Source organism: Pseudomonas sp. FW306-02-D09B (genome assembly GCF_058782685.1).
Genome location: NZ_JBYSXY010000007.1, coordinates 221,809 through 268,967, shown reverse-complemented (window position 1 = coordinate 268,967; position 47,159 = coordinate 221,809). Strand labels below are relative to the sequence as shown.

Genomic DNA, 47,159 nt, shown 5'->3' with positions numbered 1-47,159 from the left:
ACGCAGGTTTCTTTTTGGTTGGCATACATGCACCTCTTACTCATGTTATGCCCGAACACAAAATTTCTGACACCCCCGCCGTCATCGCGAGCAAGCTCGGCTCCCACAGGAGATGGGGCAGCCAGACCAGACTCAATCGTTGACCAGTTTCCCAACCCGAATCGCTTCCCGCCCCGCCACCTTCGCCTGCCAGATCCCCGGCTGCGTATACCGCCCGCGATCCAGCGCAAACAACACCCCGCTGGTCCCGGCACACACCACCGTCACCCGATCACTCAACGGATCGACCACCTCAAACAACGCATCGCCCTTCTCGACCCACTCCCCCGCCTCACGCAGAAAACTCACCACCCCGTGATGCGGTGCAAACAGATACTCCGTGCCCTCGAACGGCATCCCCTCACAGCACTCATCCGGCGCTTGCGGCCACTGCCCGGCAATAAAACCCTGCTCCGCCAGGAACCCGAGGATCGCCTCGCAATTGGCCTGAGCCTGATCAACCCGCGTGTCACCCATGCTCCCCAATTCCAGCGTCGTCGCCAGGTTGGCCGGTGGAATCGACGCCTCTGGAAACGCCTTGGCCAGCCGCAACCACGGCGACGAACAGGACTCATCGAACGAACTGCCACCGGAGTCTTCGCACAACAACGCCACACCGGCCTTCAACCGCGCCGCCAGAGACTGCCACCGCGGCCAGTGTTGCGGCAGCGCATAAAGATGAATGACCGCCTCGAAATCGCAATGCAGATCCAGGGTGATCTCAGCCTCACAGGCATGCCGCAACAGCAAACGATGCAGGGCTTCCAGCTGTGAAGCCGGAGCCGGTAACCGGTCGAGAACCTGACCCATGGTCTGACGGATCAACGCGATGTTGGCCTCGGCGTCGTTGCCCAACTGCGAACCGATCAACTCCCCCACCGGCCCGCTGAGTTCGTAGAACGCCCGGTTGAAATTCTTCCCGCTGCCGAGCTCGAAACGGCCCATGTGGGCGCTTTGCAGATGCTGGTCCAGGCCAATCGGGTTGGCCACCGGCACCAGTTCGATAACGCCGTTGAGCTGGCCCTGGGCTTCAAGTTCGGTGAGACGCTTCTTCAGCTCCCAGGCCGTGCGCATGCCCGGCAGCTCATCGGCATGCAGGCTGGCCTGAATGTAGACCTTGCGCGGACCCGCGCCAAAACGAAACACACTGAGGCTGCGCTCGGTGCCGAGGTGGCTCCAGGGCAGTTGATGGTCGATACGTAGCATGGCGGGCTCCTGTGTTGAACTCTACCTGGTGGCCTTTGCGTTTGCCTGCAGACGTCTGTAACCGGCCTTCAGAAACGCCTCGTTTTCAGTCAAGATGCCACAGGTTCCGACGGAAAAGCCGACCGTACAACCCTTCGCCACCAGAGAGCCGCGCCATGCCCGAGCAATCGACCTCGTTGAACCTGATCCAGCACCACCCCGCTGAAGGCCCGGGCGCGATTGACGATTGGGCCGAGTCCCGGGGGCTGACACTGAAGGTGTTTCGCGCGGACCTTGGTCAGCTTCCACCCGCAGGCGCTGCGCCGGTGATCATTCTGGGCGGGCCTTATGAGGCCAACGCAGGTCCGCAGTGGCTGGCAGAAGAACGCAAGTGGCTGGCGGCAAGCATCGCACAGGGCGCGCCGGTATTCGCCATTTGCCTGGGTGCGCAATTGCTGGCCCTGAACCTGGGTGGAAATGTGCGGCGAATGACCCGGACCGAAACCGGCTGGACCACGGTTACCTTCGCCGATGGGCGCGCATTGAACGTGCTTGAATGGCATGAGGACGCGATCGATCTGCCACCCCACGCCCGATTGCTGGCCAGCAGCACCCAGTGTGAGCAGCAGATGTACACCGTCGGCTCGACGCGCGTGGGATTGCAGTTTCATCCGGAATGGAACGCCGAGTCGGTAGCGCTACTCAATGCCCACTTCGGCAATGAGTCCCCCCTGCCCCGCGATCAGGACGACAGCGCCGCTTACCGCCTAGTGTTCGACTGGTTGCAGGCGACGCTGGATGAGTGGCGTGCAACCGCGTCCAGGACCTAGCAATGCCCCCTTGTGGCGAGGGAGCTTGCTCCCGCTCGAGCGCGAAGCGGTCGCAATAAAGCTGATGCGTTTATCCTGAGAGAACGCACTGGCAAGTTTACGAACGCTTCGCAGCCGAGCGGGAGCAAGCTCCCTCGCCACAAGAGCTGACTCGACCATGTGTCGTGATCAGCACTCGCATCCGATTGCAGCGCTGGCTGGCCGTTCAACCGTGTGGCTCAACTCAAAGCCTTCATCCAGCCACCCCGTCACTCCGCCGATCATTTCCTTGACCGGGTATTCCAGCGCCGCGAGCTTCACCGCAGCCTTGTTTGCGCCGTTGCAGTGCGGACCGGCGCAATACACCACGAACAGCGTGGTTTTCGGGTAAGCCGCCAGTACTTCAGCACTGATCAAGCGTCCAGGAATATTGATCGCACCCGGCACATGACCGCGCTCGAACGCCAGTGGACCCCGTACGTCCACCAGAACGAAGTCCACATCACCGGCCTGCTGGCTGCCAAAGACGTCGGAACAGTCGGTTTCAAAGGTCAGGCGATTGCTGAAATGCATCAGGGCAACGGCGGATGAGGCGGCAGGAATTTCGCGAACCAGACTGGTCATGGGTGCTCTCCAAAGCGTATGTGGGCGTGAGAGGACTGTATCCAACTCGCCGATACCGCTACAGTGGCGCACAAGACACTCACTGGGAATTTTCCGCCAAATGCACAACGAACCCGGATTAGTCGCGATTCTGGCCTACGACGGTCTCTGCACCTTCGAGTTCGGGATCGCCGTGGAGATCTTCGGGCTGGCGCGGCCAGAGTTCGACTTCCCCTGGTACGAACACCGGATCGTCGCTGTCGATCAGGGGCCGATGCGCGCCATGGGCGGCATTCAGGTATTGGCGGACGGCGGCATGGAGCTGCTGGACACCGCGCGGACCATCATCATTCCCGGTTGGCGCAGCCGCACTGAACCAGTGCCTGAAGCCCTGCTTTCGGCCCTGCGTCAGGCGCATGCCCGAGGCGCGCGGCTGCTGTCGATCTGCTCCGGGGTGTTTGTACTCGCAGCCACGGGGTTGCTCGACGGGCTGAGCGCAACAACTCACTGGCGTTATACCGAGGAACTGTCCGAACGCTTCCCGAACATTCTGGTCGACCCCGACGTGCTGTATGTCGATGCGGGGCAGTTGATCACCTCCGCCGGCAGCGCCGCCGGCATTGACGCGTGCCTGCACCTGGTGGCACGGGACTTTGGCACCCAGGTCGCCAACTCGGTGGCACGCCGGTTGGTGATGTCGCCGCAACGCACTGGCGGCCAGGCACAGTTCATTCCCGCCCCCGTCAGCCGCACTCCCCGCAGCGATCTGTCGCGCGTCATGCAATGGGCCCGCGAACGCCTGCATGAACCGCTGGGCGTACGCGAACTGGCGAGCCAGGCGGCCATGAGCGAGCGAACTTTTTTACGACGATTCAGCGAAGCCACCGGTGCCTCGCCCAAATCCTGGCTGCAACAACAACGGCTGGCACGCGCCCGGGAACTGCTGGAAAGCAGCGCACACAACACCGAGTCCATCGCGCTGCAATGTGGTTACCGTTCGGTGGAGAGTTTTCGGGTGGCGTTTCGCAGCGTGGTCGGGCTGCCGCCGTCGGTGTATCGGGAGCGGTTTGGCCGCGAAGTGAAAGCGCTGTCGATGTGAGGGGTGATTGCCAATGCACTCACCCGCAAACACAGCAATACTGCGTTTGCGGGTGATGTACAGCGCCGCGGCTTAGTGCCCGCTGCGCAGCATTTCATTCGGCACATATTTGCCGATTTCAAACTTGCCGATCGCTGCGCGGTGCACTTCGTCCGGGCCATCGGCCAGACGCAGCGTACGTTGCATGGCGTACATGTAGGCCAGCGGGAAATCGTTGGAGACACCCGCACCACCGTGGATCTGAATCGCCCGGTCGATCACCTTCAAGGCTACATTCGGCGCCACCACCTTGATCTGGGCGATTTCGCTTTTCGCCACTTTGTTGCCCACGGTGTCCATCATGTAGGCGGCTTTGAGGGTCAACAGCCGCGCCATGTCGATTTCCATCCGCGAGTCGGCGATCTTATCGATATTGCCGCCCAAGCGCGCCAACGGCTTGCCGAAGGCGGTGCGGTTGATCGAGCGCTTGCACATCAATTCCAGTGCGCGCTCCGCCATGCCGATCGAGCGCATGCAGTGGTGAATCCGGCCTGGGCCAAGGCGCCCCTGGGCGATCTCGAAGCCACGCCCCTCACCCAGCAGCACGTTTTCATAAGGTACGCGGACGTTCTCGAACAGCACTTCGGCGTGACCGTGAGGCGCGTCGTCGTAACCGAACACCGGCAGCGGACGAACGATCTTCACGCCAGGCGTATCCACCGGCACCAGGATCATCGAGTGCTGCTGGTGACGCGGTGCGTCGGGGTTGCTCAGGCCCATGAAAATCAGGATTTTGCAGCGTGGATCGCATGCACCGGAGGTCCACCACTTCTTGCCATTGATCACCCACTCGTCGCCATCACGCACTGCACGGGCGGCCATGTTGGTGGCGTCGGAGGACGCCACGTCCGGTTCAGTCATGGCGAACGCCGAGCGGATCTCGCCGCGCAGCAGCGGCTCCAGCCAGCGCTGCTTCTGTTCTTCATTGGCGTAGCGCACCAATACTTCCATGTTGCCGGTATCCGGCGCCGAGCAGTTGAACGGCTCAGGTCCGAGCAAGGAGCGGCCCATGATTTCCGCCAATGGTGCGTATTCCAGGTTGGTCAGACCGGCGCCCAGTTCGGATTCCGGCAAAAACAGGTTCCACAAGCCTTCAGCCTTGGCCTTGTTTTTCAGCTCTTCCATGATCGCCGTCGGCTGCCAGCGATCGCCTTCAGCGACCTGACGTTCGAACACCGCTTCGGCTGGATAAACGTAAGCATCCATGAACGCAGTCACGCGTTCACGCAGTTCCTGGACCTTGGGGGAATAGGCGAAATCCATGGGCAGCTACCTTTTTTGACGAGGTGTTGAAGACGTTGTTGAGGTCATGAATCGATGCTAGATCAGCGTTGATAATTTACCTAGCCTATTCTCGGCGTGTATTAACATTCATCACCGATATATGATCGACTGATCGAGCCCCCTGTTCCAATAACAAAAGCCAAGAGCGAAACGCCATGAACCTAAGCAAGGTTGACCTCAATCTTTTCATCGTCTTTGACGCGATCTACACCGAAGCCAACCTGACCCGCGCCGGGCAAATTGTCGGCATTACCCAGCCTGCGGTGTCGAACGCTCTGGCCCGCCTGCGCGAGACCTTCAACGACCCATTGTTCGTGCGTACCGCCCAGGGCATGGTGCCCACGCCCATGGCGCAAAACATCATCGGTCCGGTGCGCAACGCGCTGTCGCTGCTGCGGGTATCGGTGCAGGAAAGCCGGATTTTCAACCCGTTGCAGGCGGTCAAGACCTATCGCATCAGCATGACCGACCTCACCGAGGCGGTGATCCTGCCGCCGCTGTTCCAGCGCCTGCGACGCCTGGCGCCGACGGTGATCATCGAGAGTTTTCTGTCGAAACGCCGCGAGACCACCAAGGAACTCGCCGCTGGCCGCCTGGACTTTGCCGTCGATGCACCGCTCAACACCGATCCGCAAGTGCGTCACGTCAAGTTGATGGAAGATCGCTACGTGTGTGCCATGCGCAAGGGCCATCCGATGGCGAGCAAGGAAAAGTTCAGCCTCGACGACTACCTGTCACTGACCCATGTGCACATTTCCAGCCGCCGCAGCGGTCTCGGTTATGTCGACCTGGCCTTGGGCAAAATGGGCATCCAGCGCAAGATCGCCCTGCGCTCGCAGCATTACCTGATGGCCTCCCAGGTGTTGCAGCAAACCGACATGGTAATGACCGTGCCCGAGCGTTTTGCCCGGCGTCATGACCTGCACGCCTTTTATCTGCCGGTCAATGATGTGCCGCCGGTGGAGACCCACCTCTACTGGCACGAAAGCACCGATCAGGACCCGGCCAACCGCTGGATGCGTGAGCAGATGATCGAGTTGTGCCAGCAAGTGACGGCGCATGAGAAGAAGCTGGATAACGCGTAAGACATTAGACCGCGTCGGATCGCCGCCCGAAGCAAGCCCGCTCCCCCACTAAACTCCGTTCGAACAGCAAATCCCATGTTCAACACCGATCCAGTGTGGGAGCGGGCTTGCTCGCGAAGAGGCCGGTTATGACAATGAAGATCAACAGCCTTGACGTTCACGTCAACCTGACATTAGCTTAGCGCCATGACCTTCTTGCGAGCGCGCCCATGAGCAGCCAGACCTATAGCATTTCCGACCTCGCCCGCGAGCTCGACATCACCACTCGCGCCATTCGCTTTTACGAAGAGCAAGGCCTGCTCAGCCCCGAGCGTCGCGGCCAGGAACGTATCTATTCGCCACGCGACAAGGTCAGCCTGAAGCTGATCCTGCGTGGCAAGCGCATCGGTTTTTCCCTGGCCGAATGCCGCGAGCTGATCGAACTCTACGATCCCACCAGCGGCAATCAGAAACAGCTGCACAGCATGCTGGCGAAAATCACCGAACGCCGTGAACAGCTTGAACAGCAATTGCTGGACATCGAGCAGATGAAACTGGAACTCGACACCGCCGAAGAACGCTGTGTCCAGGCGCTGGAACAGACGATCAAGAGCCAGCAGGCTATCTGATCGTTCCCACGCTCTCATAACAACAGGTGAATTCCTTATGCCCCTCCCCACCCATGTACGCCTGATCGAAGTCGGTCCACGCGATGGTCTGCAGAACGAAGCCCAGCCCATCAGCGTTGCAGACAAGGTGCAGTTGGTCGATGCACTCAGCGCCGCTGGCCTTGGCTATATAGAAGTCGGTAGTTTCGTTTCGCCGAAATGGGTACCGCAAATGGCCGGCTCGGCCGAGGTTTTCGCGCAGATCCAGCGCAAGCCCGGGGTGACCTACGGTGCACTGGCGCCGAACCTGCGCGGGTTCGAAGACGCGGTGGCTGCCGGGGTCAAGGAAGTCGCGGTATTCGCCGCCGCGTCCGAATCCTTCTCGCAACGCAACATCAATTGCTCGATCAGCGAAAGCCTGGCGCGCTTCGTGCCGATCATGGAGGCCGCCCGGCAACGCGGGGTCAGTGTGCGCGGTTACGTGTCCTGTGTGCTCGGCTGCCCTTACGAGGGTGACGTGGCGCCCGAGCAAGTTGCCCTGGTTGCACGCGAGCTGTATGCGATGGGCTGCTACGAGGTCTCTCTTGGCGACACCATCGGTACCGGCACCGCCGGCGCAACGCGCAAGATGTTCGAGGTGGTTTCAGCCGACGTGCCACGGGACAAACTGGCCGGGCATTTCCACGACACCTACGGTCAGGCCATGGCCAACATCTATGCCAGCCTGCTGGAAGGGATTGCGGTATTCGACAGTTCTATCGCCGGCCTCGGCGGCTGCCCGTATGCCAAAGGCGCCAGCGGTAACGTTGCCACCGAAGACGTGCTGTACCTGCTCAACGGCCTGGGTATAGAGACCGGCGTCGACATGGACAAACTGATTCTGGCCGGCCAGCAGATCTGCAACGTCCTGGGCCGTCCTACCGGTTCACGCGTGGCCAAGGCCCGTAGCGCCCAGTGATGTGTCAGGGGTGTTACCGCACCCGCAACAAAACGAGTAACACGGAAACAACCTGACCGAATTTTTATGAACGATTTGTCCTACAAAATGTTAATTGCTTGATTTTAAAGGACTTTAAAAAGTTGGCATGGCTTCTGCTATCTCTATGGCATAACAAGAATAAAAAGCAGCAAACCTAATAAAAATAAGACGTAACGACTCTGACATAACAAAAACAACACGGCAGAGACGCAGCTAACAGATTTTTTTGGAGAAGGTGTGCTTTTCAGGGTGCTGCTTGCAGTAACCCGCAACCGGGCAGAGAACAATAAAACTACCTTCAGGTAGCTCCCGAACTGGTTGGATCGCTTGGCGAAAAAGCAGATCAGCGCTCAAAAAAATACGTTTGCTCTTGACCCCGGATGGGGGTCGCCCGAAACAGCGGTAAAGGGTCACGGTTGCCAAAAACAACAACAGACCGCCCCTTAATAATAAAAAAAGAGCAGGCAACGACAAATTAAAGGGGAGCTTCGGCTCCCCTTTGTGCTGTCTGGCATTTGAGTTTTGGCCGCGCATCCTGTGGGAGCGGGCTTGCTCCCACAGGACTGTCGTTAGCCTTTATTGGCTTTCAGCTCTTCGATACTGATCTCGCGCATCCGGAACTTCTGGATCTTGCCGGTCACAGTCATCGGAAAATCCTCGACGAACTTGAAGTAGCGCGGCGTCTTGAAGTGCGCGATGCGCTCCTTGCACCAGGTTTGCAGCTCTTGCTCAGTGGCGCTGTGGCCCGGGTGAAACTTGATCCAGGCAACGATCTCCTCGCCGTACTTCTCGCATGGAATACCGACGATCTGCACATCCGCCACCGCTGGATGGGTGAAGAAGAACTCTTCCAGCTCCCGCGGGTAAATATTCTCGCCACCACGAATGATCATGTCCTTGTTACGTCCGGCGATGCAGACGTAACCCTCTTCGTTCATGGTCGCCAGATCGCCAGTGTGCATCCAGCCAGCCTGATCAATTGCCTCGGCCGTGCCTTGCGGGTTGTTCCAGTAACCGAGCATCACGCTGTAACCGCGGGTGCATAGCTCGCCGATGGTCCCACGGGGCACCAGATTGCCCTCCTCATCGATGATTTTGCTTTCCAGCTGCGGCTGGGTGCGGCCAACCGTGGTGACACGCAATTCCAGGTCGTCTGACGGACCGGTCTGTAACGACACCGGACTGGTTTCCGTCATGCCGTAGGCAATCTGCACTTCGCTCATGTGCATCTCGCTGATGACCCGGCGCATGACTTCAATCGGGCACGTTGCCCCGGCCATGATCCCGGTACGCAACGTCGACAGGTCAAACTCTGCACGGCGCGGTTGATCGAGCATGGCGATGAACATGGTCGGCACACCGTACAACGCGGTGGCTTTCTCTTGCGCAACAGTGGTCAACGTCAGCAACGGGTCGAAGGCGTCGTTGGGGTAAATCATGGTGCTGCCATGGGTGATGCAACCCAAGTTGCCCATGACCATGCCGAAGCAGTGATACAGCGGCACCGGGATCACCAGGCGATCATCGGCGGTCAGCCCGAGGCTTTCGCCAACCATGTAACCGTTGTTGAGGATGTTGTAGTGACTGAGGGTCGCGCCCTTGGGAAATCCGGTGGTGCCGGAGGTGTATTGAATGTTCACCGCCTGGTCGAAATGCAGGCTGTTTTGCCGTGCCTTGAGCTGTTCAACCGGCACCCCGGCACCGAGATCCGCCAATTGCGACCACGGCAAAAAGCCTGATGGCGGTTGCGCGTCGAGGCTGATCACACCGCGCAAATCCGGCAAGCGCTCAGAGTGCAGGTGGCCAATGGATTGCTCGGCCAGTTCCGGTGCCAGGCCTTGCAGCATGGCGTGGTAATCGGAGGTCTTGAATGAACCGGCACACACCAGCCATTGGCAGCCGGACTGCTTCAGCACGTACTCGAGTTCGGAACTGCGATAAGCCGGATTGATGTTGACCAGAATCACCCCGATCTTCGCGCTGGCAAACTGGCTGATGCACCACTGCGCGCAGTTTGGCGCCCAGATGCCGAGACGGTCCCCCGTTTGCAAACCCAGCGCCAATAACGCTCTGGCGTGCAAATCGACCGCTTCGGCCAATTGCGCCCAGCTGTAGCGAAGTTGCTGATGACGCACCACCAATGCGTCACCCTGGGGATACTTCGCGACGGTGTTATCAAACGCCTGACCAATGGTCATCGCCAGCAAGGCTTTGTCCTGTGAACCACGGCTGTAGCTGTGCTGTGGGGGAGCACTGTGTTGATCCATGACGACCCCTATTGTCTTTATTTTAGGAGCGAGGCTTACCTGCGACAGGTCTGCCCCGGCGTTACTGAAAGTCCGCGCTATCGTTCATCGCGAGCAAGCTCGGCGCCTACAGAGTCGCTCAAGTTGACGTTAACGTAAAGGGTGATTGACAGCCATTCGTCACAGGCTTACGTTAACGTAAAGGTGACAGTCGATTCGGCGCGCAGTGCAGGCCGATTCTCCATTTATAAAAACAAGTTTGAAGGTGCCCCATGAGCTATCCGACCCTGAACTTTGCCCTCGGCGAAACCATCGACATGCTGCGTGACCAGGTCCGCGCCTTCGTCAGCAAAGAGATCGCCCCGCGCGCAGCACAGATCGATATCGATAACCTGTTCCCGGCTGACTTGTGGCGTAAATTCGGTGACATGGGGTTGCTGGGGATTACCGTTCCAGAAGAATACGGCGGTGCCGGTCTGGGCTATCTGGCGCACGTGGTGGCCATGGAAGAAATCAGCCGCGGCTCGGCCTCGGTCGCCCTGTCCTACGGCGCGCATTCCAACCTCTGCGTCAATCAGATCAACCGCAACGGCACCCACGAACAGAAAGCCAAATACCTGCCGAAGCTGATCAGCGGCGAGCACATCGGCGCCCTCGCCATGAGCGAGCCGAACGCCGGCTCCGACGTGGTTTCGATGAAACTGCGCGCCGACAAACGTGGCGACCACTATGTGCTCAACGGCAGCAAGACCTGGATCACCAACGGCCCGGACGCCAACACTTACGTGATCTACGCCAAGACCGACCTGGAAAAGGGCCCGCACGGGATCACCGCATTTATCGTCGAACGCGACTGGAAAGGTTTCAGCCGCAGCAACAAATTCGACAAGCTCGGCATGCGCGGCTCGAACACCTGCGAGCTGTTCTTCGATGATGTTGAAGTCCCGGAAGAAAACATCCTGGGCGTGCTCAACGGTGGCGTGAAAGTGCTGATGAGCGGCCTCGATTATGAGCGCGTGGTGCTCTCCGGCGGGCCAACCGGGATCATGCAGGCCTGCATGGACCTCATCGTTCCGTACATCCACGACCGCAAACAGTTCGGCCAAAGCATCGGCGAATTCCAGCTGATCCAGGGCAAGGTCGCCGACATGTACACCCAGCTCAACGCCAGCCGCGCCTACCTGTACGCAGTGGCTCAAGCCTGCGAGCGCGGCGAAACAACCCGCAAGGACGCTGCCGGCGTAATCCTCTACAGCGCCGAACGCGCCACGCAAATGGCCCTCGATGCGATCCAGATTCTGGGTGGCAACGGCTACATCAACGAATTCCCGGCAGGCCGTCTGCTGCGTGACGCCAAGCTGTATGAAATCGGTGCGGGCACCAGTGAGATCCGTCGCATGCTGATCGGTCGTGAACTCTTCAACGAAACCCGCTAACGGAGCTGTCCATGGCAATCCTGCACACCCAGCTCAACCCCCGTTCGGCGGAGTTCGCGGCCAACAGCGCGGCGATGCTTGCCCAGGTCGACGCCTTGCACACCCTGCTCGCTCAGGTCCGGCAAGGCGGCGGTGCCAAGGCCCAGGAACGGCATACCTCACGCGGCAAACTGCTGCCTCGTGAGCGGATCAATCGCCTGCTCGACCCCGGTTCGCCCTTTCTGGAAATCAGCCAACTGGCCGCTTACGAGGTCTACGGCGAAGATGTCCCCGCCGCCGGAGTGATCGCCGGCATCGGCCGGGTCGAAGGCGTCGAATGCATGATCGTCGCCAACGACGCGACCGTGAAAGGCGGTTCGTACTACCCGCTGACGGTAAAAAAACACCTGCGCGCCCAGACCATCGCCCAACAGAATCGCCTGCCGTGCATCTACCTGGTCGACTCCGGCGGCGCCAACCTGCCACGTCAGGATGAAGTGTTCCCGGACCGTGAGCACTTCGGGCGGATCTTCTTCAACCAGGCCAACATGAGCGCCATGGGCATCCCGCAGATCGCTGTGGTCATGGGCTCCTGCACCGCCGGTGGCGCCTATGTGCCGGCCATGGCCGATGAAGCGATCATGGTCCGTCAGCAGGCAACGATTTTCCTCGCCGGCCCGCCACTGGTGAAAGCCGCGACCGGTGAAGTGGTCAGCGCCGAAGACCTGGGCGGTGCCGATGTGCACTGCAAGATTTCCGGTGTAGCCGACCACTATGCCGACAGCGACGAACACGCGTTGGCCCTGGCTCGGCGCAGTGTTGCCAACCTCAATTGGCGCAAGCTCGGTGAACTGCAACAACTTACGCCAATCGCACCGCTCTACAGCAGCGACGAGTTGTACGGCGTGGTGTCGGCCGATGCCAAGCAACCGTTCGACGTGCGTGAAGTGATTGCGCGACTGGTGGACGGCTCAGTGTTCGACGAATTCAAGGCGCTGTTCGGTACGACGCTGGTCTGTGGTTTCGCACACCTGCACGGCTACCCGATCGCGATTCTCGCCAACAACGGCATCCTCTTCGCCGAAGCTGCGCAGAAAGGTGCGCACTTCATCGAACTGGCCTGCCAGCGCGGGATTCCATTGCTGTTCCTGCAGAACATCACCGGCTTCATGGTCGGCCAAAAGTATGAAGCTGGCGGCATTGCCAAGCACGGCGCAAAACTGGTCACCGCCGTGGCCTGCGCCAAGGTGCCGAAATTCACTGTGATCATCGGCGGCAGCTTCGGCGCCGGTAACTACGGCATGTGTGGACGGGCCTACGATCCGCGGTTCCTGTGGATGTGGCCGAACGCGCGAATCGGCGTGATGGGCGCCGAGCAAGCCGCGGGCGTGCTGGTTCAGGTCAAGCGCGAACAGGCTGAGCGCAGCGGTCATCCGTTCTCCGACGCCCAGGAAGCCGAGATCAAGCAACCGATCCTCGATCAGTACGAAGAACAGGGCCACCCCTACTATTCCAGCGCCCGGTTGTGGGACGACGGCGTCATTGACCCGGCGCAAACCCGCGACGTGCTGGCCCTGGCCTTGTCTGCATCGCTGAATGCACCTATCGAACCGAGCCGCTTCGGCGTGTTCCGGATGTGATCTGGAGAAAACCATGAGCGACTTCAATACCCTCGAACTGCTGACCGACCCGCGTGGTTTCGCCACGCTGTGGTTGAGTCGCGAGGCGAAAAACAACGCCTTCAACGCCGAAATGATCCGCGAACTGATCCTTGCGCTGGACAAGGTCCAGAGCAACCCGAGCCTGCGTTTTCTGCTGGTGCGCGGACGTGGCAAGCATTTCAGCGCTGGCGCTGACCTGGCCTGGATGCAGCAATCGGCCGAACTCGATTACCACACCAACCTTGACGACGCTCGCGAGCTGGCTGAGTTGATGTACAACCTGGCCAAGCTGAAAATCCCGACGCTGGCGGTTGTCCAGGGCGCGGCCTATGCCGGCGCTTTGGGCTTGATCAGTTGCTGCGACATGGCGATTGGTGCCGATGACGCGCAATTCTGCCTGTCGGAAGTGCGCATCGGCCTGGCGCCGGCGGTGATCAGCCCTTTCGTTGTTCAAGCCATCGGCGAACGGGCCGCGCGCCGTTATGCACTGACCGCTGAACGTTTCAGTGGCCAACGTGCCCAAGAAATCGGCCTGCTCAGCGAAAGCTATCCGGCCAGCGAACTGGAGTCGCAGGTCGAACAATGGATCAACAATCTGTTGCTCAATAGCCCACACGCCATGCGCTCAAGCAAGGAGCTGCTGCGTGAAGTCGGCAACGGTTCCTTGAACCCGGCGTTGCGCCGCTACTGTGAAAACGCGATCGCCCGAATTCGCGTCAGCCCTGAAGGCCAGGAAGGCTTGCGGGCGTTCCTGCAGAAACGTCCGCCAAGCTGGCAGCCCGAATCCACCACCAAGGAGCTGCGTTGATGAGCGCCCCTGTTCTCACCACCTTGCTGGTGGCCAACCGTGGCGAAATTGCCTGCCGAGTGATGCGTACCGCCAAGGCGCTGGGCCTGACCACCGTGGCCGTGCACAGCGCTACCGATCGCGATGCGCGGCACAGTCGCGAGGCAGACATCCGCGTCGACCTGGGTGGCAGCAAAGCCGCTGACAGCTACCTGCAAATCGACAAACTGCTCGCTGCCGCCAAGGCCAGCGGCGCTCAGGCGATTCACCCGGGTTATGGTTTTCTCTCGGAGAACGCCGGATTCGCGCGCGCCATTGAAGCCGCCGGTTTGATTTTCCTCGGCCCCCCCGCTTCGGCCATTGACGCCATGGGCAGCAAATCCGCCGCCAAAGCCTTGATGGAAACTGCGGGTGTGCCGCTGGTACCGGGTTATCACGGTGAGGCCCAGGACCTGGAAACCTTCCGCGATGCCGCCGAGCGCATCGGCTATCCGGTGCTGCTCAAGGCGACTGCCGGTGGCGGTGGTAAAGGCATGAAAGTGGTCGAGGACGTCAGCCAGCTGGCCGAAGCCCTGGCCTCAGCGCAGCGTGAAGCGCAATCTTCGTTCGGCGATTCGCGGATGCTGGTGGAAAAGTACCTGCTCAAACCACGGCATGTGGAAATCCAGGTCTTCGCTGATCAGCACGGTAACTGCCTGTACCTCAACGAACGTGATTGCTCGATTCAACGTCGTCACCAGAAAGTCGTCGAAGAGGCGCCGGCCCCCGGCCTGAGCGCGAAACTGCGCAAAGCCATGGGTGAAGCGGCAGTCCGCGCGGCGCAAGCGATCGGTTATGTCGGCGCAGGCACCGTGGAATTTCTGCTGGATTCGCGCGGTGAGTTCTTCTTCATGGAGATGAACACGCGCCTGCAGGTCGAACACCCGGTCACCGAAGCCATCACCGGTCTCGACCTGGTGGCGTGGCAGATTCGCGTCGCCCAAGGCGAGCCGCTGCCCATGACTCAGGCGCAGGTGCCATTGCTCGGCCATGCGATTGAAGTGCGTTTGTACGCCGAAGACCCGAGCAATGACTTCTTGCCGGCCACCGGACACCTGGCGCTGTACCGCGAGTCGGCCGCGGGCCCGGGTCGGCGCGTCGATAGCGGTGTCGAGGAAGGCGACAGCATTTCGCCGTTCTACGATCCGATGCTTGGCAAGCTGATCGCCTGGGGCGAGGACCGCGAACAGGCACGTTTGCGGCTGCTGAGCATGCTGGATGAGTTCGCCATTGGCGGGCTGAAGACCAACATCAACTTCCTGCGCCGAATCATCGGACACCCGGCCTTCGCTGCGGCTGAGCTGGATACAGGATTCATCCCACGTTATCAGGACCAATTGCTGCCAGCGCCAAACGAACTCAGCGATGCGTTCTGGCAAGCCGCTGCCCAAGCCTTTGCGCAAAGCCAGGCACACCACGTACGCGCCGATGACCCGGGTTCACCATGGGCCGTTGGCAGCGGTTTCCGTGCCGGGTTGCCGGCAGAAACCACGCTGCACTTAAGCTGCGAAGACCAGGATCGAGCAATCACCCTGGCCCCCGCCGACACCCGCAACGCCGAGCTCAACGGTGAGCAATTGCTGGTCGAGCATCACGGCTTGCGCCGTCAGCATCGCGCCATCCGTCAGGCTGAAACCCTGTACCTGCAATGGGAGGGTGAGCTGCGCTGCATCAAGCTTTACGACCCTATCGCCGCGGTCGAAGCCAGCCATAGTCATCAGGGCGGTCTGACCGCGCCAATGAATGGCAGCATCGTCCGTGTATTGGTAACGCCAGGGCAAACGGTCGAAACCGGTGCGCAACTGGTGGTACTGGAAGCCATGAAAATGGAGCACAGCATTCGTGCGCCCCATGCAGGCGTGGTCAAAGCCTTGTATTGCCAAGAGGGCGAGATGGTCAACGAAGGCAGTGCGCTGGTGGAGCTGGAATAATCGCGGCCTGATGACAGGTCCTACGGCGTAGGACCTGTCTGACTAGAACTTGGCAGTTGCCTGCACCACGACTCCGATAATTCGGCACTCATTGGTAAACAGGGCTTTCGGGTAAGTCGGATTCAGCGGCACGAGATACCGTTGACCGCCCTCTTCGATCAATTTGCGGAACGTCGCTTCGGCACTGTCTGGCCACTGAGCGATCACCAGTTTACCGGGCACGGCTTCAGCCGCCGGGTCGACCAGAATCAGCATGTCTTGCGCAATACTGATACCGCTCGGTGCGGTCATCGCATCGCCGACCACGACCAGCCAGAACGCCGGACCTTGGGCGTGATAATCCGATAACTCGTGACGTCCCTTGGCATAAGCAGCCGGCGCAGCCTCGCGCACCTCACTGATACCCTGCCAGTCACTGACCGGGTAACGGAAGTACGGGTTGTACTTTTGCGCCAGCGACACCTCGTAATCGCCCTCTTGCGGCTCGTCACTCGCAAGCTCGGGTTCCCTGATCACCAGGGCGACTTCGAGAAACCCCAGCCCCAACTCCCGAAGCACCCGGTTCATATCCTCGAGGCTGGGCTGGCGACGCTTGTTCAGCCAATGGCCGATGCCGCCCTGAGACATTGCGAGACGCTCTGCGAGCTTTTCCTGAGTGATTTTGAGCTCACTCATCTTGGCCTTGACCAACTCAATCCATTTATCCATGGGCGGAACAATACTTCGCGTAGTCGGACCCTCAACACACACATTGTAGTATTTAATTTTTCGTCATGAATACAGTTTGTACTAGGATTCGAATTACCCAATCGCCCCACCCACGGAGCATTACCCACCATGGACATCACCCGCAAAGACACGGCCGAACAAGAGATCGACGCGAACTTCACCTCGCTCAAGGGCTGTGCAGCAGCCCAACGCGCCCTGGACTATTACTTGAAACCAACTGTTTCAGAATTCGAAGTCGCGGAGCGATTCTTCGATGTAAACCGTAACATCAGCAGCGAAGAAGCTCTGGTCCATGCATCGGACTTGCTGCGCTGTGCGGCCGCGACCGCTTATGAGTCGGCAGACAACCTGCATGGCGCAAGCCGCGATCTGGCATTTTCAGTCGTACACATGATCGACATGGCCAAGGCCATGGTGGACAGGTCCCTGGACGGTGACCAGAAAGGATGAACAGGAAAACACGATTAGAAAACGCTGCGATCTGACTCACGCCACAGACGTTTTGGGCAGCCACAGGAAAAATTCTTCCTATAAGGCAGGTGAAAACATTTGACTTGCAAATGATAATGATTATTATTGCATGCAGCTGGTCGCGAGATCAGTCGATAGACCAAGAGACCTTAGGTCGGACTCCTGGAATATCTCCTCATCAGGCTAATCACGGTTTTTGACCCGGCTTTTTGCCGGGTCTTTTTTTTGCCAGTTATTCTGGCTATGGCTTCAGGCTAATGAAGTCGGGTGCTGCTGAATTCGATGGCGCGGATGATATCAAAAGAGCATCTTTTTGCAACAGACCGCTCAAGCACGGGCTTTAGGGCGCCAAAAATAGCACTTGAGAATCAATCGCATAAACACTAAGCTGCGGCTGCGTCAAGGACGACGCCCCCATTTTATCCCCGCGCAAATTGCCCTCGGCTTTCCCACCCTTGCGTGTAAAGTAACAGCCATAAAAATCATACTCAGGAATAGATTATGACCGTGGCCCACCGCTCCTTTGAGATCACCGCCAACTTCGACAGCGGCAACATCGAGGTGCTGGACATCAGCAATCCGCTACAGGCCTTGCTGGCCATCAAACCCGATACCCGCAGTCAGCATTTCCAGTGGTTTCACTTCAAGGCCAGTGGTCTGCACGTCGGCCAGGAACATTGGTTTCGACTGAACAACGCCAGTAAATCCTCCTATCACAAGGCATGGGACGGTTACCAGGCGGTGGCCTCGTATGACCACGTCAACTGGTTCCGTGTGCCGACGATCTTTGAAGGCGACTGCCTGCGCTTCAGCCTCGAAGCCACCGAGACTCACGCCTGGTTCGCCTACTTTGAACCCTATAGCCGCGGACGCCACGATTGGCTGATCGACCAGGCGTTGAGCAAGGCTGGCACCGAACTGCTGGCCACCGGCAAAAGCGTCGAAGGTCGGGATATTCAATTGTTGCGCAAAGGCAGCGGCGCCGAGGGCCAGCGCAAGATCTGGATCATTGCCCAGCAGCATCCTGGCGAACACATGGCCGAGTGGTTCATGGAAGGTGTCATCGAACGTCTGCAACAGCACAATGATCCTGAGTTGAACAAACTGCTGGCCAGTGCCGATTTGTATCTGGTACCAAACATGAACCCGGACGGCGCTTTCCATGGTCACTTGCGGACCAACGCCATGGGCAAGGACCTCAACCGCGCCTGGCAGAGCGCGAGCCAGGACGCCAGCCCGGAAGTACTCTTCGTTCAACAGCAAATGGAGAAGTACGGTGTCGACCTGTTCCTCGATATCCACGGTGATGAAGAAATCCCCTACGTGTTCACTGCTGGCTGCGAAGGCAACCCAAGCTACACGCCGCGCATTGCAAAACTCGAAGAGCACTTTCGCAGTCATTTGAAACACCTGACCCGCGACTTCCAGACCACCCACGGCTACACCCGTGACCTCCCGGGCAAGGCCAACATGACCCTGGCCTGCAACAGCGTCGGTGAGAAGTTCGATTGCCTGTCGTTGACGCTGGAGATGCCATTCAAGGACAACAACGACGCACCGAATGCCCGCACCGGCTGGTCGGGCAAGCGTTCGATGCAGTTAGGCAAGGATGTGCTGTCGACGATTGCGGAGATGGTCGGCACCCTGCGTTGATGCCTCTCAATGGCTGCGTGCCGGTACGGCGTGCAGCCATTTTTCACTCGACGGCGCTGTTCCATGGCTGGGCGCGGGGATCAACGCTGTGGCGCTGATCTATTGGCTGCTGACGCTGAAAAGCGGCGCACCTGAGCGATGCGCCGTGCCAGCCAATCAGTGATCCTTGCTGTGCAACATGCTTTGCAACACCCCGTCACGACGCACCCAGCCATGGAACAACGCCGCTGCCAGGTGCGACAGAACGGTCAGAAACAGCAGGTACGCCAGATAACCGTGGGCCCTGCGTAGAAAGGCAAACAGCAACGCATTCGCCGGCACAATCGCGGGCAATTGCCACGAACTGCCGAGCATCACCGGGTCCCCTGCTGCCGATATCATCGCCCAGCCCAGCAACGGCAAGATCAGCATCAATGCGTAAAGCAGCCCATGCGATGCCTTGGCCGCCAATGCCTGCCAGCCCGGCAAGTCTGTCGGCAACGGCGGCTGGCGAGTCGAGAAACGTACAAACAGACGCACGATCACCAACAGCAGAATCGCCACGCCTAACGGTTTGTGCAGGTGGATCAGCCATTCATGGCGTTCGGAGACTGACGCGACCATGCCGGCACCGATAAACAGCATGGCGACGACCATCACCGCCATCAGCCAATGCAGCAGCCGCGCCAGCGGAGTGAAATGATGAGGGTGCGCGCTCATTGTGGCGACTCCTGTTTGGCGGTGGGTAACTGGTCGACTTGAGCGGTTCGACGCAGGTAAGAACGGGCATAAGCTGCCGAACGTGCGGCCAGCAACGGGTCATCGGAACCCTCGATACCGCTCGGCAAGACCAGCGGGTCGTAATTGATGTCGCGGCATTCGCCATCGTTCTGTGCCTGGGCGCTTTCCAGCACCAGCGTCCCGGCGTTCAGGACCTTGCGCTCACCCAGCCAGGCCTTGCTGGCGTCGTTGGTCGGGTCAGTAGCATTGGCCAGCGTCATATTCAGTTGCCAACGCAACGACCCGCTCTTCAAGCGCTGGAGCAAATCCTTTTCAAGAAAGTCCGCACCTTCAGGGGCACTGGCGCCGACCGCATCACGCGCCACGGGGACCACGCTCCAGCGCACTGCCTGACGCCGACCCGCGGCGTTGACCAGATAAAAAGCGTTGATGCCGTTGTAGGTCTCGGTCACGTAACTGGCCGATGGCTTGGCGCTCTTGATCCATTGCAGGAACGGCGCGGTTTCCGGGTGTGTGGCAAAAAATGCCGGGACGCTGGCAGGATTGGGTTTGCCGGTGGCCGGATCGGGTGTCTGGGCCTGTTGTAGCTGATAGAACGCCTCAGGCGTGCCCACCGGGAACACCGGCATGCTGTTCATTCCCGTGCGCCATTGCTGGCCATTGGCCTGCTTGAAGCGCAACGCCAGGCTGCGGATCGGTACGCTGCTGTCCGGCGCGTAGGGATTGCCGCTGGGCAACGCAAAACGCCCGACAACCGGCGTTCGCGCCGCGCTGAAGACCTGGGCGGTTGAATACGGGCGCGCCTCGCTGGTGCTTTCAAAATACCCGGCCACGCACACGCCCTTGGCGTGATTGCGCCGAAAGCCCGGGTGTACCCCATTGTTTTTCTCCAGCACGTCGACCAGCGCTTTTGGTGTCAGACGCTGTGGGTCAAACGTGCCATTGACGTAGGCAAAAGCCCCGGCCAGGGCAGCGACTACTGCGCCGATACCGGCCAGGCGCAAAGCCAGGCTCATGCGGCTCAAGGGGATTTTGTCTGGCCGTGGCGGCGGTGAACGATCAACCATGTGAACATCTCCAGGGCCGTGGGCCACCGGTGGAAAGGATCAATCAGACGAAGCCCGCAGAGGTTTATTCCCTGACCCGGTGTTTATTTTTCCACTGCTGGAATAACCTCCACTGCCGGACGTCTTCCTGATCCAAAGCGTAATGACTAGCCAGCATTCCATGAACGATCTCGACGAACCGTTACGTGAACTCATCCCCAGGCTGCGGCGTTTTGCCGTGTCGCTGACGCGCAACCCCAGCAACGCTGACGATCTGGTGCAGTCGTGCCTGGAGCGGGCGCTGTCGGGATGGGGCGACAAACGCCCGGACGGCGATTTGCGCGCCTGGCTGTTTTCGATTCTGTATCGACAGTTTCTCGACGCCCATCGACGCTCAAGGCGTTATGCGCGAATGCTTGAGTTCTTCACCGGTCGCGATGAAGCCCAGCCCTCGGTCGAGCGCACGGTGCTGGCGCAATCGACGCTGCAAGCCTTCGACAAACTGACCACCGAGCAACGCGCGCTGTTGCTCTGGGTCTCGGTGGAAGGCTTGAGTTACAAGGAGGTTGCCGAGATTCTCGACGTTCCTACCGGCACCGTGATGTCTCGTCTGTCCCGCGCTCGCCAGGCCTTGCGCCAACTCAGCGATGGCGAAATCACCAGCCCCTCTTTGCGGATACTCAAATGATCAGCATGCCCCCAAGCGTCAATGACCTGCACGCCTACGTCGACCATCAACTCGACGACGCGGACCGGCGACTGGTGGAAACGTACCTGGCGGCCAATCCGCACGTTGCCGAGCAGGTTCAGGCCTGGCAACAGGACGCCCAGCAACTGCGCGCTGCCTTGAGCGGCGCCTTGCAGCAACCGCCCAACCCGAACCTCGACCCCAGCGTGATTCGCCAGCGTCTGAAACGACAGTCCCGCCGCCACTTGGCCAGCGCCGCCGTGTTGCTGATCGCGGTCAGCGTCGGTGGCCTGGGCGGCTGGCAAGCGCGGGAAATGACCATGGTTGGCGCAGCACTGCCGATGACCGATGCGATGCAGGCGTACCGGATGTTCGCCCAGCAAGGCATCCTGCCGGCTGATTACAAGGTCACTGATGACGGCGATATGCAGGGCTGGCTCGACCATTACTTCTCCCAGGCGAATCGCCTGCCGGACCTCGCCAACTCGGGGTTCAAACCGGTCAGCGGACGGTTGCTGAGCACCGAGCAAGGCCCGGCAGCAATGGTGATGTACGAGGACCAGAGCGGCCGCAAGATCAGTTTCTACGTCCGCCCGCCAGGCCCGAAAAACTACCTGCTGCCACGCGGCAGCCGCAGCGACGGCGAGTTGCAGGCCGAGTACTGGTCGGGGCCCGGGTACAACTACGCGATGGTCAGCGAAGCCCGGGATCCGGCGACGCAGATGCTCAAGCAAGAGCTGAAGTTCTAATGCTCACATCGAATCAAGCCGACTGCACAGTGATTTCCAAAGGCAAAAAGCGGTACCAGCCGCCTGTTTTTGTCGAACCACTCTGACTTTCATCGACACAGCTGGAAGGAAAACTTACCGCCTGGTTAAAATCGCATCGCCGTCGCTCAAGGGAAGCAGGCATAAAGACCACGGGGGACAACACTTGGCTATCCCGCCAAACCGCTCACGACTCAAACCACATTGGCCGGCCCTGCGCAGGTTTCTTGGCAAGTCCCCCATCGCTCCTGAAAACAATGGCGAAAGCGCTCAAATCATCCACGACTACTTTCGCCACAAGGCTCATGCTCAGGGCTACACCCTCAGCCACAGCCAGCAACGGGTTATCGACTGCATGGCGCAACTGGCGAGCGCACTGCCCGGCAGTCGCGCGCCTGTGCAGGCACCTCGAAGCCTTTATCTGCATGGCGCGGTCGGCCGTGGCAAGAGCTGGCTGCTCGATGGTTTTTTCCAGGCCTTGCCGGTGGCCGAAAAACAACGCCTGCACTTCCATGACTTTTTTGTGCAATTGCATCAGGGCATGTTTCGCCATCGAGCACACACCGATGCGCTGGCAAGCACCCTGGATGAACTGCTCAAGGACTGTCGGGTGCTGTGTTTCGACGAGTTTCATGTACATGACATCGGCGACGCGATGCTCATCGCACGCTTGTTCAAAGCGCTATTCCAGAGCGGTGTCCTGCTATTGGTCACGTCCAACTACCCGCCTCAGGGCTTGTTACCAAATCCGCTCTACCATGCACGCTTCAAACCGGTCATCGACTTGATCCATGCGCATATGCAGGTCATGGAAGTCGGCGGCCCTCATGATTATCGCAGTCAGGTACAACCTCATTCGCAGCAGGTATTCACCCAAGGTGAATACCTGTGGCCAACCACGACCTTGCAACGTCAGGCCTTGAAGCTGCCGCAATCGGACACTTCGGCCATCATCCTGCCGGTCGGTACTCGCCAGCTACAGGCTCTGCATTGCGAGGGTCGAACCATTGCCTTCACCTTCAACGACCTGTGCGAACAACCCACGGCCGTGATGGATTACCTGGAACTGTGCCGACGCTTCGACACCTGGATCATCGAGGCACTGCCCGATCTGGCGGACTGCTCGATTGCGACCCAACAGCGCTTCATCAACCTGATCGACGTGCTCTACGACCAGGACAAGCGCCTGATCCTGCTCGGCGAACGGCCGCTGCGTGAGCACTTGGGCGGTGACGCCATCGACCTGGCGCGCACCCGCAGTCGCCTGGGGCAGTTGGTGGACGTCGGGCCAGCGCTATAAAGCGTCCAGTGCAGCGGATTTTGTCGTTATCATGGCGGCGTTTTTTGTGGGCGACTTGCCGTTCTCTTCTCATTGGTTGGATGTGTTCATGCATACCCTTGCACAACTGCGGGCCGGCGCGCTTGCAGGGCTCAAACGTCTGGATCTGTCGTGCGGCCTGACCGAGTTTCCCCGGGAAATCTTCGACCTGGCAGACACCCTGGAGGTGCTCAACCTCAGCGGTAATGCCTTGAGCAGCTTGCCGGATGACCTGCATCGCCTGACGCATCTGCGCGTGCTGTTCTGCTCGGACAATCAGTTCCGCGAGTTGCCGACCTGCCTCGGTCAATGCGCGCAACTGACGATGATCGGTTTCAAGACCAATCGCCTTGAGCGAGTCCCGGCCGCCGCGCTGCCACCGCTGCTGCGCTGGTTGATCCTGACCGACAACTGCATCAGCGAATTGCCAAGCGAATTGGGCGAACGGCCGCACCTGCAAAAATTGATGCTGGCCGGCAACCATCTGCAAAGCCTGCCTGCAAGCTTGAGCCAGTGCCATCAGCTGGAGCTGATCCGCATCGCCGCCAACCGCATGACCGAACTGCCGCAGTGGTTGCTGACATTGCCCGGGCTGGCTTGGTTGGCGTACGCCGGCAACCCGCTGGAAACCGAGGCCGATGCCGCCGCGCTCGAAGCCACGCCGAACATTCCCTGGTCGCAACTGCACCTGCAGCAACAATTGGGCGAAGGCGCTTCCGGGGTGATTCACCAGGCCGTGTGGGAGCAACCGTCGCAGCCAGCGCGCAAGGTCGCAGTGAAACTCTACAAGGGGCACATGACCAGCGACGGCTCACCGCTGCATGAAATGAATGCCTGCATCACCGCAGGTATTCATCCCAACCTGATCAAGGTCGAGGGGCGGATCGTTGGGCATCCGCAGGCTCAGGCCGGGTTGGTCATGCACTTGATCGAGCCGAGCTATCGTAACCTGGCGGCGTTGCCGAGCCTGGCGTCTTGCAGCCGTGATGTGTACGCAGAGGACACCCGTTTCAGTGCAGCGGTGGCGCTGCGGATCGCCAGTGGCATTGCCTCGGCGGCCGCGCACCTTCATCAACAGGGCATCACCCACGGCGACCTGTACGGCCACAATACGTTGTGGAATGAGCACGGCGATTGTCTGTTGGGCGACTTCGGCGCGGCGTCCTTCCATGCCACGTCCGACACCCTTGAAACGCGCGCGCTGCAACGCATCGAAGTGCGGGCCTTCGGGATTCTGTTGGGTGAGTTGCTGGAGCGGATCGACTCAGGCTTGAGCATTGAACGCCGTGAGCGCTTGATGGATTTGCAGAGCCGCTGCTGTCAGCCAGACGTGCTGGCGCGCCCGGGATTCAGCGAGATCGTGCAAGAGTTGGCCGCCTGTAACTCAAATCACTAACGGCACATACAAAACCCGTGGCGAGGGAGCTTGCTCCCGCTCGGCGGCGTAGCAGCCGTCGTTGTTGGGACGGCTTTGCCGTCCAGCGGGAGCAAGCTCCCTCGCCACAGGTCAGGTCAAAATCGACAGTGCGGTTTAACCCGCCAACCCGACAAACATGTCCTGCACGTCGTCATGGTTATCGAGGCCTTCGAGGAAAGCTTCGACTTCTTCCATTTGTGCCTCGGTCAGACCGCTGACCGGGTTCTTCGGCTTGTAGCCGAGCTTCGCCGACAGCACCGTGAAACCCTGCTCAGGCAAGGCTTTCTGAACGGAGTCCAGATCGGTGGCTTCGGTGATAAACAGGGTCGCGCCGTCTTCGCCCGGCTCGAAATCCTGTGCACCGGCTTCGATAGCGGCCATTTCCGGATCGGCATCCGGGGTGTCCGGGGACGCCTCGATCATGCCCACGTGGTCGAAATCCCAGGCCACGGAACCGGAAGCCCCCAGCTGGCCTTTACGGAACGCCACGCGGATTTCTGCCACGGTACGGTTGATGTTGTCAGTCACGCATTCAACGATCAGCGGCACCTGATGCGGGGCGAAGCCTTCGTAGGTCACGCGGTGGTACTGCACGGTTTCGCCGAGCTGGCCCGAGCCTTTCTTGATTGCACGCTCCAGGGTTTCACGCGGCATCGAGGCTTTTTTCGCCTGTTCGACCACCAGGCGCAGGTGCGCGTTGGTGCTGACATCAGCGCCGTTACGTGCAGCAATGGTGATTTCCTTCACCAGTTTGCCGAAGATCTTGCCCTTGGCGTTGGCTGCCGCTTCTTTGTGTTTAACCTTCCACTGTGCGCCCATTACTCACTCTCTTGATCTGTGGCGCCGAGACATCTATTGGCCGACGCTTTGTGCAAGTTTATACGGCAAAAAGTTGGCAATCGACCAAAAAGTGTTGTGAGTGATCGACATCTTCACAACCTGTTGTAGGGCTTTTCTGAAAAGCAGGTTTACGGTGACTATTGAGCGCCAGTGTTTCGTAACCTCTGTGCCCCGTACTTCATGGCAGAAGAGTGTTTGATGCACAACGACATGGAAAGTCCCTTCATCCTCACGCTCACCGAGCTCGCCTTGAGTTTTCAGGTCCGACAGTTCAGCGGCCGCGAAGCCCTCAACCAGGTCTATCGATTCGACATCGAAATGCGCGGCCCGCAGCCCGCAATGAATCTGGACCTACTGCTGCATCAACCGGCATTCCTCAGCCTGAGCCCCACCACCGGCATCCACGGCGTCATCCACAGCGCCGGTTTGCAGTACTGCGGCGCGCAGCAGATCGGCTACAGCCTGAACCTCGCACCCCGTCTGCTTACACTTGAGCAAAAGCACCGTCGAAGGGTATTCCAGCACCTGAGCGTGCCAGAAATCTTGCGCCAATTGCTGGCCGAGCATCGACTGCCACCCGACAGCTACCGTTTCGAGTTACCAAACGGTGAATACCCGCCGCGCCCGTTTTGCATCCAGTACGACGAAACCGACCTGAACCTGCTGCAACGATTGTGTGAAGAGGAAGGCATCCACTATCACTTCGAACATCAACACGACCGGCACGTGCTGGTGTTCGCCGATGACAGCGACAGCTTTGCGCAGCGACCGGTCGAGAGTGCTTTTCACCCCACAGCACGGGATGCCGGACACCCGCGGATCAGCCGGCTCTTCCAATGCCATAGCCGGCCGACCACAGGGCCGCAAACCACCTTTGCGCAGCACGCCAACGCTGACCCCGTATCCACCGCACCTGACGCCTGCGCCAACCAGACCTACCTCGCCAGCCCGCACCCAACGGGTCGAATCGACCCGGTGCAAGCCCGTCGCAACCAGCTCGGTCGTCGCAAACTCGAACGTCTGCGCAGCCTGCATCGTCTGGTTCAGGGCCACAGTACACTGCCCGAACTGCTCAGCGGGCGGCTGCTGCAAGTCACCGGGCATCCGGTCCCAGCGTTCAACGATCAATGGTTATTAAGCGAAGTGCTGCACCAGGGCGAAACGCCTGGTGTGGACAAGGTGTTGTCCGAGGCAACGGGTTATCGCAATCAATTCAAGGCAATTCCCTGGTCAACCGCGTTCCGCCCGGCCCTCAAACATTCCCGCCCGAGTATCTGCGGTTACCAGACCGCTGAGGTCATCGGCCCGGCAGGAAAGCCGCCGCACCTCGACGAACACGGGCTTATCAACATCTGCCTGTGGCCTGACGCGCAATCCGACAGCCAAGGTTCCTCAGGCATCTGGTTGCCAATTGCCCATACGGGGACGGGACGTCCAACCTTGCCACTGGCCGGCAGCGAGGTACTCGTGAGTTTCCTCGACGGTGATCCTGATCGACCAGTGCTTTGCACCGGTTTCGCTGATGCACAAGCACGCGAACCGCAGCCGGTGGTGGCGGCTGAACCGAAGGCGCCGCCGACAGGCTGGAGCGGCGAGATCTACTTGTTCGAGCGCCCCCCCGCCACCACCGAACGCCTGGCCGACACCACGTGGTACATCGTGCGCATGCCGCGTCCCGGGCTCAAGGATCTGGGGAGCCTCAACCGTGACGATGTGCTGATGACCGGTAAAAGCCAGGCACTGGGCAACCTGTCGCTGACGGTAGAACAGAAACAGCGCCTGGCCAGCGAGTTCGCCCGTACTCCCGAACAACTCTGCCTGCTGTATCCGGGGCAATGCGTGGCGCTGGCCGATTATTTCCAGCAATACTGGAACAGCGAACAACGCCTGGGCTTCATCGAAAGCGCCAACCCCGCCAGCGCTCAGCGCCAACCGCGAGAAGCGCGTCTGCTGTTCGACTGGCTGGTGAACGGCCCGGACGCTACTTCCTAGGTTCAATTGACGTTCAATGTCAGGTCGGTGCGAGGTCGAAAAACGCCTGAATCAGCCGTAGATCCCGCCGCCGCTCCATGCAACCGATCATGTGCCGATTGACCAGTCCTTCGCCAATTATCGGCACTGCCCGCACGCGCGGGTCGGGGCTGACTTCCACCGAAGACACCACGCCCACCCCCAGCTCGGCCGCCACCGCCTCGGTGACGGCTTCACGGCTGTCCAGCTCCAGCAGCACCCGAGGATTGACCCTGACCTGAGCACAAGCCTCATCGAACGTACGACGGGTGATCGAACTCGGCTCGCGCAACACCATGATCACCTGGTCCAGTTGCTTGAGCGCGACCCCTTCGCGTAGCGCCGACCATGGGTGCCCCGCCGGCACCAGCGCGCAGATCCGCGACTCGCTCAAGGCTTGCAAGTGCAAACCTTTGCGCGGCTCGACCTCGGTCAGCACCGCCACGTCGGCGTGCTCGGACAACAATGCCGCGAGAGTTTCCTGAGCATTGCCCAGCCGCAAATTCACGGTGATTCCCGGATACCTAGCACGCAGGCTGGCGAGCATCGGCATGACCAGGTGCGGGCCGTCCGCTGCCACTTCCAACCGACCGGTCAACAACTGCCGATTGGCCTCTAGCATCACTTGCGCCTCTTCGGCCAGGCCGAACATCGCCCGGGTGATGGCCGCAAGCCTGGTGCCCTGCTCCGTCAATTCGACCCGCCGCGCGGTGCGCCGCAACAGGGTGACCTGATAGTGCTCCTCCAGCGCCTTGATATGCCCGGTGACCGCCGGTTGGCTGATAAACAAACGGGCAGCGGCGCGGGTAAAGCTGCCTTCGCGGGCCACGGCATCAAATGCACGGAGTTGGAACAAGTTCATAGCTATCGGCCTTACTGATGGCTGGCATAACAATAAACAATTTGATTGATGGAACGGCAAATTGCAATTTATCTCCCGCAGCTTGATCCCATTGATTGCGAGAACACCCGAATGAGTTCTGCCGACCCCATCCTGCTCACCCCCGGCCCATTGACCACCTCGCAGCGCACCCGTGAGGCGATGATGGTGGACTGGGGTTCATGGGATGAGCGCTTCAACCAATTGACCGCCAGCCTCTGCGAACAGCTGCTGGCGATCATCAACGCTGCCGACAGTCACTACTGCGTGCCGTTGCAGGGCAGCGGCACCTTCGCAGTCGAAGCGGCCATCGGCACTCTGGTACCCCGCGACGGCAACGTGCTGGTGCTGATCAACGGGGCTTATGGCAAACGCCTGGCGAAAATCTGCGAGGTGCTTGGTCGTTCATTCAGTACATTCGAAACGGCTGAAGACGAACCGACCACCGCCGTCGATGTCGACCGCCTGCTGCTAGCCGACAGCAGCATTACCCACGTGGCGCTGATCCACTGCGAAACCAGCACCGGGGTTCTTAACCCGCTACCGGAAATCGCCCACGTCATCGCCCAACACGGCAAACGTCTGATCATCGACGCCATGAGTTCTTTCGGTGCACTGCCGATTGACGCCCGGAAAGTACCGTTCGAAGCGCTGATCGCCGCCTCGGGTAAATGCCTGGAAGGCGTACCGGGGATGGGTTTCGTCTTCGCCAACAAGTCCGCCCTGGAGAATGCCGCCGGCAATTCCCACTCGCTGGCGATGGACCTGTTCGACCAATACACCTACATGGCCAAGACCGGCCAATGGCGCTTCACCCCGCCGACCCACGTGGTCGCGGCGCTGCACGAAGCGTTGCTGCAATACAACGAAGAAGGCGGCCTACCGGCGCGGCATCAGCGTTATGCGAACAACTGTCAGGTGCTGCTCGATGAAATGGCCAAACTCGGCTTGCGCAGCTTCCTGCCCGCCGCGATCCAGGCGCCGATCATCGTCACCTTCCATGCGCCGAAAGATCCGCGTTACCACTTTAAAGCGTTCTACGAATGCGTGAAGGCCAAGGGTTTCATCCTCTACCCAGGCAAATTGACTCAGGTCGAAACCTTCCGCGTCGGCTGTATCGGTCACGTCAATCAGGCCGAGATGCGTGCGGCAGTGGCGGCCATCGGCGAGGTGCTGCGCGAAATGGAAGTCCTCGATACCTGACTTTTCACCGCCCGTAGCAGCTGCCGAACGCAGCCTCGCAGGCTCGGCAGCTGCTACGGGCGAGTCATGGCTTTGCTTACCACTCCCCCAATTACAGGATTTGAGACATGAACTACAACAACCCGACTCAGTTGCAAGCCGCCATCCTCGACTGGGCGGGCACCGTGGTCGACTTCGGCTCTTTCGCGCCGACCCGGATCTTTGTCGAAGCCTTTGCCGAATTTGATGTCCAGGTGTCCATCGAAGAAGCCCGCGGGCCGATGGGCATGGGCAAGTGGGACCACATCCGCACGCTCTGCGATCAACCCGAAGTTGCCGAGCGTTATCGCCGGGTCTTCGGTCGTACGCCGAGCGACGATGACGTGACCGCCATCTACAAACGCTTCATGCCGCTGCAAATCGAAAAAATCGCCGAGCACTCGGCGCTGATCCCGGGCGCCCTGGAGACCATCGCCAACCTGCGCCAACAAGGGATCAAAATCGGCTCGTGCTCCGGTTATCCGAAGCAAGTCATGGACAAAGTTGTCGAACTGGCCGCCTCCAACGGCTATGTCGCCGACCACGTGGTCGCCACCGACGAAGTGCCGAATGGCCGCCCATGGCCGGCTCAGGCCCTAGCCAACGTGATCGCCCTGGGTATTGACGACGTCGCCGCCTGCGTAAAGATCGACGACACCGTGCCGGGTATTCTCGAAGGTCGCCGTGCCGGCATGTGGACTGTCGCGCTGATTTGCTCGGGTAACGCGCTAGGCCTGACCTACGACGGCTATCGCGCGCTGAGCAGCGACAAACTGGCCAGCGAACGCAAGCGTATTCATGCCCTGTTCGAAAGTTCGCGTCCGCACTACATGATCGACACCATCACCGACCTGCCGGAAGTGATCGCCGACATCAATCAGCGCCTGGCCAACGGTGAGATGCCGCAAAGCAGCTGATTACCGCCTCAAGTGCCAAAAAAAGCGCCAGTCCCTGAACCGGGACTGGCGCTTTTTTCTAGCCAATAGGCTGTCGCAGAGCGCTCGATAAGGTACGAAGCCTGATCTGACTCAGGCAAATCCTCGCAAACAGGATTACAGTTAACCCACTCCGTCATACAAGAACGGGGGCTTCAGACCTGATAAGCGAGGAAAAACCGTATGCCCTGGAAGAATTCCGAATCACGCTACAGCACCGTATCAATCATGTTGCACTGGTTGATGCTGGTACTGTTGGCGCTGGTTTACGCCAGTATCGAACTGCGGGGGATGTTTCCCAGGGGCAGTGGCGGCCGAGCCCTGATCACGGAAACGCACTACATGCTCGGCCTGACCGTGTTCACACTGGTCTGGTTACGGCTGTTCGCCCGTAGCCTGGGACGCGCTCCGCAAATCTTCCCGGCATCGCCCCAGTGGCAAACCGTGCTTGCCCGGCTGATGCACTGGGCGTTGTATATATTCATGATCGCCACACCGATTCTCGGTTGGCTGGTCACCAGTGCCAACGGTCATCAGGTGATGTTCTACGGCATCGACCTGCCGTTGCTGATCAGCGAGGACAAACCGCTGGCCAAGCAGATCAAGGGCTGGCACGAACTGGCCGGCACCATCGGCTATTGGCTGATCGGCCTGCACGCCGTGGCCGGGCTGTATCACCATTACGTGGTTCGCGATAACACCCTGCTGCGGATGATGCCCAAGCGCGTCAGCCCTGACTGAGTGACGCAAAACCCCGACGCCCCTGCAAGCCGCCGGTGTGCACGAAGATCAAGCGTGTGCCGGCGGCAAAAAATCCGGCATCAACCTGTTGCTTGAGTGCCCATAGCGCTTTACCGGTGTACAGCGGCTCCAACGGGATACCGCTGGCCCGCTCGCAGTGTTCGATAAACGCCAGCAACGGCGGGGCGACTTTGGCAAAACCGCCGCAACTGCCGTCGAACAGCTCATATCCCCCGTCCGGCAAGCTGCATTCGCCGAGAATCGCCTCGACCTGCTGCGCCACGCCATGATCATCGGGCACCGCCAGCACGCCATACACCGGATGCCTCCCCGCCTCGGCCTGCACCAACCCGGCCAGCGTGGTGCCGGTTCCGCAGGCCAGCCACCAGCCGTCATGGTCATTCCAGCCCAACTGGTTCAACTGATTGCCGACCTGAGTCAGTAACTGCCCGCAACCACGCGCACCGAGCAGACCGCCCCCGCCTTCGGGGACCGGATGCAGGTGCGGGTATTGCGCTTGCCATGGCTGCCAGAAACCCGGCTCGTGGCGCGCACGATAACCACCGTAACCCAACCAGTGCAGTTGCATGCCAAAGGCCTGTAAATCCTCCACGGTCGGGGTGTCTTGCGGATGCCCGCGCAACAGGCCGACGGTAGGAAAGCCAAAACGTTTACCGGCTGCCGCCAACGCATGCAGATGATTGGACCAGGCACCACCCAGGCTGATCACACCCTCGGCACCGGCCTCGCGGGCCACCCTTAGATGCTCAATGAGCTTGAACCACTTGTTGCCGGAGATCAGCGGGTCGATCCGGTCCAGGCGCAGGATCGCCACCTCGATCCCGGCGCTGGTGAGCCAGTCGAGATGAAGACGTTCAAGCGGGGCATGGGGCAGCCAGTCGCTGGGAGGAGAAAGCATTGATGCCGGCTCTTTGGGAAAGAGCCGGCATCTTAGCAGCAGACAGAACGCCATCGCAGGCAAGCCTTGCTCCTACGGGTCATGTGTCGACACATAATCCGTAGGAGCAAGGCTTGCCCGCGATAGCCATTGGCACGCTTGACCTGCGTAGCTGATTACAACTCAGCTGCCAGGCGCGAACCCTGATTGATCGCACGCTTGGCATCCAGCTCCGCCGCTACATCCGCGCCACCGATCAAATGCACGTTCTGCCCGGCAGCTACCAGGCCGTCGTGCAATTCGCGCAACGGATCCTGCCCGGCGCAGATCACGATGTTGTCCACTGGCAGCACTTGCGGCTCACCGGTTTCACCGATGCGGACGTGCAGGCCTTCGTCATCGATCTTCAGGTATTCGACGCTGTTGAGCATCTGTACGTGCTTGTTCTTCAGCCCGGTGCGATGAATCCAGCCGGTGGTCTTGCCCAAACCGTCGCCGACCTTGGATTTCTTGCGCTGCAACAGGAACACCTGGCGTGCTGGCGCGTGAGGCTCGGCCTTGATCCCTGCGACACCGCCACGGGCCTCAAGGTGAGTATCGATGCCCCACTCTTTCCAGAACGCTTCACGGTCCTGGCTGGTGGCGACGCCTTGATGCACGAGGAATTCCGAGACGTCAAAACCGATACCGCCGGCGCCAATCACCGCAACGCTCTTGCCGACCGGCTTGCGTTCGAGGATCACGTCCAGGTAGCTCAACACCTTGGCATTCTCGACACCCGGAATCGCCGGTACACGCGGCGCAATGCCGGTGGCCAGAATCACCTCGTCATAACCCCCGTCCACCAACTGCGCGACATCGACCCGCGTATTCAGGCACACCTCGACGTTCGTGGTCTGCAACTTGCGCTTGAAGTAGCGCAGGGTTTCAAAGAACTCTTCCTTGCCCGGCACACGCTTGGCGACGTTGAACTGGCCGCCGATTTCGCTGGCGGAATCGAACAGCGTCACTTGATGACCACGCTCGGCGGCCACGGTGGCCGCGGACAATCCCGCAGGGCCAGCGCCGACCACGGCAATTTTCTTGATCTGCTGCACCGGCAGGTAATTGAGCTCGGTTTCATGGCACGCCCGCGGGTTGACCAGGCACGAGGTCAATTTGCCGCCGAAGGTGTGGTCCAGGCAGGCCTGGTTGCAACCGATGCAGGTATTGATTTCATCACTGCGACCGGCGGCGGCCTTGTTGACGAACTCCGGGTCGGCGAGGAACGGCCGCGCCATCGACACCATGTCGGCATCGCCTTCGGCAAGGATCTGCTCGGCGACTTCCGGGGTGTTGATGCGGTTGGTGGTAATCAGCGGAATGCCTACCTCCCCACGCAACTTGGCCGTGACTTTGCTGAAGGCTGCACGTGGAACCTTGGTGGCGATGGTCGGAATCCGCGCTTCGTGCCAGCCGATCCCGGTGTTGATAATGGTCGCACCTGCTTGCTCGATGGCCTTGGCCAACTGAACGATTTCTTCCCAAGTGCTGCCGCCTTCCACCAGGTCGAGCATCGATAGTCGGAAGATGATGATGAAATTCGGGCCTACCGCCTCGCGAACGCGACGAACGATTTCCACCGGCAGGCGCATACGGTTTTCATAGCTGCCGCCCCAGCGATCGGTGCGGTGGTTGGTGTGGGCTGCGAGGAACTGGTTAATGAAATAACCTTCCGAGCCCATGATCTCGACACCGTCGTACTCGGCTTTTTGCGCCAGGGTCGAACAGGTGACGAAGTCGCTGATCTGCTTCTCGATGCCTTCCTCGTCCAGCTCTTTGGGCTTGAACGGGTTGATCGGTGCCTGGATCGCACTCGGCGCGACCTGTTTCGGGCTGTAGGCATAACGCCCGGCGTGCAGAATCTGCATGCAAATCTTGCCACCCGCCTCGTGCACGGCACGGGTGACGACCTGGTGCTTGAGCGCCTCATCGAGAGTGGTCAACTTGGCAGCGCCGGAGTACACCCCTCCCTCATCGTTCGGACCAATACCGCCGGTGACCATCAGGCCAACACCACCGCGAGCACGTTCGGCGAAGTACGCCGCCATGCGCTCGAACCCGCCAGGCTTCTCCTCAAGGCCGGTGTGCATCGAGCCCATCAGGGTGCGGTTGCGCAGCGTGGTAAAACCCAGGTCCAGCGGGGCCAGCAGGTGCGGGTAATGAGCGGCGGTCATCGGTAGCTCCACAACGAACAATCACGAAAATAGTGCGGGTGCTCTTTGGCACCCATCGGTTATGTGCCACAGACTAAGAGCAGGCCTGTCATCGCTCAATGACCGTAACTGACAACTTATTGATCCAAACGCGCAGCACCTCTTGGCATTCCTCGGCATGGGGCCTACCCTAGTCGGCGAATCCTGCACAAGGCCGCTGACTGTTTCCCCATGCGCAAACTTCTTTATCTGACCGTCACCATGGCATTTGTCGCCCTCATCGCCGCGTACGCGATGTGGACCGCTGATCGTCCGGTTGGCCATTACCTCTCGGACCTGCGCATCAACCTCGCCGTTAACCAGGGCGTTCCTGCCGATCGCGGCAACTTGCTGGGCATCCAGCCCGAATTGTTCCCCACCGATTATCAAAGCCCCGAACACCTGCACCGCAAGCTCGCGGCCTATCTGCAGCGGGCTCGCGAACAAGGCCTGCTGAACGAAAAGACCATCGTTGTGCTGCCGGAACACATCGGTACCTGGCTGATGGTCAGCGGCGAGAAAGACGAGCTGTATCAAGCCAGCACGCTGGACGAAGCCATGAATTGGCTGGCGGTAAGCAATCCCCTGAGCTTTTTGCGCGCGTTGATCAGCGCCAAGGGCGACAACCGCCTGGATGACGCGCACCTGCGCATGAAAGCCAAAAGCATGGCCAGGCAGTACCAGGCGCTGTTCGGTGGGCTGGCCAACGAGTTTGGCATCACCCTGGTGGCCGGCAGCATCGTGTTGCCCGAGCCCAGTGTCAGCGACGGCACACTGAAAATCGGCCGTGGTGCGTTGTACAACAGCAGCCTGGTGTTCGGTCGCGATGGCTTGCCGATCGGCCAACCGCAGCGCCAGCTGAACCCGACCTTCGATCAACGGGGCTATATCCAGCCGAGCACCGATCAAGTGATCAATGTCATCGACACCCCGGCCGGACGTCTTGGCGTATTGATCGGCAACGACAGCTGGTACCCGGACAACTATCGCAAACTCAATGATCAGGGCGCTCAGTTGATCGCCGTGCCGGCCTTTGTCATCGGCCGAAATGCCTGGGACAAACCCTGGCGCGGAGACAAAGGGCCATCGACCTCGAGCAAAATCGGCCTCGAACCCGGCGCGCTCAGCGAGGGCGAGGCCTGGCATCGCCTGACGTTGACCAGTCAGCGCCCGGTCAGTCAGGCCAGTGCTGGTGTCAGCGTGTTCCTGCGTGGACAATTCTGGGATCAGGGCAGCGCCGGCCAGAGCTTTCTCAGCAGCAACGGCCAACACTTCGCCGACCGCGAAGCCCGCGGCGCACGTTTGCTCAATATCTGGTTGTAAGTGATGAAACCACAGCCGATGCGCCTCGGGGATCTGTCGGTCGGCTTCGTCCATAGCCTGGCTGATGCAGTGTCCAGCCACGGTCTGGACCCGCAGCCGCTGCTGGAACAATACGGACTCGACTCGGCGCGGTTAGCCGAAGCCGGCGCGCGGCTGTCGATCCCGCGCTACATGCGCCTGGGCCACGCGGCCATTCAACTGACCGGCGACCCGGCGCTGGGTCTGCGTATGGGCCAACTGAGCCGCCTCAGCCAGGTCGGGCTGGCCGGCGTCACTGCCGCTCAGGCGCCAACCGTGCGCGAAGCGGCGCGTTGCCTGATTCGCTTCGAGGCCTTGTACGGCTCCAATTACCGCGGCCAGTCGAGTTTTCATGAAGATACCCAGGGCGCATGGCTACGGTTCTATTCCATCAGCCCGTACAACGCCTATAACCGCTTTGTGGTGGATTCGATCATCGCTAGCTGGTTGCAGCAGTTATCCAGCGTGAGCCACCAGCCGCTGCACGCCGAACGCATCGATATCGAGTTCGCCGAGCCGGATTACCGCGAGCGCTACGCACTGCTGGGTGATTGTCCGATCCAGTTTGGTGCCGAGCACAACCAACTAAGGCTGAGTCAGGCCAGCCTGGCACTGCGCAACCCCGAGCACTGTCCGAGTACCTGGCGCCTACTGCTCAAGCTGTGTGAACGGGAACTGGAGCAATTGACCCGCACCCGCAGCCTGCGTGAACGCATCACTCAGTTGCTGGGGCCGTTGCTCAATGGAGGTCGCGAACCCGACCTGGAAGAAGTGGCGGCACGCCTGAAGCTGCCGACCTGGACCTTGCGTCGCAAGCTCGCCGAAGAGGGTACGCAGTTTCGCGCGATTCTCAACGACACTCGCCGCGATCTGGCCATGACCTACATCCGCGACACGGAACTGGCCTTTGGCGAAATCGCCTACCTGCTGGGGTTTGCCTCGGCCGAAGCCTTTCAGCGCGCCTTCAAACGCTGGAACAACCAGACACCTGGCGAGTTCCGTCGCAGTCACAGGCAATCAGCCTGACGGCCAGCCTGCCGCTGCTTTGTTACAACTCGGTGGCGTCTTCGGCGGGCTCCAGAGGGTCCAGTTCAAACGCCTGGTATTCAAGCAGCTCTTCTTGATAATCGTCCATAGGGATGTCCTTTTGAGTCGAGTTAAACCGTTATACCAATGACCTTCGCCCTCAGCATAAAGTGCCCGTATGAAAGAAAAATGACGCGGGCACAGCGGTACGTTCCTGCTAGTAAAACGTAGCAGGCACTCAAGAATTTATCACGGGGGACTTTGAATAAAAGCTGAAGAAAATCAGCCTCTGGTGGTGCAGATGCGTCTGAAGAAACACTGCAGGATCAGCCATTGACCCCACAGTGCTCGACTTCAGATTACTTGCCGGACGATGGCAGTGGCGGAATTGGCTCGGCCGGCGCCGGCAACGAACTCGGATTCGCCGGTGGCGTGATGACTTCAGGTGCCGGTGTCGGCTCAGCATGGCTCGCAGGTGCAACCGACGCCGCCGCAGGTGCCGATACGGCGGATATAGGCTCTATCGGCGCACTCACCGCTGGCGCTGGCGCAGTCGTCGCCGGCTCGGCAGGCGCTGGAGTTGGCGCTGGCGTCACTGCGGGCGTGGATGTTGGCGCTGCAGGGGCCGCCGTGGGTTCAGGCACACCCAGATCGGCCTTTGGCTTCTCGACGATATGCGCCTCTTTCTTCACCTCAGGCGGCAGGAACAGCTCGACCAGGGTGAAAAACCGCTCGTAGAACTTCCCGGAGGACACGGTTTCACTGGCGACCTTGACCATCGAATCATCGGAAGAACCAATCGGCATCGACACCGAGCCCAACACACCGACGCCGAGGCTGGCGGAGTTGTTGGTTTTCTTCAGCGCGTAACGGTCCTGCAAGGCATTGGCGAACATCGTCGCGTGATGCTTGCTGTCTTCGGCGCAGACCACGTTAAAGCTGATCTCCATATGCGTGTCGCCGGTCTGCTGAAAGCTCTTGTGACCGCTGACCAGTTTCGGATCAGTGCTGGTGATGATGTAGCCCTGGCTCAACAACGCCCGACGAGCGGCCTCGCAGGAAGCAACATCGGTAACCGGGTATTTGCGCGAAAACGTCCCGGAATCATCGAAATTTTCATGCTCATAGATGGCCTGGTCCTTGGTACAACCGGCTGCTGCAGCCAGTACCAACGCCAGCCCGGCGGCACGCACATGGAATGATTTGAACATTGAACATCCTGAAGAAAACGATCCGGGGCCTATTGTGCAACAGATCACCCCGTAACGGCGCATGGATTAGTGTCTTGTAAACGATACAAGTTTACTGACCTTCGTTTACCGGAAAAAGTCGCTGGCACAAATGATCGATGAACACCCGTAATTTGGCCGCTGCGCGCTGACCGGGTGGCCAAAGAATTCAGTCGACCGTCGAACCGCACAAAACAAAAGACCCCGGCCTTTCGGCCAGGGTCTTTGTTTACCACTAACGGGTCAGTCAGGCATCAGTAACGCTTGATGTCCGCCTGGCTCTCCAGTTGCTTGCGATAGGCCGCGAAGTCTTGCTGGCCAACGCGCGACGCGAGGAAGCGACGATACTGAGCCTTCTCTTCTTCAGAAGGCGCTGCGGCTTCGCTCACACCGTTCAGACGCACGATCACCAGACTACCGTCAGTCAGGGTCACGCTGCTGAAAGTCGGCTTGTCCTTGGCTGCAGGCTTCGGCATGCGGAACAACGCTTGCAGCACGGTTGGATCAACACCTTCCTGAGCACGAGTTGCCGCATTGGTGACTTTCCAGCCCTGGCTGGCGAGCGGCGTCTTGCCATCACGCAGACTGGCGATCAGCTCATCAGCCTTGGTCTTGGCAGCAGCACTGGCGTGCTCCTTGGTCAATTGCACGCGGATGCTCGCAGCGACGCTTTCCAGTGGCAGCTGTTCAGGCTTGCGATGCTCTTTGGCACGTAGCACCACAACCGTTTCCGGATCCAGCTCGATGCCGGTGCTGTTGGCACCTTCATCCAGTACTTCCGGGCTGAACGCAGCAGTGACCACGGCACGGTTGGCCGCGATACCTTCGCCACCTTCACGGCCAAACGGTGCGGACGTGTGGACGGTCAGTTTCAGGTCCGCAGCTGGTTGAGCCAGGTCGGAAGCTTCGAACGCGGCATCTTCCAACTGTTTGGTCGCATCCACAAAACGCTGCTCGACCTGTTGGGTTTTCAGTTCCTTGGTCAGCTTATCTTTCAGGCTGGCGAAGCTTGGCACTTGCGGTGCTTCAACGCCCAACAGCTTGATCAAGTGGAAACCGAATTCAGTGCGCACCGGCGCCGACACCTGGTCTTTGCCCAGCGCATACAGCGCTTTCTCAAAGGTTGGGTCGTAAACGCCCGGGCCAGCGTAACCGAGGTCACCGCCGTTGGCAGCCGAACCTGGATCCTGCGAGAACTCCTTGGCCAGGGCCTCGAAGCTTTCACCTTTGGCCAGACGCGCCTGGATCTCTTCGATCTTCGCCTTGGCTTGCGCCTCGTTCACCTTGTCATTCACTTCGATCAGAATGTGCGCAGCCCGGCGCTGTTCGGCCAGGTTCGCGGTTTCTTTCTGATACAGCGCTTGCAGGTCTTCGTCCTTGACGGCGACCTGATCAAAGAAAGAAGCCTTCTTCAACTCGAGGTAATCGATGACCACCTGATCAGGCGTCATGAACTCTTTGGCGTGTTCGTCGTAGTAAGCCTTGACCTCTTCATCAGTCAGCTTCACCGCGGCTGGATCTGCCTTGACGTTCAGGGTCGCGAAATCGCGGGTCTGTTTTTCCAGACGAGCGAAAGCCTGCACCTGTGCATCGGTGACGAAACCGCTACCTGCCAGACCGGCGCGCAACTGGCCGATCAGCATTTCCTGAGCCAGCATCTGGCGGAACTGCATACGGCTGTAGCCCAGTTGACGGATCACCTGGTCGAAACGCTCAGGACTGAACTTGCCGTCGACCTGGAATTCAGGCGTTTGCAGGATCACTTGGTCCAGTGCAGCTTCGGAGAAAGCGAATTTCGATTTTTCTGCGCCTTGCAGCAACAGTTTGCGGTCGATCAGCCCTTTCAAAGCAGCATCGCGCAGCATTTTTTCATCAAGCAAGGATGCATCGAAATCCTTGCCCAGCTGTTGCATGAGTTGACGGCGTTGCATATCAACCGCCTGACTCAGCTCGTTCTGGCTGATTTCTTCACCATTCACCTTGGCCGCATCATTACGGTGGGTAGTGGCCTTGAAGATGGCGTCGAAACCGGTCAAAGCCATCAGTGCAACGATGACCCCGATAATGGTCTTGGCAATCCAGCCTTGTGAATTGTCCCTGATATTCTGCAGCATGCGTCCCCCAGAAACGGTTGAACTTCAAATTAGGCAACCGTGGAGCGTGGGTAGAATCCGGATAGAAGAAAGGCGCATCCGAGGATGCGCCTTCTCGTAACTGGCGGAGCGGACGGGACTCGAACCCGCGACCCCCGGCGTGACAGGCCGGTATTCTAACCGACTGAACTACCGCTCCGCTGCCAAGTCAGGGATGACCCCGACCCGGATAGGCAAAAAACCGAGTGAGGCTTAGTTAACAGCTTCTTTCAGTGCTTTACCGGCTTTGAAACCTGGTTTTTTGGCTGCTGCGATTTCCAGCGTCTTACCGGTCTGTGGGTTACGACCAATGCGAGCTGGACGATCAGTCACGGAGAAAGTACCGAAACCAACCAGAACAACAGAGTCGCCAGCCTTGAGAGCGCCAGTGACGGATTCGATTACAGCGTCCAGCGCGCGGCCAGCAGCAGCTTTCGGGATATCAGCGGATGCAGCGATAGCATCAATCAGTTCCGACTTGTTCACTCTAAGTCCCCTTATATCTATTTGAGATGATTCTAAGTTTTTTGGTGAAAGCAAAAACGAGTGCTGAATGGCCTACAGACACTTAAGAGCCGCTTTATAACAAGGGCTCTAAAAAGCTGTCAAGAAAGCCCCCCAGGCTAATACGTACTAGTGCGTGCTAATTCTTTCCTTAGAGTCAGACTCGCGTTTCTCATCCTTTGCAACTATCTCGGGAGCCACATCCGGCAAGGGCTCCGGCGCGTATTGCAGCGCAATTTGCAGGACCTCGTCAATCCATTTAACCGGTTTGATCTGAAGATCTTGCTTGATATTGTCAGGAATTTCCTTCAAATCGCGAACATTCTCTTCAGGAATGATCACTGTCTTGATCCCGCCACGGTGTGCCGCCAGCAGTTTTTCCTTAAGTCCACCGATCGCCAGAACCTGGCCGCGCAAGGTAATTTCGCCGGTCATGGCAACATCAGCGCGTACAGGAATCCCGGTCAATGCCGACACCAGTGCCGTACACATGCCTACACCCGCACTAGGACCGTCTTTGGGCGTCGCCCCTTCCGGCATGTGGATGTGGGTGTCGCGCTTCTCATGGAAGTCCAGCGGGATCCCCAGGCTTTTCGCGCGGCTGCGAACGACCGTCAACGCAGCAGTGATCGATTCGACCATCACATCGCCCAGCGAACCGGTCTTGATCAGTTGCCCTTTACCCGGCACCACTGCAGCTTCGATGGTCAGCAACTCGCCGCCCACCTGAGTCCAGGCCAGGCCAGTCACCTGCCCCACCTGATCCTGCTGCTCGGCCAGCCCGTAGCGGAACTTGCGCACGCCAAGGAAGTGCTCCAGCATCTCGGCCGTGACTTTCACCGAGAAGCGTTTTTCCATTGCATGCTCTTTGACCGTCTTGCGGCAAACCTTGGCAATCTGGCGCTCAAGCCCACGCACACCGGCTTCACGGGTGTAGTAACGAATGATGTCGCGAATCGCCTCGGTGTCGAATTCCAGCTCGCCTTTTTTCAGGCCATTCGCCTGAATTTGCTTGGGCGAAAGGTATTTGACAGCGATGTTGATCTTCTCGTCTTCGGTGTAGCCGGGCAGACGAATCACTTCCATCCGGTCGAGCAGCGCCGGCGGAATGTTCATCGAGTTCGAGGTGCAAAGGAACATCACATCGGACAGGTCGTAGTCGACTTCCAGATAGTGATCGTTGAAATTGTGGTTTTGCTCGGGATCGAGCACTTCCAGCAAAGCCGATGCCGGATCGCCACGCATGTCGCTGCCCATCTTGTCGATTTCATCGAGCAGGAATAGCGGGTTGCGCACGCCCACCTTTGTCATCTTTTGTATCAATCTTCCTGGCATCGAACCGATATAAGTCCGGCGATGACCACGAATTTCCGCCTCATCGCGCACGCCGCCGAGGGCCATGCGTACAAATTTGCGGTTTGTCGCGTGAGCAATCGACTCCGCCAGAGAGGTTTTACCCACCCCAGGAGGACCGACCAGGCACAACACCGGACCGCGGATTTTCTTCACGCGTTTTTGTACGGCGAGGTATTCGAGAATCCGCTCTTTGACTTCTTCCAGACCATAATGGTCGGCATCAAGAATGTCTTCTGCGCGCGCAAGATCCAGACGAACCTTGCTTTGTGCCTTCCACGGCACCTGAACCAGCCAGTCGAGGTAGGAACGCACCACGGTCGCTTCAGCAGACATCGGTGACATTTGCTTGAGCTTGTTCAGCTCAGCCTGGGCCTTGATCAGCGCGTCTTTTGGCAAGCCTGCGGCATCGATGCGCTTTTTCAGCTCTTCGACTTCGTTATGGCCTTCTTCGCTATCGCCGAGTTCTTTCTGAATGGCCTTCATCTGCTCATTCAGGTAGTACTCGCGCTGGCTGCGCTCCATTTGCTTTTTGACGCGGCCACGAATGCGTTTTTCGACTTGCAGCAAATCGATCTCGGCGTCCAGCAATGCCAGAACGTGCTCGACCCGGGCCGACAAATCGATAATCTCGAGGATTTCCTGCTTCTGCTCGATCTTCAGCGCCATGTGCGCGGCCATGGTATCGACCAGGCGGCTTGGCTCATCGATGCTATTGAGCGATGACAGGACTTCAGCCGGAACCTTCTTGCCCAGTTGAACGTACTGTTCAAATTGAGACAGCAAGCTGCGAACAAACACTTCCGATTCGCGCTCGGGAGCGTCGACTTCGTCAATCAGCGAAACCTCGGCACGGCAATGGCCGTCGACTTCGCTGAAACGCTCGACCGCGCCACGCTGCTCGCCCTCAACCAGCACTTTGACCGTGCCGTCAGGCAGCTTGAGCAGCTGCAGAACCGTTGCGATCGTACCGACACGATAAAGTGCGTCTTCACCGGGATCGTCGTCGGCAGGGTTTCTCTGGGCCAGCAGAAGGATCTGCTTGTCGCCCGTCATCGCCGCCTCGAGGGCTTCGATAGATTTCTCGCGCCCCACAAACAGCGGGATAACCATGTGCGGATAAACCACAACATCACGCAATGGCAGGAGAGGCAATTCGATGGTTGTCTTCATGATTTCGCCTCTACGGCGGCCATAAGGCCGGAAACAGATGGAAGTAAGCTTGAAACCAAGATGGGGGCTGCTTTCGAAAAAAACAAGCTGATTAAAAGACCGCGGTAAAGATCGTCCAAACGCGGCCCAAACCTTCGGCAGCTCCTGCAAAAGCAAAGGGGCCCGAAGGCCCCTTCTTTTAATCCGGCAGTGCGACGCTTACGCGTCTGGCGCTGCCTTGGCAGCCGGCTCACTGTTTTCGTAGATATACAGTGGCTTGGACTTGCCTTCTATAACGCTTTCATCGATCACTACTTTACTCACCTCGGATTGCGAGGGGATTTCATACATAGTGTCGAGCAGCACACCTTCGAGAATCGAACGCAATCCACGAGCACCGGTTTTGCGTTCCAGTGCGCGCTTGGCGACCGATTTCAGTGCATCGGCCCGGAATTCCAGGTCTACGCCTTCCATCTCGAACAGCTTGGCATACTGTTTGGTCAGAGCATTTTTCGGCTCGGTGAGGATCTGCATCAGCGCAGCCTCGTCGAGCTCGTCCAGCGTAGCAAGAACCGGCAGACGACCGACGAACTCCGGGATCAGACCGAACTTGACCAGATCGTCAGGCTCGACTTCACGCAGGGACTCACCCACCTTCTTGCCTTCTTCCTTGCTGCGAACTTCTGCGTTGAAACCAATGCCGCCACGGGTGGAACGGTTTTGAATAACCTTTTCCAGACCGGAGAACGCACCGCCGCAGATGAACAGGATGTTACGGGTGTCGACCTGAAGGAATTCCTGCTGCGGGTGCTTGCGACCACCTTGAGGCGGAACGGAAGCGACCGTACCTTCGATCAGCTTGAGCAGGGCCTGCTGCACGCCTTCACCGGAAACGTCCCGGGTGATGGACGGGTTGTCGGACTTGCGCGAAATCTTGTCGATTTCATCGATGTAGACAATGCCCATTTGAGCTTTTTCTACGTCGTAATCGCACTTCTGCAACAGTTTCTGAATGATGTTTTCAACGTCTTCACCCACGTAACCCGCCTCGGTGAGGGTGGTTGCGTCAGCGATAGTGAAAGGCACATTCAGCAAACGGGCCAGTGTTTCAGCAAGCAGGGTTTTACCCGAGCCTGTAGGGCCGATCAGCAAGATGTTGCTTTTGCCGAGTTCGACATCGTCATTCTTTTTGTCACGCTGGTTGAGGCGTTTGTAGTGGTTGTACACCGCTACGGCCAAAACCTTTTTCGCACGTTCCTGACCAATCACGTACTGATCAAGGATGCCGCTGATTTCTTTAGGCGAAGGCAATTTATGCGCGCTGCTTTCGGCCTGTGCTTCCTGCACCTCCTCGCGGATGATGTCGTTGCACAGGTCGACGCACTCGTCGCAGATAAAGACCGAGGGGCCGGCAATCAATTTGCGCACTTCATGCTGGCTTTTGCCACAGAAGGAGCAATAGAGCAGCTTGCCGTTGTCCTCGCCGTTGCGGGTGTCAGTCATTCGATCGATCCAAATCCGATAGGCTTGCAACACAAGATGAAGGCAATTGCGGGCTTTTTCAAGCCCGCTGGTGGCCAGTTAAACCAACCACCTGCATTTGAGCTGCTTAGGCGGGCATTTTACGCTTGTCGATCACCGAGTCGATCAGGCCGTATTCAGCCGCACGCTCTGCGCTCATGAAATTGTCACGCTCGGTGTCGCGCTCAATGGTTTCGAGGCTTTGACCGGTGTGATAAGCCAACAACGAGTTCAGACGCGAACGGATATGGAGGATTTCCTTGGCATGGATGTCGATGTCCGACGCCTGACCCTGGAAACCGCCCAATGGCTGGTGAATCATCATGCGCGAGTTCGGCAGGCAGTAACGCTTGCCCGCAGCACCACCGGCAAGCAGGAAAGCACCCATGCTGCAGGCCTGACCGATACAGGTAGTGGAAACGTCAGGCTTGATGAACTGCATGGTGTCGTAGATCGACATGCCCGCAGTCACCGAACCGCCTGGTGAGTTGATGTAAAGATGGATGTCCTTGTCCGGGTTTTCCGCTTCAAGGAACAGCAGTTGCGCAGCGACCAGGTTGGCCATGTAGTCTTCTACCGGGCCGACAAGGAAGATCACTCGTTCCTTGAGGAGGCGCGAGTAGATGTCATAGGCACGTTCGCCACGGGCGGACTGCTCGATAACCATCGGGACCAGACCACCTGCGGCCTGGATGTCAGAGCTCTGCTGATAATAAGAATTGCGGGACATGTCTCGCAGTCACTCCCAAATAGTTATGTCTTGAATACGCATAAGCCAGCTCGAAAGCTGGCTTATGGTGTGTGCTTCTAACGCAAAAACAATCAGTCGGCTTGTGGAGCTTCTACCGGCTTGACCGCTTCTTCGTAAGAGACCGATTTGTCGGTCACGCTAGCTTTCTGAAGAACAGTATCCACAACTTGCTCTTCCAGCACAACCGAACGGACTTCGTTCAGTTGCTGGTCGTTCTTGTAGTACCAGGACACGACTTGCTCAGGCTCCTGATAAGCCGAAGCCATTTCCTGAATCAGCTCGCGAACGCGGGTTTCGTCAGGCTTGAGGTCGTATTGCTTGACCACTTCAGCCACCACCAGACCCAGCACAACGCGACGCTTGGCTTGCTCTTCGAACAGCTCGGCTGGCAGTTGGTCAGGCTTGATGTTGCCACCGAACTGCTGAACCGCCTGAACGCGCAGACGATCAACTTCGTTGGACAGCAGGGCCTTTGGCACCTCGATCGGGTTGGCGGCCAGCAGACCGTCCATTACCTGATTCTTGACCTTGGATTTGATCGCCTGACGCAGCTCGCGCTCCATGTTCTTACGAACTTCAGTGCGGAAACCGTCGATACCAGACTCTTTGATACCGAACTGAGCGAAGAATTCTTCGGTCAATTCAGGCAGTTTCGGCTCGGAAACAGTGTTCACGGTGACGGTGAACTCGGCTGCCTTGTTAGCCAGGTCGAGGTTCTGATAGTTCTCAGGGAAGGTCAGGTTCAGAACGCGCTCTTCGCCCGCTTTAGCGCCAACCAGGCCTTCTTCGAAGCCTGGGATCATGCGGCCGGAACCCAGAACCAGCTGAGTACCCTTGGCGGAACCACCGGCGAACACTTCACCGTCAACCTTGCCAACGAAATCGATGTTCAGTTGGTCTTCGTTCTGAGCTGCACGATCGGCAATTTCAAAACGAACGTTCTGCTTGCGCAGGATTTCCAGCATTTTGTCCAGATCAGCGTCCGCCACGTCAGCGCTCAGGCGCTCGACAGCGATGGATTCGAAACCGGCAACGGTGAACTCGGGGAACACTTCGAACGTTGCAACGAATTCCAGATCCTTGCCCTTCTCCAGGACTTTAGGCTCTACCGAAGGAGCGCCAGCCGGGTTCAGCTTTTGCTCGACAATCGCTTCGTAGAAAGAAGCCTGGATCACGTCGCCTACAGCTTCCTGACGCGCATCAGCTTCATAACGCTGACGAATCACGCTCATTGGCACTTTGCCAGGACGGAAGCCTGCAATCTTGGCCTTTTGGGCAGTCTGTTGCAGACGCTTGTTGACTTGAGTCTCAATGCGCTCAGCTGGCACGGTGATGCTCATGCGGCGCTCTAGAGCAGAAGTATTTTCAACAGAAACTTGCATGGATATTCCTCGTTGCACAGACGTTAGCCGGCCGTTTCCGACCACAGAATCAAGGGCATGCATTCTAGTGGGTCAAACTCAAGAAGTCACCCTACTGAAAACGGGTAAAAACGCAGCAGGCAATTTATAGGTGTGGATGCACGAATACACCTCACCCCGGAGGCAAATACAGTCAATCACGCCAGGTCTCTGCGCCAACCCTCCTATATATAGAAGGAGAGCCAATCAGCTCCCTGGCAGCCGACCTTGCGAGCAAGCCCGGCGGGCAATGCGGCATCATCGAGCAACATGAATACGACGAAACGCCCCGCCCTTGCGACCCGGAACCTGCAGTCGCTGAACATACAAATACTGAAACAAAAAAGGCGCCAGACTGTTAAATCTGGCGCCTTTCGAAATATGGGGTGGACGT

The 47,159-nt window shown here is 59.1% G+C and carries 39 protein-coding genes and 1 tRNA gene; 21 read left to right on the top strand and 19 right to left on the bottom strand.

Going from position 1 to position 47,159, the window contains the following annotated elements; all coding sequences use genetic code 11:
* Nucleotides 1-132: 132 nt before the first annotated feature.
* Entirely contained in the window at nt 133-1,245 is a 1,113-nt protein-coding gene (locus AC3WK5_RS14870) for a succinylglutamate desuccinylase/aspartoacylase family protein (protein WP_103316184.1), read from the bottom strand.
* A 155-nt stretch (nt 1,246-1,400) separates the two neighbouring features.
* On the opposite strand from AC3WK5_RS14870, the gene AC3WK5_RS14865 reads away from it, so the two are divergent.
* Nucleotides 1,401-2,054 (top strand): type 1 glutamine amidotransferase, encoded by a 654-nt coding sequence (locus AC3WK5_RS14865; protein WP_103316183.1) that lies wholly within the window; start codon nt 1,401-1,403, stop codon nt 2,052-2,054.
* Nucleotides 2,055-2,222: 168 nt separating this feature from the next.
* Here AC3WK5_RS14865 and AC3WK5_RS14860 read toward each other — a convergent pair whose 3' ends face one another.
* Complete coding sequence (locus AC3WK5_RS14860; RefSeq protein WP_103316182.1) at nt 2,223-2,657, bottom strand: rhodanese-like domain-containing protein; 435 nt, start codon at nt 2,655-2,657, stop codon at nt 2,223-2,225.
* A 100-nt stretch (nt 2,658-2,757) separates the two neighbouring features.
* Between AC3WK5_RS14860 and ftrA the strand changes: the two genes are divergently transcribed.
* Nucleotides 2,758-3,735, top strand: a complete 978-nt coding sequence (gene ftrA, locus AC3WK5_RS14855; RefSeq protein ID WP_103316181.1) for a transcriptional regulator FtrA — start codon at nt 2,758-2,760, stop codon at nt 3,733-3,735.
* Nucleotides 3,736-3,807: 72 nt separating this feature from the next.
* Here the strand turns inward: ftrA and AC3WK5_RS14850 are convergent, their stop codons facing one another.
* Nucleotides 3,808-5,037 (bottom strand): acyl-CoA dehydrogenase, encoded by a 1,230-nt coding sequence (locus AC3WK5_RS14850; RefSeq protein ID WP_054596576.1) that lies wholly within the window; start codon nt 5,035-5,037, stop codon nt 3,808-3,810.
* A gap of 176 nt (nt 5,038-5,213) precedes the next feature.
* Between AC3WK5_RS14850 and AC3WK5_RS14845 the strand changes: the two genes are divergently transcribed.
* From AC3WK5_RS14845 to AC3WK5_RS14835, 3 genes are all read left to right on the top strand, one after another.
* Nucleotides 5,214-6,143, top strand: a complete 930-nt coding sequence (locus AC3WK5_RS14845) for a LysR family transcriptional regulator (protein ID WP_103316180.1) — start codon at nt 5,214-5,216, stop codon at nt 6,141-6,143.
* 209 nt (nt 6,144-6,352) lie between these two features.
* Nucleotides 6,353-6,751 (top strand): MerR family transcriptional regulator, encoded by a 399-nt coding sequence (locus tag AC3WK5_RS14840; protein ID WP_103316179.1) that lies wholly within the window; start codon nt 6,353-6,355, stop codon nt 6,749-6,751.
* Between the two features lie 37 nt (nt 6,752-6,788).
* On the top strand, nt 6,789-7,688 hold the full coding sequence (locus AC3WK5_RS14835; protein WP_103316178.1) for a hydroxymethylglutaryl-CoA lyase: 900 nt from the start codon (nt 6,789-6,791) through the stop codon (nt 7,686-7,688).
* 590 nt (nt 7,689-8,278) lie between these two features.
* Here the strand turns inward: AC3WK5_RS14835 and AC3WK5_RS14830 are convergent.
* Nucleotides 8,279-9,976 carry an AMP-binding protein gene (locus tag AC3WK5_RS14830; RefSeq protein ID WP_103316177.1) on the bottom strand — a complete coding sequence of 566 codons (1,698 nt, stop codon included), beginning with the start codon at nt 9,974-9,976 and terminating at the stop codon, nt 8,279-8,281.
* A gap of 251 nt (nt 9,977-10,227) precedes the next feature.
* Here AC3WK5_RS14830 and AC3WK5_RS14825 point away from each other — a divergent pair, with 251 nt between their 5' ends.
* From AC3WK5_RS14825 to AC3WK5_RS14810, 4 genes are read left to right on the top strand one after another with little or no spacing between them, the layout of a single operon-like run.
* Nucleotides 10,228-11,391 carry an isovaleryl-CoA dehydrogenase gene (locus AC3WK5_RS14825; protein ID WP_054596570.1) on the top strand — a complete coding sequence of 388 codons (1,164 nt, stop codon included), beginning with the start codon at nt 10,228-10,230 and terminating at the stop codon, nt 11,389-11,391.
* 11 nt (nt 11,392-11,402) lie between these two features.
* Nucleotides 11,403-13,010 carry a carboxyl transferase domain-containing protein gene (locus AC3WK5_RS14820; protein WP_103316176.1) on the top strand — a complete coding sequence of 536 codons (1,608 nt, stop codon included), beginning with the start codon at nt 11,403-11,405 and terminating at the stop codon, nt 13,008-13,010.
* Nucleotides 13,011-13,023: 13 nt separating this feature from the next.
* Nucleotides 13,024-13,839, top strand: a complete 816-nt coding sequence (locus tag AC3WK5_RS14815; protein ID WP_103316175.1) for a gamma-carboxygeranoyl-CoA hydratase — start codon at nt 13,024-13,026, stop codon at nt 13,837-13,839.
* Nucleotides 13,839-15,788 carry an acetyl/propionyl/methylcrotonyl-CoA carboxylase subunit alpha gene (locus tag AC3WK5_RS14810; protein WP_103316174.1) on the top strand — a complete coding sequence of 650 codons (1,950 nt, stop codon included), beginning with the start codon at nt 13,839-13,841 and terminating at the stop codon, nt 15,786-15,788. Before AC3WK5_RS14815 ends, AC3WK5_RS14810 begins: the two co-directional genes overlap by 1 nt.
* Nucleotides 15,789-15,830: 42 nt before the next feature.
* On the opposite strand, the gene AC3WK5_RS14805 is transcribed toward AC3WK5_RS14810, so the two are convergent.
* On the bottom strand, nt 15,831-16,496 hold the full coding sequence (locus tag AC3WK5_RS14805; protein ID WP_103316173.1) for a LexA family protein: 666 nt from the start codon (nt 16,494-16,496) through the stop codon (nt 15,831-15,833).
* Between the two features lie 129 nt (nt 16,497-16,625).
* Between AC3WK5_RS14805 and AC3WK5_RS14800 the strand changes: the two genes are divergently transcribed.
* Entirely contained in the window at nt 16,626-16,967 is a 342-nt protein-coding gene (locus AC3WK5_RS14800) for a DUF6124 family protein (RefSeq protein ID WP_054596565.1), read from the top strand.
* A 522-nt stretch (nt 16,968-17,489) separates the two neighbouring features.
* Nucleotides 17,490-18,641, top strand: coding sequence for a M14 family metallopeptidase (locus AC3WK5_RS14795; RefSeq protein ID WP_103316172.1), 1,152 nt, complete (start codon nt 17,490-17,492; stop codon nt 18,639-18,641).
* Nucleotides 18,642-18,797: 156 nt separating this feature from the next.
* On the opposite strand, the gene AC3WK5_RS14790 is transcribed toward AC3WK5_RS14795, so the two are convergent.
* On the bottom strand, nt 18,798-19,340 hold the full coding sequence (locus AC3WK5_RS14790; RefSeq protein WP_054596563.1) for a cytochrome b: 543 nt from the start codon (nt 19,338-19,340) through the stop codon (nt 18,798-18,800).
* Nucleotides 19,337-20,428 carry a catalase family peroxidase gene (locus AC3WK5_RS14785; RefSeq protein ID WP_103316170.1) on the bottom strand — a complete coding sequence of 364 codons (1,092 nt, stop codon included), beginning with the start codon at nt 20,426-20,428 and terminating at the stop codon, nt 19,337-19,339. Before AC3WK5_RS14785 ends, AC3WK5_RS14790 begins: the two co-directional genes overlap by 4 nt.
* Before the next feature lie 160 nt (nt 20,429-20,588).
* Here AC3WK5_RS14785 and AC3WK5_RS14780 point away from each other — a divergent pair, with 160 nt between their 5' ends.
* The 4 genes from AC3WK5_RS14780 (at nt 20,589) to AC3WK5_RS14765 (ending at nt 24,576) form a co-directional block, all read left to right on the top strand.
* A complete protein-coding gene (locus AC3WK5_RS14780) occupies nt 20,589-21,095 on the top strand; it encodes an RNA polymerase sigma factor (protein ID WP_103316169.1) in 507 nt (168 codons plus the stop codon).
* On the top strand, nt 21,092-21,844 hold the full coding sequence (locus tag AC3WK5_RS14775) for an anti-sigma factor family protein (protein WP_103316168.1): 753 nt from the start codon (nt 21,092-21,094) through the stop codon (nt 21,842-21,844). The genes AC3WK5_RS14780 and AC3WK5_RS14775 overlap by 4 nt, the downstream gene beginning before the upstream one ends.
* Nucleotides 21,845-22,028: 184 nt before the next feature.
* Nucleotides 22,029-23,162, top strand: coding sequence for a cell division protein ZapE (gene zapE, locus AC3WK5_RS14770; protein ID WP_103316167.1), 1,134 nt, complete (start codon nt 22,029-22,031; stop codon nt 23,160-23,162).
* 88 nt (nt 23,163-23,250) lie between these two features.
* On the top strand, nt 23,251-24,576 hold the full coding sequence (locus AC3WK5_RS14765; RefSeq protein WP_103316188.1) for a leucine-rich repeat-containing protein kinase family protein: 1,326 nt from the start codon (nt 23,251-23,253) through the stop codon (nt 24,574-24,576).
* Between the two features lie 135 nt (nt 24,577-24,711).
* Here the strand turns inward: AC3WK5_RS14765 and AC3WK5_RS14760 are convergent, their stop codons facing one another.
* Nucleotides 24,712-25,416, bottom strand: coding sequence for a YebC/PmpR family DNA-binding transcriptional regulator (locus AC3WK5_RS14760; protein WP_103316165.1), 705 nt, complete (start codon nt 25,414-25,416; stop codon nt 24,712-24,714).
* A 219-nt stretch (nt 25,417-25,635) separates the two neighbouring features.
* Between AC3WK5_RS14760 and AC3WK5_RS14755 the strand changes: the two genes are divergently transcribed.
* Nucleotides 25,636-27,429, top strand: coding sequence for a type VI secretion system Vgr family protein (locus tag AC3WK5_RS14755; protein WP_158248915.1), 1,794 nt, complete (start codon nt 25,636-25,638; stop codon nt 27,427-27,429).
* Nucleotides 27,430-27,448: 19 nt separating this feature from the next.
* Here AC3WK5_RS14755 and AC3WK5_RS14750 read toward each other — a convergent pair whose 3' ends face one another.
* Nucleotides 27,449-28,309: a LysR substrate-binding domain-containing protein gene (locus tag AC3WK5_RS14750; RefSeq protein ID WP_103316163.1), complete on the bottom strand. Its 861-nt coding sequence runs from the start codon at nt 28,307-28,309 to the stop codon at nt 27,449-27,451.
* Between the two features lie 111 nt (nt 28,310-28,420).
* Between AC3WK5_RS14750 and AC3WK5_RS14745 the strand changes: the two genes are divergently transcribed.
* The 3 genes from AC3WK5_RS14745 to AC3WK5_RS14735 all read left to right on the top strand — a co-directional run bounded on the left by AC3WK5_RS14745 (nt 28,421) and on the right by AC3WK5_RS14735 (nt 31,224).
* Nucleotides 28,421-29,530 (top strand): 2-aminoethylphosphonate--pyruvate transaminase, encoded by a 1,110-nt coding sequence (locus AC3WK5_RS14745; protein ID WP_103316162.1) that lies wholly within the window; start codon nt 28,421-28,423, stop codon nt 29,528-29,530.
* Between the two features lie 107 nt (nt 29,531-29,637).
* Nucleotides 29,638-30,465 (top strand): phosphonoacetaldehyde hydrolase, encoded by an 828-nt coding sequence (phnX, locus tag AC3WK5_RS14740; RefSeq protein ID WP_103316161.1) that lies wholly within the window; start codon nt 29,638-29,640, stop codon nt 30,463-30,465.
* 201 nt (nt 30,466-30,666) lie between these two features.
* Nucleotides 30,667-31,224: a cytochrome b gene (locus tag AC3WK5_RS14735; protein ID WP_103316160.1), complete on the top strand. Its 558-nt coding sequence runs from the start codon at nt 30,667-30,669 to the stop codon at nt 31,222-31,224.
* On the opposite strand, the gene AC3WK5_RS14730 is transcribed toward AC3WK5_RS14735, so the two are convergent.
* Nucleotides 31,211-32,143, bottom strand: coding sequence for a 1-aminocyclopropane-1-carboxylate deaminase/D-cysteine desulfhydrase (locus AC3WK5_RS14730; protein ID WP_103316159.1), 933 nt, complete (start codon nt 32,141-32,143; stop codon nt 31,211-31,213). The genes AC3WK5_RS14735 and AC3WK5_RS14730 overlap by 14 nt on opposite strands.
* Nucleotides 32,144-32,298: 155 nt before the next feature.
* Complete coding sequence (locus AC3WK5_RS14725) at nt 32,299-34,338, bottom strand: oxidoreductase (protein ID WP_103316158.1); 2,040 nt, start codon at nt 34,336-34,338, stop codon at nt 32,299-32,301.
* Nucleotides 34,339-34,548: 210 nt separating this feature from the next.
* On the opposite strand from AC3WK5_RS14725, the gene AC3WK5_RS14720 reads away from it, so the two are divergent.
* Nucleotides 34,549-35,679 (top strand): carbon-nitrogen hydrolase family protein, encoded by a 1,131-nt coding sequence (locus tag AC3WK5_RS14720; RefSeq protein ID WP_103316157.1) that lies wholly within the window; start codon nt 34,549-34,551, stop codon nt 35,677-35,679.
* Between the two features lie 3 nt (nt 35,680-35,682).
* Entirely contained in the window at nt 35,683-36,723 is a 1,041-nt protein-coding gene (locus AC3WK5_RS14715; RefSeq protein WP_103316156.1) for an AraC family transcriptional regulator, read from the top strand.
* Between the two features lie 359 nt (nt 36,724-37,082).
* Here the strand turns inward: AC3WK5_RS14715 and AC3WK5_RS14710 are convergent, their stop codons facing one another.
* From AC3WK5_RS14710 to tig, 8 genes are all read right to left on the bottom strand, one after another.
* The gene (locus AC3WK5_RS14710; protein ID WP_103316155.1) at nt 37,083-37,934 is read right to left on the bottom strand and encodes a DUF2242 domain-containing protein; all 852 of its coding nucleotides are present in this window, start codon (nt 37,932-37,934) and stop codon (nt 37,083-37,085) included.
* Nucleotides 37,935-38,206: 272 nt separating this feature from the next.
* A complete protein-coding gene (locus tag AC3WK5_RS14705) occupies nt 38,207-40,066 on the bottom strand; it encodes a SurA N-terminal domain-containing protein (protein WP_054596543.1) in 1,860 nt (619 codons plus the stop codon).
* A gap of 101 nt (nt 40,067-40,167) precedes the next feature.
* A tRNA-Asp gene (locus AC3WK5_RS14700) sits at nt 40,168-40,244 on the bottom strand.
* A gap of 53 nt (nt 40,245-40,297) precedes the next feature.
* Nucleotides 40,298-40,570, bottom strand: a complete 273-nt coding sequence (locus AC3WK5_RS14695; protein ID WP_002552737.1) for an HU family DNA-binding protein — start codon at nt 40,568-40,570, stop codon at nt 40,298-40,300.
* Nucleotides 40,571-40,717: 147 nt separating this feature from the next.
* Complete coding sequence (lon, locus tag AC3WK5_RS14690; RefSeq protein ID WP_054596542.1) at nt 40,718-43,114, bottom strand: endopeptidase La; 2,397 nt, start codon at nt 43,112-43,114, stop codon at nt 40,718-40,720.
* 198 nt (nt 43,115-43,312) lie between these two features.
* Nucleotides 43,313-44,596, bottom strand: a complete 1,284-nt coding sequence (gene clpX, locus AC3WK5_RS14685) for an ATP-dependent Clp protease ATP-binding subunit ClpX (RefSeq protein ID WP_054596541.1) — start codon at nt 44,594-44,596, stop codon at nt 43,313-43,315.
* Nucleotides 44,597-44,702: 106 nt separating this feature from the next.
* Nucleotides 44,703-45,344 (bottom strand): ATP-dependent Clp endopeptidase proteolytic subunit ClpP, encoded by a 642-nt coding sequence (gene clpP / locus AC3WK5_RS14680; RefSeq protein WP_054596540.1) that lies wholly within the window; start codon nt 45,342-45,344, stop codon nt 44,703-44,705.
* A gap of 92 nt (nt 45,345-45,436) precedes the next feature.
* Nucleotides 45,437-46,747 carry a trigger factor gene (gene tig / locus AC3WK5_RS14675; protein WP_103316154.1) on the bottom strand — a complete coding sequence of 437 codons (1,311 nt, stop codon included), beginning with the start codon at nt 46,745-46,747 and terminating at the stop codon, nt 45,437-45,439.
* Nucleotides 46,748-47,159: the final 412 nt, after the last annotated feature.

What these genes read in the sequence shown, in the direction of transcription:
- AC3WK5_RS14870 (WP_103316184.1), bottom strand. Translation starts at nt 1,245, where the DNA reads ATGCTACGTATCGACCATCAACTGCCCTGGAGCCACCTCGGCACCGAG.
- AC3WK5_RS14865 (WP_103316183.1), top strand. Translation starts at nt 1,401, where the DNA reads ATGCCCGAGCAATCGACCTCGTTGAACCTGATCCAGCACCACCCCGCT.
- AC3WK5_RS14860 (WP_103316182.1), bottom strand. Translation starts at nt 2,657, where the DNA reads ATGACCAGTCTGGTTCGCGAAATTCCTGCCGCCTCATCCGCCGTTGCC.
- ftrA (WP_103316181.1), top strand. Translation starts at nt 2,758, where the DNA reads ATGCACAACGAACCCGGATTAGTCGCGATTCTGGCCTACGACGGTCTC.
- AC3WK5_RS14850 (WP_054596576.1), bottom strand. Translation starts at nt 5,037, where the DNA reads ATGGATTTCGCCTATTCCCCCAAGGTCCAGGAACTGCGTGAACGCGTG.
- AC3WK5_RS14845 (WP_103316180.1), top strand. Translation starts at nt 5,214, where the DNA reads ATGAACCTAAGCAAGGTTGACCTCAATCTTTTCATCGTCTTTGACGCG.
- AC3WK5_RS14840 (WP_103316179.1), top strand. Translation starts at nt 6,353, where the DNA reads ATGAGCAGCCAGACCTATAGCATTTCCGACCTCGCCCGCGAGCTCGAC.
- AC3WK5_RS14835 (WP_103316178.1), top strand. Translation starts at nt 6,789, where the DNA reads ATGCCCCTCCCCACCCATGTACGCCTGATCGAAGTCGGTCCACGCGAT.
- AC3WK5_RS14830 (WP_103316177.1), bottom strand. Translation starts at nt 9,976, where the DNA reads ATGGATCAACACAGTGCTCCCCCACAGCACAGCTACAGCCGTGGTTCA.
- AC3WK5_RS14825 (WP_054596570.1), top strand. Translation starts at nt 10,228, where the DNA reads ATGAGCTATCCGACCCTGAACTTTGCCCTCGGCGAAACCATCGACATG.
- AC3WK5_RS14820 (WP_103316176.1), top strand. Translation starts at nt 11,403, where the DNA reads ATGGCAATCCTGCACACCCAGCTCAACCCCCGTTCGGCGGAGTTCGCG.
- AC3WK5_RS14815 (WP_103316175.1), top strand. Translation starts at nt 13,024, where the DNA reads ATGAGCGACTTCAATACCCTCGAACTGCTGACCGACCCGCGTGGTTTC.
- AC3WK5_RS14810 (WP_103316174.1), top strand. Translation starts at nt 13,839, where the DNA reads ATGAGCGCCCCTGTTCTCACCACCTTGCTGGTGGCCAACCGTGGCGAA.
- AC3WK5_RS14805 (WP_103316173.1), bottom strand. Translation starts at nt 16,496, where the DNA reads ATGGATAAATGGATTGAGTTGGTCAAGGCCAAGATGAGTGAGCTCAAA.
- AC3WK5_RS14800 (WP_054596565.1), top strand. Translation starts at nt 16,626, where the DNA reads ATGGACATCACCCGCAAAGACACGGCCGAACAAGAGATCGACGCGAAC.
- AC3WK5_RS14795 (WP_103316172.1), top strand. Translation starts at nt 17,490, where the DNA reads ATGACCGTGGCCCACCGCTCCTTTGAGATCACCGCCAACTTCGACAGC.
- AC3WK5_RS14790 (WP_054596563.1), bottom strand. Translation starts at nt 19,340, where the DNA reads ATGAGCGCGCACCCTCATCATTTCACTCCGCTGGCGCGGCTGCTGCAT.
- AC3WK5_RS14785 (WP_103316170.1), bottom strand. Translation starts at nt 20,428, where the DNA reads ATGGTTGATCGTTCACCGCCGCCACGGCCAGACAAAATCCCCTTGAGC.
- AC3WK5_RS14780 (WP_103316169.1), top strand. Translation starts at nt 20,589, where the DNA reads ATGAACGATCTCGACGAACCGTTACGTGAACTCATCCCCAGGCTGCGG.
- AC3WK5_RS14775 (WP_103316168.1), top strand. Translation starts at nt 21,092, where the DNA reads ATGATCAGCATGCCCCCAAGCGTCAATGACCTGCACGCCTACGTCGAC.
- AC3WK5_RS14765 (WP_103316188.1), top strand. Translation starts at nt 23,251, where the DNA reads ATGCATACCCTTGCACAACTGCGGGCCGGCGCGCTTGCAGGGCTCAAA.
- AC3WK5_RS14760 (WP_103316165.1), bottom strand. Translation starts at nt 25,416, where the DNA reads ATGGGCGCACAGTGGAAGGTTAAACACAAAGAAGCGGCAGCCAACGCC.
- AC3WK5_RS14755 (WP_158248915.1), top strand. Translation starts at nt 25,636, where the DNA reads ATGCACAACGACATGGAAAGTCCCTTCATCCTCACGCTCACCGAGCTC.
- AC3WK5_RS14750 (WP_103316163.1), bottom strand. Translation starts at nt 28,309, where the DNA reads ATGAACTTGTTCCAACTCCGTGCATTTGATGCCGTGGCCCGCGAAGGC.
- AC3WK5_RS14745 (WP_103316162.1), top strand. Translation starts at nt 28,421, where the DNA reads ATGAGTTCTGCCGACCCCATCCTGCTCACCCCCGGCCCATTGACCACC.
- phnX (WP_103316161.1), top strand. Translation starts at nt 29,638, where the DNA reads ATGAACTACAACAACCCGACTCAGTTGCAAGCCGCCATCCTCGACTGG.
- AC3WK5_RS14735 (WP_103316160.1), top strand. Translation starts at nt 30,667, where the DNA reads ATGCCCTGGAAGAATTCCGAATCACGCTACAGCACCGTATCAATCATG.
- AC3WK5_RS14730 (WP_103316159.1), bottom strand. Translation starts at nt 32,143, where the DNA reads ATGCTTTCTCCTCCCAGCGACTGGCTGCCCCATGCCCCGCTTGAACGT.
- AC3WK5_RS14725 (WP_103316158.1), bottom strand. Translation starts at nt 34,338, where the DNA reads ATGACCGCCGCTCATTACCCGCACCTGCTGGCCCCGCTGGACCTGGGT.
- AC3WK5_RS14720 (WP_103316157.1), top strand. Translation starts at nt 34,549, where the DNA reads ATGCGCAAACTTCTTTATCTGACCGTCACCATGGCATTTGTCGCCCTC.
- AC3WK5_RS14715 (WP_103316156.1), top strand. Translation starts at nt 35,683, where the DNA reads ATGAAACCACAGCCGATGCGCCTCGGGGATCTGTCGGTCGGCTTCGTC.
- AC3WK5_RS14710 (WP_103316155.1), bottom strand. Translation starts at nt 37,934, where the DNA reads ATGTTCAAATCATTCCATGTGCGTGCCGCCGGGCTGGCGTTGGTACTG.
- AC3WK5_RS14705 (WP_054596543.1), bottom strand. Translation starts at nt 40,066, where the DNA reads ATGCTGCAGAATATCAGGGACAATTCACAAGGCTGGATTGCCAAGACC.
- lon (WP_054596542.1), bottom strand. Translation starts at nt 43,114, where the DNA reads ATGAAGACAACCATCGAATTGCCTCTCCTGCCATTGCGTGATGTTGTG.
- clpX (WP_054596541.1), bottom strand. Translation starts at nt 44,596, where the DNA reads ATGACTGACACCCGCAACGGCGAGGACAACGGCAAGCTGCTCTATTGC.
- clpP (WP_054596540.1), bottom strand. Translation starts at nt 45,344, where the DNA reads ATGTCCCGCAATTCTTATTATCAGCAGAGCTCTGACATCCAGGCCGCA.
- tig (WP_103316154.1), bottom strand. Translation starts at nt 46,747, where the DNA reads ATGCAAGTTTCTGTTGAAAATACTTCTGCTCTAGAGCGCCGCATGAGC.